50 protein-coding genes and 2 pseudogenes (2 of these 52 running past the window's edge) are annotated in these 57,671 nt (G+C 59.4%); 49 read left to right on the forward strand and 3 right to left on the reverse strand.

Translation table 11 applies throughout. The annotated features are described in order from the left end of the window. The 48 genes and pseudogenes from flgK to AB4N44_RS25345 all read left to right on the forward strand — a co-directional run. Positions 1 to 1,763 carry the 3' portion of a flagellar hook-associated protein FlgK gene (flgK, locus tag AB4N44_RS25110; protein WP_460111561.1) on the forward strand. It extends 283 nt beyond the left edge of the window, so only the last 1,763 of its 2,046 coding nucleotides appear in the window; the start codon falls outside the window, past its left edge; the stop codon is at positions 1,761 to 1,763. Positions 1,764 to 1,776: 13 nt separating this feature from the next. Next, positions 1,777 to 3,342, forward strand: a pseudogene (locus tag AB4N44_RS25115) (flagellar hook-associated protein 3); the annotation flags it as partial. Between the two features lie 112 nt (positions 3,343 to 3,454). After that, positions 3,455 to 7,048: a glycosyltransferase gene (locus AB4N44_RS25120; protein ID WP_127926296.1), complete on the forward strand. Its 3,594-nt coding sequence runs from the start codon at positions 3,455 to 3,457 to the stop codon at positions 7,046 to 7,048. Positions 7,049 to 7,281: 233 nt separating this feature from the next. Beyond that, entirely contained in the window at positions 7,282 to 9,270 is a 1,989-nt protein-coding gene (locus AB4N44_RS25125) for a calcium-binding protein (protein ID WP_460111559.1), read from the forward strand. 813 nt (positions 9,271 to 10,083) lie between these two features. Then, positions 10,084 to 10,857, forward strand: coding sequence for a glucose-1-phosphate cytidylyltransferase (gene rfbF, locus AB4N44_RS25130; RefSeq protein ID WP_108226864.1), 774 nt, complete (start codon positions 10,084 to 10,086; stop codon positions 10,855 to 10,857). Further along, complete coding sequence (gene rfbG, locus AB4N44_RS25135) at positions 10,839 to 11,921, forward strand: CDP-glucose 4,6-dehydratase (protein ID WP_127926298.1); 1,083 nt, start codon at positions 10,839 to 10,841, stop codon at positions 11,919 to 11,921. The genes rfbF and rfbG overlap by 19 nt, the downstream gene beginning before the upstream one ends. After that, positions 11,918 to 12,478: a dTDP-4-dehydrorhamnose 3,5-epimerase family protein gene (locus tag AB4N44_RS25140; RefSeq protein ID WP_093439614.1), complete on the forward strand. Its 561-nt coding sequence runs from the start codon at positions 11,918 to 11,920 to the stop codon at positions 12,476 to 12,478. The genes rfbG and AB4N44_RS25140 overlap by 4 nt, the downstream gene beginning before the upstream one ends. Next, positions 12,475 to 13,701, forward strand: a complete 1,227-nt coding sequence (locus tag AB4N44_RS25145) for a methyltransferase domain-containing protein (RefSeq protein ID WP_460111558.1) — start codon at positions 12,475 to 12,477, stop codon at positions 13,699 to 13,701. Before AB4N44_RS25140 ends, AB4N44_RS25145 begins: the two co-directional genes overlap by 4 nt. Beyond that, on the forward strand, positions 13,698 to 14,549 hold the full coding sequence (locus AB4N44_RS25150) for an NAD-dependent epimerase/dehydratase family protein (RefSeq protein ID WP_460111557.1): 852 nt from the start codon (positions 13,698 to 13,700) through the stop codon (positions 14,547 to 14,549). The genes AB4N44_RS25145 and AB4N44_RS25150 overlap by 4 nt, the downstream gene beginning before the upstream one ends. After that, the gene (locus AB4N44_RS25155; protein WP_150773763.1) at positions 14,546 to 15,616 is read left to right on the forward strand and encodes a class I SAM-dependent methyltransferase; all 1,071 of its coding nucleotides are present in this window, start codon (positions 14,546 to 14,548) and stop codon (positions 15,614 to 15,616) included. Before AB4N44_RS25150 ends, AB4N44_RS25155 begins: the two co-directional genes overlap by 4 nt. Before the next feature lie 17 nt (positions 15,617 to 15,633). Continuing rightward, the gene (locus AB4N44_RS25160; protein ID WP_093439633.1) at positions 15,634 to 16,371 is read left to right on the forward strand and encodes a cephalosporin hydroxylase family protein; all 738 of its coding nucleotides are present in this window, start codon (positions 15,634 to 15,636) and stop codon (positions 16,369 to 16,371) included. 55 nt (positions 16,372 to 16,426) lie between these two features. Next, positions 16,427 to 19,342 carry a TIGR00180 family glycosyltransferase gene (locus tag AB4N44_RS25165; RefSeq protein ID WP_127926302.1) on the forward strand — a complete coding sequence of 972 codons (2,916 nt, stop codon included), beginning with the start codon at positions 16,427 to 16,429 and terminating at the stop codon, positions 19,340 to 19,342. Between the two features lie 30 nt (positions 19,343 to 19,372). After that, positions 19,373 to 20,374 (forward strand): UDP-N-acetylglucosamine 4,6-dehydratase (inverting), encoded by a 1,002-nt coding sequence (gene pseB, locus AB4N44_RS25170; RefSeq protein WP_160038779.1) that lies wholly within the window; start codon positions 19,373 to 19,375, stop codon positions 20,372 to 20,374. Beyond that, positions 20,371 to 21,528 (forward strand): UDP-4-amino-4,6-dideoxy-N-acetyl-beta-L-altrosamine transaminase, encoded by a 1,158-nt coding sequence (pseC, locus tag AB4N44_RS25175; RefSeq protein ID WP_460111556.1) that lies wholly within the window; start codon positions 20,371 to 20,373, stop codon positions 21,526 to 21,528. The genes pseB and pseC overlap by 4 nt, the downstream gene beginning before the upstream one ends. A 31-nt stretch (positions 21,529 to 21,559) precedes the next feature. Beyond that, positions 21,560 to 22,180: a pseudaminic acid biosynthesis-associated methylase gene (locus AB4N44_RS25180; RefSeq protein WP_460111555.1), complete on the forward strand. Its 621-nt coding sequence runs from the start codon at positions 21,560 to 21,562 to the stop codon at positions 22,178 to 22,180. Continuing rightward, complete coding sequence (pseF, locus tag AB4N44_RS25185) at positions 22,177 to 22,872, forward strand: pseudaminic acid cytidylyltransferase (protein WP_460111554.1); 696 nt, start codon at positions 22,177 to 22,179, stop codon at positions 22,870 to 22,872. The genes AB4N44_RS25180 and pseF overlap by 4 nt, the downstream gene beginning before the upstream one ends. Next, positions 22,869 to 24,374 carry a UDP-2,4-diacetamido-2,4,6-trideoxy-beta-L-altropyranose hydrolase gene (gene pseG, locus AB4N44_RS25190; RefSeq protein WP_460111553.1) on the forward strand — a complete coding sequence of 502 codons (1,506 nt, stop codon included), beginning with the start codon at positions 22,869 to 22,871 and terminating at the stop codon, positions 24,372 to 24,374. The genes pseF and pseG overlap by 4 nt, the downstream gene beginning before the upstream one ends. Further along, positions 24,367 to 25,419 carry a pseudaminic acid synthase gene (pseI, locus tag AB4N44_RS25195; protein WP_127926307.1) on the forward strand — a complete coding sequence of 351 codons (1,053 nt, stop codon included), beginning with the start codon at positions 24,367 to 24,369 and terminating at the stop codon, positions 25,417 to 25,419. Before pseG ends, pseI begins: the two co-directional genes overlap by 8 nt. A gap of 226 nt (positions 25,420 to 25,645) precedes the next feature. Then, entirely contained in the window at positions 25,646 to 26,572 is a 927-nt protein-coding gene (locus AB4N44_RS25200) for a ketoacyl-ACP synthase III (RefSeq protein ID WP_016984292.1), read from the forward strand. A gap of 87 nt (positions 26,573 to 26,659) precedes the next feature. After that, positions 26,660 to 27,949: a motility associated factor glycosyltransferase family protein gene (locus AB4N44_RS25205; protein WP_460111552.1), complete on the forward strand. Its 1,290-nt coding sequence runs from the start codon at positions 26,660 to 26,662 to the stop codon at positions 27,947 to 27,949. Then, positions 27,946 to 28,212 (forward strand): hypothetical protein, encoded by a 267-nt coding sequence (locus tag AB4N44_RS25210; protein WP_127926309.1) that lies wholly within the window; start codon positions 27,946 to 27,948, stop codon positions 28,210 to 28,212. The genes AB4N44_RS25205 and AB4N44_RS25210 overlap by 4 nt, the downstream gene beginning before the upstream one ends. Positions 28,213 to 28,454: 242 nt before the next feature. Beyond that, positions 28,455 to 29,315 carry a flagellin domain-containing protein gene (locus AB4N44_RS25215; RefSeq protein ID WP_016771090.1) on the forward strand — a complete coding sequence of 287 codons (861 nt, stop codon included), beginning with the start codon at positions 28,455 to 28,457 and terminating at the stop codon, positions 29,313 to 29,315. 73 nt (positions 29,316 to 29,388) lie between these two features. Then, positions 29,389 to 29,745, forward strand: a complete 357-nt coding sequence (locus tag AB4N44_RS25220; protein ID WP_108226850.1) for a flagellar protein FlaG — start codon at positions 29,389 to 29,391, stop codon at positions 29,743 to 29,745. Positions 29,746 to 29,827: 82 nt separating this feature from the next. After that, positions 29,828 to 31,270: a flagellar filament capping protein FliD gene (gene fliD, locus AB4N44_RS25225; RefSeq protein WP_127926310.1), complete on the forward strand. Its 1,443-nt coding sequence runs from the start codon at positions 29,828 to 29,830 to the stop codon at positions 31,268 to 31,270. A gap of 129 nt (positions 31,271 to 31,399) precedes the next feature. Next, positions 31,400 to 31,798 (forward strand): flagellar export chaperone FliS, encoded by a 399-nt coding sequence (gene fliS, locus AB4N44_RS25230; protein ID WP_095122701.1) that lies wholly within the window; start codon positions 31,400 to 31,402, stop codon positions 31,796 to 31,798. Between the two features lie 11 nt (positions 31,799 to 31,809). Next, on the forward strand, positions 31,810 to 32,106 hold the full coding sequence (locus tag AB4N44_RS25235) for a flagellar protein FliT (RefSeq protein ID WP_095122700.1): 297 nt from the start codon (positions 31,810 to 31,812) through the stop codon (positions 32,104 to 32,106). A 172-nt stretch (positions 32,107 to 32,278) separates the two neighbouring features. After that, positions 32,279 to 33,754, forward strand: a complete 1,476-nt coding sequence (locus tag AB4N44_RS25240; protein WP_007920053.1) for a sigma-54 dependent transcriptional regulator — start codon at positions 32,279 to 32,281, stop codon at positions 33,752 to 33,754. 109 nt (positions 33,755 to 33,863) lie between these two features. Further along, positions 33,864 to 35,075 (forward strand): sensor histidine kinase, encoded by a 1,212-nt coding sequence (locus AB4N44_RS25245; protein WP_127926311.1) that lies wholly within the window; start codon positions 33,864 to 33,866, stop codon positions 35,073 to 35,075. Between the two features lie 5 nt (positions 35,076 to 35,080). Next, complete coding sequence (locus tag AB4N44_RS25250; protein WP_150773856.1) at positions 35,081 to 36,472, forward strand: sigma-54-dependent transcriptional regulator; 1,392 nt, start codon at positions 35,081 to 35,083, stop codon at positions 36,470 to 36,472. A gap of 128 nt (positions 36,473 to 36,600) precedes the next feature. Further along, on the forward strand, positions 36,601 to 36,930 hold the full coding sequence (gene fliE / locus AB4N44_RS25255) for a flagellar hook-basal body complex protein FliE (protein WP_123452716.1): 330 nt from the start codon (positions 36,601 to 36,603) through the stop codon (positions 36,928 to 36,930). Between the two features lie 15 nt (positions 36,931 to 36,945). Next, a complete protein-coding gene (fliF, locus tag AB4N44_RS25260; protein WP_150749250.1) occupies positions 36,946 to 38,733 on the forward strand; it encodes a flagellar basal-body MS-ring/collar protein FliF in 1,788 nt (595 codons plus the stop codon). Then, positions 38,726 to 39,745 (forward strand): flagellar motor switch protein FliG, encoded by a 1,020-nt coding sequence (gene fliG, locus AB4N44_RS25265; protein WP_007920042.1) that lies wholly within the window; start codon positions 38,726 to 38,728, stop codon positions 39,743 to 39,745. The genes fliF and fliG overlap by 8 nt, the downstream gene beginning before the upstream one ends. 4 nt (positions 39,746 to 39,749) lie before the next feature. After that, positions 39,750 to 40,556: a flagellar assembly protein FliH gene (gene fliH / locus AB4N44_RS25270; protein WP_460111548.1), complete on the forward strand. Its 807-nt coding sequence runs from the start codon at positions 39,750 to 39,752 to the stop codon at positions 40,554 to 40,556. Beyond that, positions 40,546 to 41,904: a flagellar protein export ATPase FliI gene (gene fliI, locus AB4N44_RS25275; protein WP_064119534.1), complete on the forward strand. Its 1,359-nt coding sequence runs from the start codon at positions 40,546 to 40,548 to the stop codon at positions 41,902 to 41,904. The genes fliH and fliI overlap by 11 nt, the downstream gene beginning before the upstream one ends. Positions 41,905 to 41,910: 6 nt before the next feature. Beyond that, the gene (gene fliJ / locus AB4N44_RS25280; protein WP_127926314.1) at positions 41,911 to 42,363 is read left to right on the forward strand and encodes a flagellar export protein FliJ; all 453 of its coding nucleotides are present in this window, start codon (positions 41,911 to 41,913) and stop codon (positions 42,361 to 42,363) included. 190 nt (positions 42,364 to 42,553) lie between these two features. Next, positions 42,554 to 42,859, forward strand: coding sequence for an STAS domain-containing protein (locus AB4N44_RS25285; protein WP_316917851.1), 306 nt, complete (start codon positions 42,554 to 42,556; stop codon positions 42,857 to 42,859). A 5-nt stretch (positions 42,860 to 42,864) separates the two neighbouring features. Next, a complete protein-coding gene (locus AB4N44_RS25290; protein WP_150749248.1) occupies positions 42,865 to 44,568 on the forward strand; it encodes an ATP-binding SpoIIE family protein phosphatase in 1,704 nt (567 codons plus the stop codon). Positions 44,569 to 44,599: 31 nt separating this feature from the next. After that, on the forward strand, positions 44,600 to 44,947 hold the full coding sequence (locus AB4N44_RS25295) for an Hpt domain-containing protein (protein ID WP_127926317.1): 348 nt from the start codon (positions 44,600 to 44,602) through the stop codon (positions 44,945 to 44,947). Positions 44,948 to 45,051: 104 nt separating this feature from the next. Then, the gene (locus AB4N44_RS25300) at positions 45,052 to 46,413 is read left to right on the forward strand and encodes a flagellar hook-length control protein FliK (RefSeq protein WP_460111544.1); all 1,362 of its coding nucleotides are present in this window, start codon (positions 45,052 to 45,054) and stop codon (positions 46,411 to 46,413) included. Between the two features lie 329 nt (positions 46,414 to 46,742). Further along, positions 46,743 to 47,246, forward strand: a complete 504-nt coding sequence (fliL, locus tag AB4N44_RS25305; protein ID WP_007920033.1) for a flagellar basal body-associated protein FliL — start codon at positions 46,743 to 46,745, stop codon at positions 47,244 to 47,246. 9 nt (positions 47,247 to 47,255) lie between these two features. After that, positions 47,256 to 48,224: a flagellar motor switch protein FliM gene (gene fliM, locus AB4N44_RS25310; RefSeq protein WP_007920032.1), complete on the forward strand. Its 969-nt coding sequence runs from the start codon at positions 47,256 to 47,258 to the stop codon at positions 48,222 to 48,224. Between the two features lie 56 nt (positions 48,225 to 48,280). Continuing rightward, positions 48,281 to 48,730, forward strand: a complete 450-nt coding sequence (gene fliN, locus AB4N44_RS25315; RefSeq protein ID WP_095122682.1) for a flagellar motor switch protein FliN — start codon at positions 48,281 to 48,283, stop codon at positions 48,728 to 48,730. Beyond that, complete coding sequence (fliO, locus tag AB4N44_RS25320) at positions 48,731 to 49,183, forward strand: flagellar biosynthetic protein FliO (RefSeq protein ID WP_127926319.1); 453 nt, start codon at positions 48,731 to 48,733, stop codon at positions 49,181 to 49,183. It begins immediately after the preceding gene. Beyond that, positions 49,183 to 49,941: a flagellar type III secretion system pore protein FliP gene (fliP, locus tag AB4N44_RS25325; protein ID WP_150649707.1), complete on the forward strand. Its 759-nt coding sequence runs from the start codon at positions 49,183 to 49,185 to the stop codon at positions 49,939 to 49,941. The genes fliO and fliP overlap by 1 nt, the downstream gene beginning before the upstream one ends. After that, complete coding sequence (gene fliQ, locus AB4N44_RS25330) at positions 49,938 to 50,207, forward strand: flagellar biosynthesis protein FliQ (protein WP_038363854.1); 270 nt, start codon at positions 49,938 to 49,940, stop codon at positions 50,205 to 50,207. Before fliP ends, fliQ begins: the two co-directional genes overlap by 4 nt. A gap of 3 nt (positions 50,208 to 50,210) precedes the next feature. Beyond that, complete coding sequence (gene fliR / locus AB4N44_RS25335) at positions 50,211 to 50,996, forward strand: flagellar biosynthetic protein FliR (protein WP_127926320.1); 786 nt, start codon at positions 50,211 to 50,213, stop codon at positions 50,994 to 50,996. A gap of 3 nt (positions 50,997 to 50,999) precedes the next feature. Then, complete coding sequence (gene flhB / locus AB4N44_RS25340; protein ID WP_127926321.1) at positions 51,000 to 52,139, forward strand: flagellar biosynthesis protein FlhB; 1,140 nt, start codon at positions 51,000 to 51,002, stop codon at positions 52,137 to 52,139. Between the two features lie 140 nt (positions 52,140 to 52,279). Then, on the forward strand, positions 52,280 to 52,516 hold the full coding sequence (locus AB4N44_RS25345; RefSeq protein ID WP_460111542.1) for a hypothetical protein: 237 nt from the start codon (positions 52,280 to 52,282) through the stop codon (positions 52,514 to 52,516). Between the two features lie 167 nt (positions 52,517 to 52,683). Here AB4N44_RS25345 and AB4N44_RS25350 read toward each other — a convergent pair. Further along, a pseudogene (locus tag AB4N44_RS25350) lies at positions 52,684 to 52,915 on the reverse strand (DUF6124 family protein); the annotation flags it as partial. Positions 52,916 to 53,156: 241 nt separating this feature from the next. Between AB4N44_RS25350 and AB4N44_RS25355 the strand changes: the two are divergent. Then, the gene (locus AB4N44_RS25355; RefSeq protein ID WP_460111540.1) at positions 53,157 to 53,831 is read left to right on the forward strand and encodes a hypothetical protein; all 675 of its coding nucleotides are present in this window, start codon (positions 53,157 to 53,159) and stop codon (positions 53,829 to 53,831) included. 188 nt (positions 53,832 to 54,019) lie between these two features. Here the strand turns inward: AB4N44_RS25355 and AB4N44_RS25360 are convergent, their stop codons facing one another. Next, positions 54,020 to 54,379, reverse strand: a complete 360-nt coding sequence (locus AB4N44_RS25360; protein WP_102900463.1) for a DUF6124 family protein — start codon at positions 54,377 to 54,379, stop codon at positions 54,020 to 54,022. A 684-nt stretch (positions 54,380 to 55,063) separates the two neighbouring features. Next, positions 55,064 to 57,671: the 3' portion of a hypothetical protein gene (locus AB4N44_RS25365; protein WP_460158135.1), read on the reverse strand. Its footprint extends 1,304 nt past the window's final position; the window shows 2,608 of its 3,912 coding nt (coding positions 1,305–3,912); its start codon lies beyond the right edge, outside the window — the gene reads right to left on this strand; its stop codon occupies positions 55,064 to 55,066.

Below are 57,671 nucleotides of genomic sequence, written 5' to 3' on the forward strand. Positions count from 1 at the left end.
ACTCGATGCTCTCAGACACCAACACCGGCCTGACCGGCGTGCTGCAGAAATTCTTCACCACGATGCAGGGCGTTTCGACCTCGGCGACCGATGACACTTCCCGTCAATCGGTGCTGACCGGCGCACAGGCGCTGACCAGTCGCTTCAACACCATCGCCAAGCAGCTCAACGACCAGAACACCACCATCAACGGCAGCCTTGGCGACATGGCAGCTCAGGTGAACAAGCTGGCCACCTCGATCGCCAACCTGAACCAGAAGATTGGCGAGATCTCCACCAGCGGTGGTGCGCCGAACGATCTGCTCGACAGCCGTAACGAAGCCGTACGTCAGTTGTCCGAGTTGACCGGCGCGCAGGTCGTCGAGCGTGGTACCAGTTTTGACGTGTATATCGGCAGCGGCCAGCCGCTGGTCATCGGTAACACCACCAACACGCTGAGCACCGTGCCGCTCAAGGATGATCCATCGCGCATGGGCATCCAGATGGATCGCGGTTCGAGCACCATCGACATCACCTCGGCGATGAGCGGTGGCGAAATCGGTGGCCTGCTGACCTATCGCAAAGAAGTCCTCGATCCATCGCTCAATGAGCTGGGCCGCGTAGCGCTGGTGATCGCTGATCAGGTCAACAGCCAGCAAGCCCAGGGCATCGACAAGAACGGTGACTTCGGCGCGGCGATTTTCAACAACATCAACAGTGCCGCGCTGGTCAGTTCGCGCAGCATCGCGCAGTCGGGCAACAGCACCGGTTCGGGTAACCTCGATGTCACCATCAAGGACACCGGCAAGCTGACCACCAGCGATTATCAAGTGACGTTCACCAGCGCCACTGACTACACCGTCAAGCGCTCCGACGGCACCGACCTGGGTGCCTTCAGCACCACGACCAATCCGCCACCAGTGATCGACGGTTTCACCCTCGCTCTCAAGGGTGGTGCGTTGAGCGCCGGTGACAGCTTCAAAATCACCCCGACCCGCAATGCGGCCGCGAGCATCCAGACGGTGCTCACCGATCCGAAGAAAATCGCCGCGGCCGGTCCGTTGACCGGTGTGGCCAGCGCCAACGGTCTGGGCACTTTCACCCAGCCGACGCTCTCCAGCAAGATCGATATCTACAACCCGACTGCCCAGGCTGACATGCAGGCGGCGCTGAAGAACTCGACGCCGGTCAAACTAGTGTTCGGTGCGGTTACCGGGGGCAGCCAGTCCTACACTTTTGTGGATGCCAAGGGCGGCCTCATCAGCAGCGGCACTATCGTTCCCGGTCAATCGAACACGCTGGAACTTAAGGTCGGTATCGTCGATGCCAGCGGCAACCCGGTGCTGGACACCAGCGTTACGCCGAACGTGCAGAAAACCTTCTCCGTACAGACCACCGTTGGCGGCACGCCAAAGTCGGGCGAAACCTTCACCATGAACCTGACCGGTGCGGCGTCTTCGGACAACCGCAACGCGCAATCGCTGGTGGCCCTGCAAACCAAGCAGACCATCGACACCGGTTCGGCCAGCAAGGGCATCAGCCTGACTGACGGCTACAACAAGCTGGTGACCAACGTCGGCACCAAGACCGCTCAAGGCAAGTCCGACAGCGCCGCCACCACGGCGATTCTGGATAACGCCAAAGGCGCCCGCGATTCGCTGTCCGGGGTCAACCTGGATGAAGAAACCGGCAACCTGGTCAAATATCAGCAGTACTACACAGCGTCTTCGCAGATCATCAAAGCTGCGCAGGAAACTTTCGCCACGCTGATCAACAGCCTTTAAGGAGTCGTAATTCATGCGCATTTCCACCGCCCAGTATTACGGCACGCAAGCGTCGGACTATCAGCGTAACTTCAACAAGGCTGTTGCCAGCGCCAGCGAGGCGAGCAGCCTGCAGCGCATTACCAATGCGTCCGATGATCCGATCGGTGCCGGGCGTTTGCTGCAATTGGGTCAGCAGGCGGCGATGCTGGATCAGTACAAGACCAACGTTGATACCACCAAAAGTGCGTTGACCGTGCAGGAGTCCACGCTGGATTCCATCACTACCGCATTGGCGCGCGCCAAGGAACTTGCCCTGGCGGCCAACAACGGTACGGCCACCGACAAGGACCGCCAGGCTTACGCATCGGAGCTGGGCCAGATCCAGCAACAAGTGCTGGGCCTGATGAACTCCAAGGATGCCGGCGGCAATTACCTGTTCTCCGGTTCGAAAACCGATACCGCACCGTACTCGCAGAATGCCGACGGCACCTACACCTACAACGGTGACCAGACCACGATCAATCTGGGCATCGGCGACGGTATGACGGTTGGCACCAACACCACCGGTTGGGCCGCTTTCCAGCAGACCATCAATACCGCGCGCACCAACGTCACCATGACGGCGCCGGCCGTGGACGATGGCCGCGTTGTGCTGTCCAACGGTACGGTCGGCACTGCCGCCACCTATGATTCCAAATTCACTGCCGGCCAGCCTTACACCGTCAGCTTCCTCAGCAGCACCCAGTTGAAAATCACTGATGCCCTGGGCAATGACGTGACCGCTGAAGCGAGCCAGAACGGTCTGGTCAGCAACAGCAGCGGCGCCAACCAGACGGTGAGCTTCCGTGGCGTCGACATGAAGTTGAATATCAACTTGAAGACCGGCGACACCAACCCGGACGCGGTGATTGCCGGCCACAGCTTCCAGTTGTCGACCGCGCCGGACTCGTTCACCACGACGCGCAGCCCGGGCAACCCGTCGACCGCGGTGATCACTGGCTCCAGCATTACCGACCAGGCGGCCTACACCGCGGCATTCCCGCAGGGCGGCGCCGTCCTCAAGTTCACCAGCGCCACCGCCTTCGATCTGTACGCAGCGCCGGTCACTGCCGACAGCAAACCCGTGTCCTCAGGCACTATCGTGGGTAACAACGCTACCGCGGCGGGCGTCACGTTCGCACTGGGCGCTGCCCCGGCTGCCGGTGATCAGTTTTCGATCCAGCCGAACGACCACCAGACCCAGAACGTGCTCGACACCCTGGGCCAGATGATCACGGCGTTGAACACTCCGATCGATGGTGATCCGGTGGCCAAGCAGAAATTCCAGGGCGCGATGGAGGCGGGTATCGGCAACATCGATGCGGCCAGCAATCAAATCGGCAGCGCAGTCACCGAGATCGGTGCCCGTGGTCAGGCTCTGGATATGCAAGCCATCACCAATGACAGCCTGAGCACCGCGAACACCACCACCCAAGGTTCGATCCGTGATTCGGATCCGGCCGAAGTGATGACTCGTCTGACCCTGCAGCAAACCATGTTGCAAGCCTCGCAACTGGCGTTCAGCAAGATCAGCCAGTTGGGTCTGTTCAACAAGATCTCGACCGTCAGCGGGCGTGTAAGCGCCCGTTTGGCCTGCCCCTCAGTTATGTTTTTTAGCGGTTTCAAGGGCTCGCTTTTCCGAGCGGGCTCGTACCGCCTGTGAGCCCGCCGTGAATTCACTTCCTCTTGTCAGCCTCGTCATTCCCGCCTTCAATCCGCGCTTCTTCGAGCGGGCATTGAACAGTGCTGTCAGCCAGACCTACGCGCACCTTGAAATCATTGTCTGTGACGACAGTCGTGGCCACGAGATCGAAGGGATTGTTATTGCCGTGGCCGAGCAGTCCGGCGTCGCCGTGCGTTATGTGCGCAATCCGCGCACCCTGGGCATGGTCGGCAACCTGAAGGCGTGCCTGGATCAGGCGCAGGGCGAACTCATCAAGTTCCTGTGTGACGACGACCACCTTTATGCGGCCTGCATCGAACAGCAGGCGCACGAGATGTTGCGCGAAGAAGTCAGCCTGGTGCTGGCCCAGCGACTGTTCTGGGATGCCAACGACATCATCCTGCCGGCGCGCCTGGAAAACACCTCGTTGTCGCCCCACAGCGGTCTGTTCAAGGGGGACGACCTGCTGGGCATTTTTGAAAAATTCCCGGTCAATGTGCTGGGCGGTTTCACCAACGCTTTGTTTCGACGTGCGGATCTCGTCGAGCTGTTGCCGGCTCTGACTCAGGATGGGCACTGTTTTGTCGCGACCCTGGATTTCGCCCTGTACGTCTGTCTGATGCGGCGCGGCAATCTGGCGGTATCCAACAATGTGCTCAGTGCCGAGCGGCTCTACCCGGAGCGTCTGAGCGCACAGCAACCAATGAAAGATGCGGTTGAGGTCGAGCGCGAGTGGATTCTGCAAATGCTCAAGGCTCGCAGTGGTGAGTCCGCGCCGGCGCCGGGCTGGGTGCGCTATATCCCGCTGACCAAGGCTGACGAGTCGCCGCGAGTCTGGGAGGAGCTGCCGCTCAGCCGTACGCTCGGCACCAAGCAGAGTCGCCAGGAGTGGTGTGTCGGTATCGATAGCTGGAGCTTCGCCGAACTCTATGCACACTGGCTGCAATGCCGCAGTCTCAGCGAGGGGCAACGCAAGTTGCTGCCAGAAACCCTGGCCGCCTGGCCGCAGCAGCCGCGAATCGTGCCGATCATCATTGATGCCCAAGGCAGTCGCGATGGCGTTGAACGCACGCTGCAAGCGCTCGCAGCCCAGGACTATCCGCCGGAGCTGATTCTGCTGTTGTCTGCGGACTGTACCGAGGCGACGCTGGACGGGCGGGTGTTCCGCATGCCGTTGCAGGATGACGGGTTGGCACAGATCAACACTCTGTTACCGCAACTCGAAGGTGCCGACTGGTTCTACCTGTTGCAGGCCGGTGATCGTCTGGTGGTGCCGGCCTTGCTGGTCATGGCTGATCGAATAGCGCATTCGCCCTCGCTGAGTTGCGTGTACAGCGATGAAGGCAGCCTGCGCGATGGCGAATCGGCAGAGCCCGCCTTCAAACCGGATTTCAACCTCGACCTCATGCGCAGTTATCCATACGTCGGGCGTGCCTTGGCGTTCAAGCGCGAACGCTTCCTGGTGCTCGGTGGATTCGACGCGACGTTCGCCGAACTGGCGCCCCATGACATGCTGTGGCGTATGGTCGAAAGCGACGGTACACAGGTGATCGGGCATGTCGCCGAAGTCTTGCTCGAGTCGCCATTCGATCTGTCCGGGTGGCTGGCCGAACCAGCGGTGATCGAACAAAACCCACGGGTGATTGAAGCACACCTGCAACGTCTGGGGATTGCCCACGAAATACGCCGTGGCAGTTGCGAATTGCTCAATCGTATCGACTACCAGCATGGCCGGCGTCCGCGGGTGTCGATCATCATCGTAACTCGCGATCAGACGGCTGCCTTGCAGCGCTGTGTCGAGACCGTGCTGGAGAAAACCGCTTACTCCGAATACGAGCTGTTGCTGGTCGACAACGGCAGTGAAAGCGCCGAGGCGCTGGCATGGCTGGATGGTATGGCGCAGTTGGGCGGTGAGCGGATTCGCGTTCTGAGTTACCCGCAGCATGACAACATGGCGGCCCTGCATAACTTTGCCGTGACACAGGCCCGTGGCGAGTATGTGCTGTTGCTCAATACCTTCGCGGTGATCACCCACACCGACTGGCTGGACGAGCTGCTCAATCAAGCGCAGCGCCCGGAAGTCGGCGTGGTCGGCGCCAAGTTGTTCAACCCGGATGGTTACGTGTTGCACGCCGGCATGATTCTCGGCCTGCAAGGGGCGGTCGGGTTGCCGTTTTATGGGCAGTCGCTGCAGTCCGACGGCTACATGTTCCGGTTGCAGGCTGCCCAAGACCTGAGTGCCGTCGGCGGTGATTGCGTGATGGTACGCAAGGCTGTTTTCGAGTCTGTCGCAGGGCTCGACGAGCAGGATTTGAAACAGGCGCTGAATGTCGTCGACCTGTGCTTGCGCATCGGTCAGGAAGGTTATCTGGTGGTGTGGACGCCCTATGCCTTGCTGGCTCAGGGCGCGCGGCCAACCGTCGGGGCGACCGCCGAAGAAGGCCAGCAGCACATGCACGAGCAGGAGACCTTCTACAAACGCTGGTTGCCGCGCATTGCCCGTGATCCGGCGTTCAACGTCAACTTGTCATTGCAGGGTATCGGTGCAACGAGCTTCAGTCTGGAGCCGGGCCTGCGCACCGGTTGGACGGCGTTTTCCCGCCCGCAACTGCCCAACGTACTCGCGGTGCCAATCAACGCTTCTGCGATTGGCCACTACCGCATGAGTCAGCCGCTGATCGAGCTGGAAGCGGCCAACCGCGCCGAAGGGTGTATTCGTTACGGCTTGCCGTCGCTCATTGAAATCGAGCGTCAGTCGCCGGACGTCATCGTCTTGCAAGGGCGCTACTCGCAAGGTGCCATCGATGAAATTCCACCGCTGAAGAAGTTCTGCCATGCCCGGCGAATATTCGAGCTGGATGACTATGTGATCGATGTTCCGCATCGTAATGCCCATATCCGCAACATGCCCAACAAGCACGAGATGGAGCGCATGGTGCGCCAGGCGATCGGTTTGTGCGATCGCGTGGTGGTGTCGACCCAGCCACTGGCCAATGCGCTGTCGGATATGCACCACGACATACGCGTCGTGCCCAACATGCTTGCCCAGAACCTCTGGACCGGCCTGCGCAGCCTGCGTCGTACTTCGAAAAAACCGCGTGTCGGTTGGGGCGGCGGTACCAGTCACCACGGCGACCTGGCAGTGATTGCCGATGTCGTGCGTGAGCTGGCCAATGAAGTCGACTGGGTGTTTTTCGGCATGTGTCCGGATGATCTGCGGCCGTACATGCACGAATTTCACGGGGTGATTGCGCTGGACGTCTATCCGGCGAAACTGGCCAGCCTCAACCTTGACCTGGCGCTGGCACCGCTGGAGTTCCACATCTTCAACGACTGCAAGAGCAATCTGCGCTTGCTGGAGTACGGCGCCTGCGGTTACCCGGTGATTTGCACCGACACCGAAGCCTATCAAGGCTACCTGCCGTGTACGCGGGTCAAGACCAACAGCACGGATGAGTGGCTGCAAGCGATCCGCATGCACCTGGCTGACCCGGACGCCAGCTATCGCATGGGCGATGATTTGCGCGAAGTGGTGATGCGCGATTACGTGTTGCGCGGTGACAACTTGCGTTACTGGGAGAATGGCTGGCTCGCCGATTGACCGAGCCACGCATGATCTACGGAAAAACAGGCGACCTGGCAATCGCCTGTTTTTTTTTGCTCTGAAAACCTTACTAGCATCCTTCTCGATACATTTTTGTACCGAGGCTCAAGCTTCGCCTGCTGGTAGTCGATACCTTTTTATTCGTTCATCCATCAGGCAGGGATTGCACGCTTGAACGGTCTCTCTCTGCCGACAGAACCGCTTTCAACAACAACGCAAGGAAGACGCAAATGTCAGTAGTGAATGGAACGAGTGAAGCGGATGTCCTCTTGGGCACCGACGATAATGACGAACTCTATGGACTGGAGTCGGATGATGTACTGATCGGCAGTGCAGGTTCTGATGTGCTGGATGGCGGAGAAGGGTTCGACACGGCGACCTATTACGCGATGTCGTCGGGTGTCAGTGTCGAGTTCGGCAAAGATGCCACGACTGTCGCAGGGGCTGAAGGCAAGGTCGACACCCTCATCGGTGTCGAGAAAGTCTTCGGTACGTTCCACAACGATACGTTTACCAGTTCGGTCGGCGGTGTGACGTTCGAGGGTAGCGTCGGGGATGATCTGTACATCGTCGACAGTGAGGGTGTGACAATTGTCGAGGAAGACAACGGGGGTTTTGACGAACTGCGCACCAGCCTCAACACCTTCAAGATGGACCCGTTCATTGAAAAGCTGACCTTCACCGGCACCGGCGATTTCAAGGCTTACGGCAATGCCAGTGACAACGAAATCATTGGCGGTGCCGGTAACGACTGGCTGTGGGGCGGGGATGGTGCCGATCACTTCGTTGGTGGTGATGGCTACGATACGGTCAGCTACAGCGACAGCCTTGAGGGCGTGAGAGTCGAAGACTTTGCCAACTTTGACGGGCTGACCATTGCCTACGGTGACACCTTCACCGGCATTGAAGCGTTGCAGGGTTCGGGCTTCGATGATGTGATTTATCGTCACAAAGACTTTATGAGCATCGATGGTAGTGACGGCCATGACACCGTGAGTTATCGCTACGCTTTCGATCCGGTCAATGTTTTGATCGGCGGCGGTGTCAATGCGGCGGGCGACACACTGATGAATGTGGAAGAGGTTATTGGTTCCACCGATGCCGACCACTTCACCGTGAACACCAGTGGTGTGGTCGTCGCTGGCGGTGGCGGTGACGATGTCTACACGATCAACAGCGCCGGCGTGACCATCGAGGAAATCGAAGGCTACATGGGCGGTACCGATCACGTGTTCACCAGCCTGTCCGAGTTGAGACTGAGTGCGTTCGTTGAAAACCTGACCTATACCGGCAGCGCTGACTTCGTTGGCTACGGCAATGACGAGAACAACACCATCGTCGCCGGCGCCGGCAATGATGTGCTGTTGGGCGGTGCGGGTGCCGATAACTTTGAGGGTGGCGCTGGTATCGACATCGTCAGCTATGACGACAGTAGCGAAGGCTTGAGCGCTTCGCTGAAATGGGGCGTGCAGAGTGGTATTGCGTTCCACGATGTTTACATCGATATCGAAGGCTTGCGTGGTAGCCAGTTCAATGACGTTCTTGAGGGCGACTGGGGCGATAACATTCTTGAAGGCGGCGCGGGCGACGACCAGATTCAGGGTGGCGATGGCAACGATCACCTCTATGGTGGCCTGGCCTCCGGTCTCGATGTCGCCGGTCAGTCCGACAGCCTGTCGGGTGGCGCCGGTGATGACGTTATCGTTGGTGCGGTCAATGATCTGTTCACCTGGGCCAGTGGTGACGATGGCAATGACAGCATCACGCTGGGGCGAGGGTTTGCTTTCGGCGGCGAGGGTAATGACGTGCTCACCGGCACTGGCAGCGACTACATGCTGCAGGGCGATGGGGGGAATGATGTGTTGATTCTTAACCTTGCCGGTCAGTCGAATTCCGGAGGCAGTGCGTATGGCGGTCAGGGCGATGACACCTACGTGGTCAACACCACCGGGCTGGTGACGATTCAGGATGAGGGCTGGGATCTGAACGACACCCTGATCCTCAACACGATCGCCAATGCCAGCCAGTTGAACGTCACCCGCATCGGTGATGACGCTTATCTGCACAGTGCCAATGACGGCAGCACTGGTGTGCCGGACAACGGCGTGAAACTGGCGGGCTGGTACGCCGGGTTCAACAACATCGAGCACCTTCAGACTGCCGATGGTCAGGTTTTTGAGGTGCCGGTTAGTGGTGATGGGTTTGCCATGTTTGGGTAGTCGTTTGCATTGTTGATCTGGCTTGTGGAACGGGATGAATCTTTGGGTTCATCCCTTTTTTTGTCTGGGGCTTGGCGGCCTTTGGGCTGACCATGCTCTTGGGGGTTTGGGGGTGTATCCGTTGCTGTGGGTGTTGCTGATCAGGGTTCCGCCCTTACGGCGGGTCACTTTTTCCAGACGCCGAAAAAGTAACCAAAAAGGCTTGCTCCTGCGTGCGGCCCGCTCGCTGGGGCTCGGGGTTCCTTCGCTCCGGGATCAATCCGGGCGCAGCGCCTACGGTTTGCTTCGCTGCACCTCCTCTCGCTGTGTTTGGCTGCGCCAAACGGTCGCTGCGCTCCCACGCCCGGATCAATCCCTCCACTCAGCCTTCCGACGTCGCCCGTGGGTCAAGATCAAGAGCAGGCGAGCTGACACTCGGCCTATTGAGTGGTGAAGAGCGTGGGTGTACGGCTTTTGATTTGCGTTGTTGCTGCCCCTCACCCCAGCCCTCTCCCGAGGGAGAGGGAGAGGGAGAGGGAGAGGGAGAGGGAGAGGGAGCCGATTTTTGGGCTTTTCAACGCTTGAGTTCGACTCGGTATCGCACGTCGGCGTACTTCTCCCGAACTCTTCGGTCAGTCCCCTCTCCCTTTGGGAGAGGGTTAGGGTGAGGGGCTTGTGGAGCTGGCGCGTTTCCTGCAAGTCCCCTGTAAATCGCCATAAAACGAGCGCTCGCGGTCACTCCAGCGGCGCACGGATCGGCAAAAGGTTTAGCCAGAAGGCCCGCAAAGCTCAAGAAAGCGGCGCGCAGCCCGGTGAAGAACAAGAGGGGAGACGATGAAGGCAGTTATTTTGGCGGGTGGCCTCGGCACGCGCATCAGTGAAGAGTCGCACCTCAAGCCCAAGCCGATGATCGAGATCGGCGGCAAGCCAATTCTCTGGCACATCATGAAGCAGTATTCCGCCCACGGGATTCATGACTTCGTGATCTGCCTCGGCTACAAGGGCTATGCGATCAAGGACTTCTTCGCCAACTACTTCCTGCACACCTCCGACGTCACCTTCAACATGCGCGAGAACCGCATGGATGTGCACCAGAATTACAGCGAGCCGTGGAGCGTCACGCTCATCGACACCGGTGAGGAAACCATGACCGGTGGCCGGCTGCTGCGGGCCGGCCGTTATCTGAAAGATGAAGAGGCGTTCTGCTTCACCTACGGCGATGGCGTTTCCGACATCAACATCGCTCAGCTTGTGGATTACCACAAAGCCCACGGTCGTCTGGCGACCGTCACCGCTGTGCAACCGCCGGGTCGTTACGGCGCGCTTGAGCGTCAAGGCGATCAAGTGCTGGGCTTTACCGAAAAACCTCGCGGTGACGGTGGCTGGATCAACGGTGGCTTCTTCGTGCTCTCGCCAAAAGTGCTGCCGTACATCGCCGATGACGCTACCACTTGGGAAGCCGAGCCGCTGGCGCGTCTGGCGGCCGACGAACAGTTGAAAGCCTTTGAGCACGAAGGCTTCTGGCACCCGATGGACACCTTGCGCGACAAGAACCATCTCGAAGCCCTGTGGCAGAGCGGGGAGGCCCCATGGAAGCAATGGGCCTGAGTGCGGATTTCTGGCGCGGCAAACGCGTTCTCGTCACCGGACATACCGGTTTCAAAGGCAGTTGGCTGACCCTGTGGCTGCAAAGCCTCGGCGCGCAAGTCAGCGGCTTTTCCCTTGAGCCGTCGACCGAGCCGAGCCTGTTCGAGCTGGCGCGGGTGCACGAAGGCATCAACGATCAGCGCGGTGATTTGCGTGATCTGGGCGCCTTGCTGGAAATCATCGCCGAAACCGAGCCGGAGATCGTGCTGCACCTGGCCGCTCAGCCGCTGGTGCGCGAAGGCTATCGCGATCCGCTCGGCACTTACTCCAGCAACGTCATGGGCACGCTGAACCTGCTCGAAGCGATTCGTCAGGTCGGTTGCGTGCGCGCCTGTGTGCTGGTGACCACCGACAAGGTCTACGCCAACAAGGAATGGCTCTGGCCGTACCGCGAAGACGAAGCCCTCGGTGGCCACGATCCTTACAGCAGCAGCAAGGCCTGCTGTGAACTGCTCGCGCAATCCTATGCCGCGTCGTTCTTCCCGGCCGACAAGTACGCTGAACACGGTCTGGCCCTGGCCACTGCGCGTGCCGGTAACGTCCTCGGCGGCGGTGATTTTGCCCCTGAGCGACTGATTCCCGACGTGCTCAAAGCCTGGACCGCCGACGAACCGGTGACCCTGCGCTATCCGCAAGCCGTACGTCCGTGGCAGCACGCGCTGGAGCCGTTGGCCGGTTACCTGCAACTGGCCGCCGGCCTCTACGAACAAGGGCCGGAATATGCCGGGGCGTGGAACTTCGGCCCGGGCGAAGCGGACATGTGCAGCGTTGGCGAAGTCGTCGAATTGCTCGCCAGCCGCTGGCCGCAGGCGCGCGGTCTGCGCATCGAAAAAAGCGAACTGCACGAGGCCGGCCTGCTGCGTCTGGACAGCAGCCGCGCCCGCCAGGTACTCGGCTGGCAGCCGCGCTGGACCTTGCAGCAGTGCCTGACCCAGACCCTCGACTGGCACCTGGCCTGGCAGAACGGCGATGACATGCGCAGCGTCACCCTCGGCCAATTGAACCTGTATCGAGGCGCGCTGTGAGTGAGTTTTCTCTGAAAGCGTTGCCGCTGGCCGGATTGTTCAGCGTCCAGCACAAACGTTTCGAAGATCAGCGCGGGCACTTCGCACGGCTGTTTTGCGAAGGCAGCCTGAGTGCGTTCGGCAGTGAATTCCATATCCGTCAGATCAACCATTCCTGCACCCGCGAGAAGGGCAGTGTGCGCGGTCTGCATTATCAGAACGCCAACGCGCCGGAAGCCAAACTGATCACCTGCCTTCGCGGTGAAGTGTGGGACGTGGCGGTGGACCTGCGTCCGGATTCCGAAACGTTTCTGCACTGGCACGCCGAGCATCTGAAGGCCGGTGATGGCCGCAGCTTGTTAATCCCGGCTGGCTTCGCCCACGGTTTCCAGACCCTGACTGAAGACGCCGAATTGCTCTATCTGCACAGCGCCGATTACGCGCCGGAGCACGAGGGCGGTCTGTCGGTGAACGACCCACGGCTGGCGATTGCCTGGCCGTTGCCTGTCAATAATTTGTCAGCGCGTGATTCCAGCCATCCCGCGCTCGATCAACACTTTGCTGGAGTGCGTCTATGAACTGCCGTGGGTGCGCCGCACCGCTGAGCCTGCCGCTGATCGACCTCGGCACCTCGCCGCCGTCCAATGCCTACGTGCATGCCGATCGCCTGGAGCAGGCCGAGCAATGGGTGCCGTTGAAGGTCGCCGTGTGCCAGCAATGCTGGCTGGTACAGACCGAGGATTACACCAGCGCCGATAGCCTGTTCGACGCCGAGTACGCCTACTTCAGTTCGTTCTCCAGCACCTGGCTGGCCCATGCCGAGCGTTATGTCGCCGAGATGGTCGAGCGCTTCGGCCTGAGCGCTGACAGCCGCGTGGTGGAAATCGCCGCCAACGACGGTTACTTGCTGCAGTACGTGGCCGGTCGCGGCATTCCGTGCCTGGGCGTTGAGCCGACGCGCAGCACCGCACAAGCGGCGCGGGAAAAAGGCCTGGAAATCCGCGAACTGTTCTTCGGTCGCGACACTGCTGCGCAATTGAAAAGCGACGGCTGGGGCGCCGATCTGATGGCGGCCAACAACGTGCTCGCGCATGTGCCGGACATCAATGATTTCCTCGGTGGTTTCGCGACGTTGCTCAAGCCAACCGGCGTGGCCACCTTCGAATTCCCGCAACTGCTGACACTGATGGCTGGCGCGCAGTTCGACACGCTCTATCACGAGCACTATTCCTATCTGTCGCTGACCGCCGTGCAGGCCCTGTGCGAGCGCAATGGTCTGGAAGTGTTCGACGTCAGCCAACTGGCCACCCACGGCGGTTCGCTGCGCGTGTTCGTGCAGCGCAAGGACGGCCAGCGCCGAGCGGTTCAACCTGCGGTGCAACAACAGTTGCAAGCCGAACTGGATGCCGGGGTGAAAACCGCTGAGTACTACGCCACCCTCGCGCCTGCCGCTGAACGCATCAAGCATGAACTGTTGCGTTTCCTGTTGCAGGCCAAGGCTGACGGTAAACGTGTGGTCGGTTATGGCGCGGCGGCCAAAGGCAACACCTTGCTCAATTACGCCGGGGTCAAACCGGACCTGCTGGCCTGGGTCGCCGATGCCAATCCGCACAAGCAGGGCAAGTTCCTGCCGGGTAGCCGCATTCCGATTGTGGCGCCGGCGCAGATTGATCTCGAAAGACCGGATTACGTGCTGGTGCTGCCGTGGAACCTGCTGCACGAAGTCAGCCAGCAACTGGCGCAAGTGCGTCAGTGGGACGGCCGCTTCGTGATCGCCGTGCCTGAGTTGAAAGTGCTGTGAAGGTTCTGGTCACTGGCGCCACAGGGTTTGTCGGTCGGCATCTGGTCGCAGCATTGCTTGCACGCGGCTGCGATGTTCGCGCCGCGGCGCGTAATGCGGAAACCGCGCAAGGCATGCCGTGGATCAACGACGTCGAGTTCATCGCCGCGGATATTCACGCCGCCGATCTCGATATCCACGCGTTGACCGATGGCATCGACGCGCTGGCGCATCTGGCCTGGCCGGGCTTGCCGAACTACCGGGCGCTGTTCCATTTCGAACACAACCTGATGGCCGATTACCGCTTTATCAAAAGCGCGGTCGAGGCGGGCGTGCAGCAGGTGCTGGTCACCGGCACCTGTTTCGAATACGGCCTGCAAAGCGGCCCACTCAGTGAAAACACCGAGCCGAAGCCGAGCAATCCTTACGGTCTGGCCAAGCACACGCTGCACCTGTTTTTGCAAAATCTGCAGCAGGAGCATCCGTTTACTTTGCAGTGGACGCGCTTGTTCTATCTGCATGGCGAAGGGCAAAACCCCAACAGTCTGTTGGCCGCACTGGACCGGGCGATCGATGCCGGTGAAGCGTCGTTCAACATGTCCGCCGGTGAGCAGTTGCGCGATTTTCTGCCGATTGAACGCGCTGCCGGTTACCTCGCCGCGATCCTGCAAAAAACCGACTTCAACGGCGTGATCAATTGCGCCAGCGGCCAACCGGTGTCCGTGCGTGCGTTGGTCGAACAACGCCTGCGCGAACGCGACGTGTCGCTGCATCTGAACCTCGGCCACTACCCATACCCAACCCACGAACCGCTGGCGTTCTGGGCGGTGAGCGAGCGTTTGCAACAGTTACTGGGAGAGCCGCAATGAAGCACGAGTTGTATCGGGTCACCGACCTGCCGGTGCTGCAGAACCGCACCTTTGCCGATGCCGCATCGGCACAGGCCTCGGCCAGTGCCGACATGCTGTTGGTGCAGGACGAGCGCAGCGGTTTGATCTACAACGCCGCGTTCGACGCCGACAAGCTCAGCTACGACGCCGATTACCAGAACGAGCAGGCGCATTCCGGCCAGTTCCAGAAGCATTTGAGTGACGTCGAAGGCATCATCGCCAAGCACTTCAAGGGTCAGGAACTGATCGAAGTCGGCTGCGGCAAGGGCTACTTTCTTGAGTTGCTCAAGGGCCTCGGTTATGCGATCACCGGCATCGATCCGGCTTACGAAGGCGAAAACGCCGACGTGATCAAGGCGCCGTTCACCCGTGGTCTCGGGCTCGCCGCAGACGCCATCGTGCTGCGCCATGTGCTGGAACATATTCAGGATCCGGTGAGCTTCCTCGCCGAAATCGCCAATGCCAATCAGGGCGGGCAGATCTACATCGAAGTGCCGTGCTTCGACTGGATTCTCGAGCACAAAGCCTGGTTCGACCTGTTCTACGAACACGTCAATTATTTCCGCCTCGATGACCTGCGGCGGATGTTCGGCACGGTGCACGAAGCCGGGCACCTGTTCGGTGGCCAATATCTGTACATCGTCGCTGACCTTGCGACGTTGCGCCTGACCCCGGAACAACCGGTGCCGCGCCTGACGCTGCCTGACGGTTTCACCGCCAGCCTCGATCGCGCCGTGCAGATCATTCAGTCCGCCCCCGAGCAGGGGTCCGCGATCTGGGGCGCCTCGTCCAAAGGCGTGATCTATTCGCTGTTCCTGCAACGCGCAGGTGTCGCAGTGGATCGCGTGGTGGATATCAACCCGGCCAAGCAGGGGCGTTATCTGCCGCTGAGCGGTGCCCGCGTTTCTTCACCGCAAGAGGCGATGGACGCGTTACCCGAAGGCGCCAACCTGTTTGTGATGAATTCCAATTACCTCGAAGAGATCAAGCGGATGACCGGTGGACGCTACGTCTATCACGCCGTCGACAGCGCTTCGTTTCAGTGACCCTTGAGATTATTAAAATGACCGACAACAGCATCAACCAAGCCTTCGAAGCCGAGTGCCGGGAACAGATTGCCCAGCAGGGTGACGACCAGAAACTCACCGGTCTGGCCCGCGATTTCTTCAATGAATCGGCCAAGCACAAATACAGCTACCACTTCTCGTGGATGGGCCGTCCGATCATCCAGTTGCCACAAGACATGATGGCCATGCAAGAGATCATCTGGCAGGTCAAACCGGATCTGGTCATCGAGTGCGGCATCGCCCACGGCGGTTCGATCATCTACTACGCCTCTTTGCTGGAACTGCAAGGCCACGGCGAAGTGCTGGGCATCGACCTCGACATTCGCCCGCACAACCGCGAGGCGATCGAAAGCCACCCGATGGCCAAGCGCATCAAGATGATCGAAGGTTCGAGCATCGACGCCGGCATTGCCGCCCAGGTGCAGGCTGCGGCCAAAGGCAAGAAAGTCATTCTGGTGCTCGACTCCAACCACACCCACGATCACGTCCTCGAAGAGCTGCGTCTGTACGCTCCACTGGTGTCGGTCGACAGCTACTGCGTGGTCATGGACACCGTGGTTGAAGACATGCCGGCCGATTTCTTCCCGGATCGTCCATGGGGCCCGGGCGACAACCCGAAAACCGCTGTGTGGAAATACCTGGAAGAGAATCAGGATTTCGAGATCGACCAGCAGTTGCAGAACAAGCTGCTGATCACCGTGGCGCCGGACGGCTATCTGCGTCGCGTCCGTTAATTCGCAACATCCCCAAAGCGTTATCTCGGCGAGTCGCCGGTTGTGGAGAGAAGTTATGCAAGGCAAGTACAGTTCTGAACTGACGCTACCGCTCAACGATCTGTTGACGGTGGTGCTGATTACTCACAATCGGCCGGCGTTTCTGCGCCGGGCGGTGAAGTATTACAGCAGCTTGCCCTGCAAAGTCATGGTGCTGGACTCCACATCGGAACGTCCCGAAGGCGATTTTTCCAGCGTCGATTATCACCATGTGCCGCAATTCGCTTATTGGGGCATGCAGGCCAAACTGGCCTATGGTGTGGAGCAACTGACCACGCCGTACATGGTGCTGGCGGCCGATGACGATTTCATCCTGCACGATTCGCTGGCCGAGTCCGTGGGTTTCCTGCACGCCAATCCGGATTACGGCATGTGTCACGGCTATTGCCTGATGTACCTGGCGTTGGCCGGTGGCGTCAGCTACTACCGTCGCGACAAGAAGGTCCAGGAAGACTACTGTGCCGACAAGGCTCAGGATCGGGTCGTCGATTACATGAGCCAGTACATTCCGCCGTTTTATGCGGTAACCCGTACTGATCTGATGAAGAGCTGGCATTCGGCGTTGCCGCCGGGCACCAATTTCCAGTGGCAGGAAATCGGTCACGTGTATTACCTGTTGGCCAGTGCCAAGGCGCGAATTCTGCCGATACCGTATGTGGTGCGTGAGATCAACTATGGTGCCTCCGAACACAGTACAGAGGTGTATCACTCGCTGACCTACGTCGACGCCAAATCCGTGGCCGAGCGTGAAGCGTTTGCAGAGTTCCTCGCCGCGTTGCCGACCGAAATCAAGGGTCTTGATACCGAGCAGGGCAAGGCGTTCGCCCTGCAAAGTTTCGAAGCGATGGTTGACAGCCTGCAATCGGGTCGGGCGCTGACGGCGGAACTGATCATCCAGTCCACCTGGAATCAGGAACTCAAGTATCCGGATCGCCGGTTCGGGCCGTTGCAGTACGTCGAAATGCCGTTCTACAACGAGGCGTTCTTCGACCGCTTGGCGCAGTTCGAATTCATGCTGCACGCCATGCCGGCGGGGCGTATTCAACTGGAAGGACTTGAGGGTATCTGGACCCGTCAGGCGCATTTGCTTCAGACGCGCAACAATGACACACCGGAAAGCGTGCTTGATCGTTTGTGGCAGGCCCATGACCTGAATGCGTTCAATCGCACGGTGGTCAAACGTCTCGCCGCTCAACTGGCGTCGATGGGCGAAGCTCAAGAAGCGCAAGACATGCAGGCATGGATCGAGCGTCTCGAAGCGTTGACCGTTGAAGATCATCATGCGGTCATGGACAAGATGCAGTCCGGTCGCTTGCTCAAGTGGCTGGCTGCGCGCCAGCCCGGCGGGCAGCAGGTCGAGGCGATCAGCCAACATCTGGCGCAGAATGGCGGTGGCCCGCAGTTCGGCATTTTCCTGCTGGATCTGGACGACGATATCGACAAGCTCCAGGTCTCTCTCGACAGTTTGCTGGAAGGGCAGTGCAAGGCCTTCCGGATTGTCGTGTTCACCACCGGCGAAGCGCCGGCCGCCACCACCGCGCAGAACACCTTGCACTTTGTTCGGGTGACACCGGGCAATCTGGTCGACAAGCTCAATCAGAGTGCGCGTCAGTCGCCGTGCGACTGGCTGCTGTTGGCTGAGGCCGGCGATGAGTTCACCGCCAGCGGCCTGTTGCGCGCCAGTCTGGAGCTGATGAACGCCGGCGATTGCCGTGCGGTGTCCACAGACGAAATCCAGCGCCAGGAAAACGGAGCACTGCTGGACGTGTTCCGTCCGGGCTTCAATCTTGACTTGTTGCTCAGCCTGCCATCCTTGATGGCGCGGCACTGGCTGGTGCGCCGCGATGCGCTGGTGGAGGTCGGCGGCTACCGCGCCGATTTCAACAAGGCGCTGGAACTCGATGTGCTGTTGCGCCTCATTGAAGAGCATGGTCTCAACAGCCTGGCTCACCTCGATGAGCCGTTGCTGATTACCGAGGCGCCGAAGCTGGTCGAGAACCCTGACGAGCGTCTCGCGCTGCTGCGTCATTTGGGTAATCGCGGCTACAAAGCCAAGGTCACTTCGGCGGTACCGGGGGTTTATCAGATCGACTACCACCACAGTGAACGCCCGCTGGTGTCGATCATTATTCCGGCGGGTGATGATCTGGCCGTGCTGCAACGCTGCGTCGAAGGTGTGCTGCTGCGCACCCGTTATCACCAATATGAAGTGCTGATCGCCGCCACGGCGGATCAGGTGGCTGAGGTCAATGACTGGCTTGGCACTTATCAGCATTCGAAAGTCCAGGTGCTGCGTACCGATCGGGCATTGAGCGAAACGGCCTTGTACAACGCGGCCAGCCGCCAGGTGCGGGGCGAGTATCTGGTGTTGTTGGCCGCCGATGCCGAAGTGGTCAATCCGAACTGGCTCGATTCTCTGCTCAATCATGCCCTGCGCCCGGAAGTCGGGGTGGTCGGCCCGAAACTGATCGACCGTGATCGCAAGATCAGCCAGGCCGGTCTGATCCTGGGCATGAACGGTGGTGTCGGTTCGGCCTTCGTCGGCGAAAAACACGATGCCGACGGTTATCTGCATCGCCTGGCGGTAGAACAGAATTATTCGGCGGTATCGAGCGTCTGCCTGATGGTGCGCAAAGATCTGTTCGACGCACTGGGCGGTCTCGACGACAGCACCTTCAACGACGGCTTCAGCGACGTCGATCTGTGCCTGAGCGCGGCTCAGGCCGGTTATCTGACAGTCTGGACGCCAGCGGTGCAGGTCATCCATCAGGGCGCGTTGCCGCAGGCACCGAAAGCGCTCGCGGCCCTGAAGGAAAAATGGGCAGCCGCTTTCGCCCAGGATCAGGCCTACAACGCCAACCTGAGTCTGGACGGCAAAGGTTTCGCGCTCAATGCCAGCGCTGCGCTGGACTGGCCACAGTTGCTTGCTTAAGCCTGCCGGACAGGGAAGAGGAATCAGTACATGTTCAACGGTAAATCAATCTTCATCTCCGGCGGCACCGGTTCGTTCGGGCGCAAATTCATCGCCCGACTGCTCGAGCAATACCAGCCCAAGCGCGTGGTGGTGTTCTCCCGTGACGAGCTGAAGCAGTATGAAATGCAGCAGACGTTCAACGCGCCGTGCATGCGTTACTTCATTGGTGATGTGCGTGACGCCGATCGTCTGCGCCAGGCCATGCGCGGCATCGACTACGTGGTGCATGCCGCAGCGTTGAAGCAAGTGCCGGCGGCGGAATACAACCCGACCGAATGCATCCGCACCAACGTCAACGGCGCGGAGAACATCATCGCCGCCGCCATCGATAACGGCGTGAAAAAAGTTGTCGCGCTGTCCACCGACAAGGCGGCCAGCCCGATCAATCTGTACGGCGCGACCAAGTTGCTTTCGGACAAATTGTTTGTCGCCGCCAACAATATTGCCGGCGAGCAGGAAACCCGTTTTGCTGTGGTGCGCTACGGCAACGTGGCCGGCTCGCGTGGCTCGGTGGTGCCGTTCTTCAGCCAGCTGATCGCCGACGGTGCTCAGGAGTTGCCGATCACCGACGAGCGCATGACGCGGTTCTGGATCACCCTCGACCACGGCGTGCAATTTGTCCTCGACAGCTTTGCGCGCATGCACGGCGGCGAAGTGTTCGTGCCGAAGATCCCGTCGATCCGCATCGTCGATCTGGCGCGCGGCATGGCCGAACATCTGCCGCACAAGAACGTCGGCATTCGACCCGGTGAAAAGCTCCATGAGTTGATGGTGCCGCTGGACGATGCGCGGATGACCCTTGAGTTCGAAGATCACTACACCATCCAGCCGTCGATTCGCTTTACCAGTGTCGATGTCGATTTCGCCGTCGACAGACTCGGTGAGCAGGGGCGTGTCGTCAGCGAAGATTTCGAGTATCGCTCCGACACCAACCCGCATTTTCTCTCGGTCGGCCAGATCGCCGATCTGCACGCGAAGCTCTCGGTATGATTCCCTACGGTCGGCAAAGCCTCGATCAGGCAGACATCGATGCCGTCGTCGAAGTGCTGCAGTCGGACTGGCTGACCCAAGGGCCGAGCATCGAGCGTTTCGAGCAGGCAATGGCCGAACGTTGCGAGGCAGACTTCGCCGTTGCGGTGTGCAACGCCACGGCGGCGCTGCACATTGCCTGTCTGGCCGCAGGCTTGGGGCCGGGTGATCGTTTGTGGACGACGCCCAATACCTTTCTTGCCTCGGCCAACTGTGGACGTTATTGCGGGGCCGAAGTTGATTTCGTCGACATCGATCCGCTGACCTGGAACCTTGATGCCTTCGCCCTCGACGCGAAACTCGATCAGGCCGAGCAGGAGGGCACTTTGCCCAAGGTGCTGGTGGCGGTGGCGTTCTCCGGGCAGAGCTGCGACATGCGCAAGATTGCCGAACTGGCCGAGCGCTACAACTTCACCGTGATCGAAGATGCGTCTCACGCGGTCGGTGCGTGCTATGCCGGACGCCCGGTCGGTTGCGGCGAATTTGCGGCGATGACTGTATTCAGTTTTCACCCGGTAAAAATCATCACCAGCGCCGAGGGTGGCATGGTGTTGACCAGCCGCCCGCAACTGGCCGAGCGCCTGCAACGTTTACGCAGCCACGGCATGACCCGTGATCTGCAGCAAATGACCGAGGCCAGTCATGGCCCGTGGTACTACCAACAGATCGAGCTGGGCTTCAATTACCGGATCACCGATCTGCAAGCCGCGCTGGGCTTGTCGCAACTGGGCAAACTGGACGAATTCATCGCCCGGCGCCGCGAACTGGCCGCGCGTTATGATCGCCTGCTGACGTATTTGCCGGTGACGTTGCCCAGTCTCCAGCCGGAGGCGGATTCGGCTTGGCATCTGTATGTCATTCGCTTGCAGACGGATCGCATCAGCCGCAGCCACCGTCAGGTGTTTGAAGGCTTGCGTGCTGCCGGTGTTGGCGTGAATCTGCATTACATTCCCGTGCACTTGCAGCCGTACTATCGCGACCTGGGTTTCGCCGAGGGCGATTTCCCCGAAGCCGAGCGTTATTACGCCGAGGCGATCAGCCTGCCGCTGTTTCCGCTGTTGAGCGATGAACAACAGGATTACGTGGTCGAGCAATTGCGTCGGCTGACCGAATAATTGCCGCTGAGGCAAAGGATGAGTATCTGCAATGCGTCATTTGAGTGAGCAGGAAAAGTTCTGGCAGGGCGACTTCGGTAACCAGTACGTCGAGCGCAATGTCGGCCAACCGCTGGTGGCGACGAATCTGGCGTTGTTTGCCAAAGCCCTGAGCCGTGCCGCAGGCATCGAGAGCCTGGTCGAACTGGGCACTAACGCCGGCAACAATTTGCAGGCGTTGCATCAACTGCTGCCCCGTTGCGAGCTGTTCGGCGTCGAGATCAATGACAGCGCCTGTGCTCAGGCACGGGCGTTGGACATCGCACAGATCTGGCATGGCTCGCTGTTCGATTTCCCGCGCGAGCGCCGCTACGACCTGACCCTGAGTAAAGGCGTGCTGATTCACTTGGCCCCGGAGCTGTTGCCGAGCGCTTATGCGCAGTTGTACGAGCTGAGCCAGCGCTACATCCTGATCGCCGAGTATTACAATCCGGCACCGGTGGAAGTGTCCTATCGTGGCAACAGCGGCAAGCTGTTCAAGCGCGATTTTGCCGGGGAGATGCTTGATCGCTATGCCGATCTGCACCTGCTCGATTACGGTTTTGCCTATCACCGCGATCCGCAATTCCCGGCGGACGACATCACTTGGTTCCTGTTGGAAAAACGTCCTTGAGCAACGTTGCAATCATCCCGGCCCGTGGCGGCAGCAAACGCATCCCGCGCAAGAATCTCTTGCCATTCGATGGCGTGCCGATGATTGTCCGATCGATCCGCACTGCGCTGGAATCGGGCTTGTTCGATCAGGTCGTGGTCAGCACCGACGATGCCGAAATTGCCGAAGTGGCGCGAGCCCATGGCGCGCAGTTGCCTTTTTTGCGCCCGGCAGACCTCGCCGATGACTTCACCGGCACGGCGGCAGTGATCGTGCATGCCTTGCAGCAGTTGCCGGCGTTCGATTACGCCTGTTGCGTGTATGCCACGGCGCCGCTGTTGCAGGCACGCTATCTGCGCCAGGGCATCGAGTTGCTGGAGCAGCACATGGACAAGTCTTTCGCGTTCTCCGTGTGCAGTTTCGGTTTTCCGGTGCAGCGTGCGCTGACGCTGGACGGGCAGGGTGCGTTGAGCGCTTTGTACCCGGAATTTCGCAATACACGTTCGCAGGATTTGCCCGAAGCATTTCAGGACGCCGGTCAGTTTTACTGGGGGCGCAGTGAGGCGTGGTTGCGCGGCGAGGTGCTCTATTCGCCAGCCAGCCTGCCGGTGATTCTGCCCCGGCATCTGGTGCAGGACATCGACACCCTTGAAGACTGGAAGCGCGCCGAATACCTATACGCCGCGCTCAAGGCGGGTGGAGAGTTGCAATGAGAGTACTGATTCGTGCCGACGCCTCGCCAACCATCGGCAGCGGCCACATTGCCCGCTGCCTGACGCTGGCGCGAGTGTTGCGCGGGCAGGGCAGCCATGTCGCGTTTGCCTGTCGAAAATTGCCGGGACATCGGCTCGATATGCTCAGCGCCGAAGGGTTCGAGACATTTGCGTTGCCGGATCTCTATTGTGATGAAGACCCACAGCAAGCCATCGAATCCATGCTGCCGTGGCAGGCCGACATCGACGCGCTGGATCTGTTGTTGGCCGGCCATGCCGGGTTCGACTGGATCATCGTCGATCATTACGGCCTCGATCATCACTGGCAAACCGCCGCCCGGCGCTGGGCGCAGCGCATAGCGGCAGTCGACGATCTGGCTACCCGGCGCTACAGCGCGGATCTTTTGCTCAATCAGAATCTGTCCGGTCTGCATGAAAATTATCAGCCGCTGTTACCCGACGGCTGTCGCACCTTGCTTGGCCCGCGCTATGCCATGTTGCGCGAAGAGTTCTGTTGCCCGGCCATCGAAATCAAACCCAGGGCTCGCCGCGTGCTGGTGAATTTCGGCGGCTTCGATGCGGCCATGCAGACTCATCACGCAATGCTCGCCCTGGCCGAATACAGTGATCTGCAAGTGGACTTTGTCGCCGGTGCCGACAATCCGGCGTGGACGCCGATGCAGGCCTTGGCCGAGACGCGGCCGAACTGGCGCCTGCACAGCTTCGTCAGCGATTTCCATCAGCGCATGACTGAAGCGGATCTGTTTATCGGCGCTGGGGGCGGCACCAGTTGGGAGCGGGCGGCGATGGGGTTGCCGACGATCTGTATCGCCGTGTCGAACAACCAGCAGAGCAACGGCGAAGTCATGGCCGCGGCGGGCGCGCATGTGTTCATGGGCGCTCGTGAGCAGGTCAGTGTCGAGCAGTTGCGCGACGCCATCGGCTTTGTCACCGGCAATCATTATTTGCGCCAAAGCCTGGCCGAGCGCTCGCGACAACTGGTCGACGGGCGTGGTGCCGAGCGTGTCGCGGTGGCACTGGCCGGTGCGGTGCTGAAGGTGCGTGCGGCGACTCTGGATGATGCGCAGTTGCTGTTCGATGGGCGTAATGCCGAAACGGTACGGCGCTGGTCGCTGGACAGCGGCGTGATCGACTGGCCGCAGCACCTGAACTGGCTGACGGCGAGTTTGCACAACCCACAGCGTCTGCTGTTGATCGCCGAGGCGGATGACGGCGCGGTCGGCGTTGTGCGGTATGACCTGCGCGGGTTTGAAGCCGAAGTCTCGATTTACCTGCTCGAACGGCGGATGGGTCTGGGGTGGGGCAGGGCGCTATTGGCCCGTGGTGAGGCATTTGTTGCCGCGCACTGGCCGCAACTGAAGGTCATCACCGCTCGGGTGTTGCCGGACAATCGTCCCTCGTTGAATGTGTTTCGTGACGCCGGGTTCACTCAGAGTGCTTGTGCGTTCACCCGTGTTTTGAAGGATTCCCCGCATGACTAGTTTCAAGATCGGCAACCGCTTGATCGGTGCCGAGGCGCCACCCTTCATCATCGCCGAGATGAGCGGCAACCATAACCAGTCACTGGACGTCGCCCTGCAAATTGTCGAGGCAGCGGCCAAGGCGGGGGCGCATGCGCTGAAGCTGCAAACCTACACCGCCGAAACCATGACGCTGGATTTGTCTGAGGGCGAATTCTTCATCAAGGATCCGGGCAGTCTGTGGGCGGGTACTTCGCTCTACGATTTGTATGAAAAAGCCCATACACCGTGGGAATGGCATGCACCGATTTTTGCTCGTGCCAAGGAACTGGGGATGCTCGCGTTCTCGACACCGTTCGATGACAGCGCCGTGGAATTTCTCGAAAGCCTCGATGTTCCGGCCTACAAGATCGCCAGTTTCGAAAACACCGATTTGCCGTTGATCCGTCGTGTGGCCGCCACCGGCAAGCCGCTGATCATTTCCACCGGCATGGCCAGTATCGCTGAACTGGATGAGGCCGTTCGCGCCGCGCGCGAGGCCGGTTGCAAAGATCTGGTGTTGCTCAAATGCACCAGCACTTACCCGGCAACGCCGCTCAACAGCAACGTGCGCACGATTCCCCATCTGCGTGAGTTGTTCGGTTGCGAAGTGGGGCTGTCCGATCACTCGATGGGCGTTGGCGTGTCGGTGGCGGCGGTGGCGCTTGGCGCGACGGTGGTGGAAAAGCACTTCACCCTCGACCGTTCAGCGGGTGGCGTCGATGCCAGTTTCTCGCTGGAGCCGGCAGAAATGGCCAGTCTGGTGGTGGAAACCGAGCGCGCCTGGCAGGCCATGGGGCAGGTGCATTACGGCGTCACAGAGGCTGAACGCAAGTCGCTGGTGTATCGCCGCTCGCTGTATGTCACGGCTGACATGGCCGCCGGTGACACCTTTACCGGGGACAATCTGCGCGCCATTCGCCCGGGTCTCGGTCTGCCGCCCAAGCACACCGACGCCGTCCTCGGCCGCCGCGCCCGCGCGCCGATCAAGCGCGGCACGCCGCTGGACTGGTCGTTGGTCGAATAACCCGATCTGCACCGATTCGGCAAAATAGCGTGACCTGCGAGTCATAACGCGCATCTTCACTGTATTGTATTGATCGGGGAGATGGCGCCTGGCTCGTTTTCGATTCCAGTGATAGCCCTTTGCGCTCCCCGTGGCTGCCCGTTGTGGCGGCCGTTTTCTATTTGTCGGCGCCCCTCGAAATCCTTGCGAGCGGTGGTCTTGGGCTGTTTTTTATTGGGAAGCCGTAATGATTGGCATAAAAAGCATTGCGAGCTACGTTCCTGTAGCCGGCGTGGACAATTACGCACAAGGTGCAAAATTCGAGAAGGATGAAGAATTCATCCTTGGCAAGATCGGTTCGGCGTTTCTGCCACGCAAAGACGCTGAACAGGAAACCTCCGATCTGTGCGTGGAAGCGGCCAATGCGCTGTTTGCCAGCAACCCTGAACTGAAGCGTGAGTCGATCGACGCCTTGATCGTCGTCACCCAGAACGGTGACGAAGAAGGCCTGCCACACACCGCCGCCATCGTGCAGGACAAACTCGGTCTGCCGACCAACGTTGCGGCGTTCGATATTTCCCTGGGCTGCTCCGGTTACGTCTACGGCATCTACGCGATCAAGGGCTTCATGGAAGCCGCTGGCCTGAAGAATGGTCTGCTGATCACCGCTGACCCGTATTCGAAAATCGTCGACCCGGAAGACCGCAACACCACCATGCTGTTCGGCGATGCCGCGACGGCTACGTGGATGGGCGAAGAGCCGACCTGGGCGCTGGGCAAAGCCAAGTTCGGTACTGACGGCTCCGGTGCGCCGCATTTGAAAGTGACCGATGGCGTGTTCTTCATGAACGGTCGTCAGGTGTTCAACTTTGCCTTGCTGAAAGTCCCGGCACACTTGCACGAATTGCTGGATGACTCTGGTCTGAAGGCGGATGACATCGATGCCTTCTGCATTCACCAGGGCAGTGCGGCAATTGTCGATGCGGTGGCGCGACGTTTCGAAGGCGAGCCGGAAAAATTCATCAAAGACATGGTTGAGACCGGTAACACCGTGTCGTCGAGCATTCCGTTGCTGCTGGAAAAACACGTCATCGATTCCGACTGGCAGCGTATTGCCTTGAGCGGTTTTGGCGTCGGTCTGTCGTGGGGCTCGGCGATCATCTATCGTCCTTGAGTCTGATCAAAAACGGCGGATACAAAAATAGCGTTCAAGGTTAACCTTGAACGCTATTTTTTTGCCTGTAAGGGAGCGCGAGGCGCCATGAGCGAGTTTTTTCAAGCCAATGCCGAGGTGTTGCAACGGCGCTGGCCGGCGCTGTTCGAGCGACTGATGGCGGAAGACCGTGCGGCAGTCCAGGCCGAACTGGTGCAGGGGTTGGGTTCGACGCTCAGCGTCAATGGTGTTCAGCTCACCAGCCGCCATGACCGCATCCATGAAGCCCGGATTCAGGCGGCAAGCCTGGCGGACAAGCCGCAATTGCATGTCTACGGTACCGGCCTCGGCGATTTGCCCTGCGTGCTACTGGAGCGCGAAGGGCTTGAGCGTCTGTACGTGCACATCCTCAATGGCGCATTGTTCGCGCTGGTGGTGCAACTGCTCGATCAGCGCCATTGGCTGGAAGATCCGCGCGTCGAGTTGTTTTACGCCGGCGACCATCCAGACTTTTTTACGCCGTTTTTTGCCCTGCCTGCCGAGATGCTGCTGGCCGACGATTTCAACGCGAAAGTGCGTGATCGCTTGGTCAGCGAAGTGCACCTGAGCTTCAACAATCGGGATTTCGATCCGCAGTCACCGCAGATTCAACAGCGTTTGCAGGAATGCCTGCCGGTGCTGCTCGCCGATGCGGATGTGGCGCAGTTGTTCGGCACCTGTGCCGGCCGGGAAGTCTATGTGATCGCCACCGGGCCGACGCTGGAGCAGCATTACCAGCGTCTGGCGGCAATCCGTCAACGCGCCGAACGCCCGTTGTTCATCTGTGTCGACACTGCGTATCGACCGCTGCGCGAACACGGGATTGTGCCTGACCTGGTGGTGAGCATTGATCAGCGCATCAGCTTTCGCCATCTGCCGTTCGAGGAGTCCGACGGCATCCCGCTGGTGTATCTGCCGATGAGCGATCCGTCGGTGTTGAAGGCGTGGAAGGGCAAGCGTTACGGTGGTTATTCCGCGAGTCCGATCTACGCGAATCTGCGTGAGCAACACCCGCGAGCGCAGTTGCACGTGGGCGGCAGTGTGATTCACCCGGCGGTGGATCTGGCGGTAAAGATGGGTGCCACCGGCATCACGCTGTTTGGTGCTGACTTCGCCTTCCCGATGAACAAGACCCATGCAGGCTGGAACGACGGCGATCTGGGGCCACCGGTGAATCAGGCGCGGCATTGGGTGCGCGATGGCCATGGTCAGCGGGTGACCACACAGCTCAACTTTCGCGGTTATTTGTGTGTGCTGGAGCGCTATATCGCTGCACATCCACAGGTCGAATTTCTCAACAGCAGCCGCTCCGGGGCGCTGATCGCCGGAACCGGCTTCAACCCGGAGTTTGTGCGATGAGTACGCTGAGCCTCTGTAAGGATGAATGTCGCCAGTGTGCGGGTTTGTTTCGCCTCGGGCGCGATGTCGAAGCGGCGCTGACGATGGTCGATGTGTTTGAAAAGGCCCAGCAATGTTTAGCGTCTGCCCCGGCAGAGGTTCAGCAGGAGTGGGCGCAGCTGTTAATGCAAATGCTCGAATGCCAGGAGCGCCAGGACTGGTTGGGGCTGGCTGACTCTATGGAGTACGAGCTGGTGGATTTGCTGGGAAGTGTTCGGGCCTGAACACGCCGACAGCACTGGCCCGCAGGTTTGCGCGGCAGTCGGTTTTATGACGTCATTTTTTCGCGGCGGATGGGCTGCTAAGTCTTTGTTTTCTCGGGGGTGGCAGGGTGATGGCAAATTTTTTTCAAAAAGCCCTCAAGCAACCTGCAAACCCGACGATAACTATTACGAAGGTTCTCTAGGCCATACCCGGCGGTTGCCAGGGCCGGAAGCCGCAGTACCCAACCAACGAGGAATTCGTCATGGCTTTAACAGTAAACACCAACACCACGTCGTTGAACGTTCAGAAAAACCTGAACCGCGCTTCCGACGCTCTGTCGACTTCGATGCAGCGCCTGTCTTCCGGCCTGAAAATCAACAGCGCTAAAGACGACGCCGCTGGCCTGCAGATCTCGAACCGTATGTCCTCGCAGATCCGTGGTAACACCCAAGCCATCCAGAACGCCAACGACGGTATCTCCGTTGCCCAGACCGCTGAAGGCGCTCTGCAAGCTTCGACCGACATCCTGCAGCGTATGCGTGAACTGGCTGTTAAAGCACGTAACGGCACCAACGGCACTGCTGACCAGACCGCAACCAACGCTGAATTCGCTCAGATGTCTGACGAAATCACCCGTATCTCGGCTGCTACCAACCTGAACGGCAAAAACCTGCTGGACGGTTCGGCTGGTACTGTGACTCTGCAAGTTGGCGCAAACACCGGTTCGGCTAACCACATCGACCTGGTACTGAGCTCCAAGTTCGACGCCGTCAGCCTGTCGGTTGGTAGCGGTACTGTAGTTCTGACCGGTACTTCGGGTACTGGTGCTGGTTCTGCTTCGCAGAACATCGACAACGCGATCACCGCAATCGACGCCGCTATCGCTGCTATCGGTGCAACCCGTGCCAGCCTGGGTGCTTCGCAAAACCGTCTGACCAGCACCATCTCCAACCTGCAGAACATCACCGAAAACACCACTGCTGCACAAGGTCGCGTACAAGATACCGACTTCGCCGCAGAGACTGCTAACCTGACCAAGCAGCAAACCCTGCAACAGGCTTCGACCTCTGTTCTGGCTCAAGCCAACCAACTGCCTTCCGCTGTACTGAAGCTGCTTCAGTAATTTCGGATCGAGTTTGGGCGGGGGAGTGCGCTGGTCGCGCTCTCTCGCCTTTTTACGTTAAGAGGTGATGGGCATGGACATGAGCGTAAAGCTTAACGTGTCTTATCCGGCTCCCAAGCCAGTGCCACCGGTTGCTGACAAATCGTCAGAGATGCCTAAAGTTGCCAAGACTGAAGCGCCGGTCGCTGCCAAGAGTCAGGAAACGGACGACGCCAAGTTGAAACTGGCGGTGCAGGAGATCGAAAAGTTTGTACAGTCGATCAAGCGCAATCTGGAGTTTTCGATCGACGAACACTCCGGGAAGGTCATCGTCAAGGTGATCGCAAGCGAGACGGGTGAGGTCGTACGACAGATTCCCTCCGCAGAAGCCCTCAAGCTGGCAGACAGCCTCGCCAATGCGAGTCACGTGTTGTTCGACGCCAAAGTCTGATAGCTGGCATGAATAGTGTTTGTCCGTTCTCAGGGCGCGTGTAACGGTCAAAAGAATGGCAACAATCTGAAGGGAGATGCACATGGCAAGTCCAATTCTACCGGGTTCCGGACTGGGTTCCGGCCTGGACATCGGCGCGATCGTCACCGCGCTGGTAAACGCCGACAAGTCTGCCAAACAGACGCAGATCGATACCGCAACTAAAACCAACACCCTGAAGATTTCCGGTGTCGGTACGCTGAAAAGCGCGTTGGCGGCCTATCAGAAGGCAATGACCGATCTGAGCAGCAAGACCAACCCTGCGTTTGCCGGTTACACGGCGACCTCGGCTACCCCGGCAACGCTGACCGCTACTTCCGATAACACGGCTGTTTCGGGCACATACAGTGTCGTGGTGAATAACCTGGCCACCGGCTCGAAAGTAGCCAGTGCATCCTTTGCCGGCGGCGCGGCCAGTGCCATTCCGAGTGGTACCCTGAAAATCAGTCAGAATGGCACTGATTACAATGTCGATATTCCGGCCAATGCCACCTTGCAGACCACCCGTGACGCCATCAACAAGGCGCAGGGTATCAACGGCATTTCCGCCAACATCGTGACCGACAGCTCGGGCGCTTCGCGTCTGGTGATCAGTTCGAACAAGACGGGCGCCGGCTCCGACCTGACGGTCAGTGGCATTGCCGGTCTGGAAATCGATGGCACCAAGGTCATGTCTGCCACCCCGACCGCCGGTGATTCAGGGTCTGTGGGCGACATTGCCAAGGATGCGAAGCTGACCATCGATGGTCTTACCGTGACCAGCAAAAGCAACACGGTGAGCGGCGCCATCAGTGGCTTGACCATGAACCTGGTAGAAGCCAGCCCTACGGCGGTGAAGGTCTCAGTCGATACCAACACCAAGGGCTTGCAGGCTTCTGTTCAGCAATTCGTCGACGCCTTCAACACGCTCAAGACCACCATCGATAGCCTGTCCAAGGCAACGCCAGACGAAGATGGCAAGTTGACGGTGCAGGCCGCGTTTACCGGTGACTCTCTGCCGCGTACGTTGATTGCAGACATTCGTGCTCAGTTGACCACTTCGTCGCCAGGCGAGCTGGGTGTGCTGTCGCAGATCGGTGTCATGACTGATCGCGACACCGGTAAGCTGACGCTGGACGCTACTGCCTTCAACAAGGCTATGTCTCAGCCAGGCATGACGGGTCAGGTTCAGCAGTTGTTCACCGGCACCGACGACAAGAACGGTCTGCTGGCGCGTATGACCAAGGCGGTCGATCCGTACCTCAAAGCTTCTGCTGATGGTAAAACCACCAGCGGTCTGCTTGATCAACGTATGACCATTCTGAACAACAACACCCGCAGCCTCACGTCGCAGCAATTGGCGCTGGACCTGCGTGTGGCCAACCTGACCAAGACGTTGACTGCCAAGTACAACGCCATGGACTTGCTGGTAGGGCAGATGAAGGCTACGGCGAGCAACATCACGTCGTTCTTCAGCTCGCTGAACGCGCAGCAATCCGCGAAGTAACAGGCAGGAACGACAAAAACCCGGCTACGCTTTATCGGCGTGTGCCGGGTTTTTGTCTTCTGCTCTAAAGTTTTGTGATTCGTTGGCGATACACTGGTTATACGAGTCATTGTGGCAATGAGGTAGAACATGAATCCGATGTTAGCCCTTCGGCAGTATCAGAAAGTCGGCGCACACGCTCAGACATCCGAAGCGAGCCCGCACCGTCTGGTGCAAATGTTGATGGAAGGTGGACTGGCCCGTATCGCTCAGGCCAAAGGCGCCATCGAGCGCAAGGACATTCCAGGCAAATGCACTTCGATCAGCAAGGCGATCGGCATTGTCAGTGGTCTGCGCGAAGGCCTCGACCTTGAAAACAGCGCAGACACCCTGGCTGATCTGGACGGGCTGTACATCTACATGATGAAGCGCCTCGCCGAGGCGAACATCAGCAGTGATCTGCGCATTCTCGACGAGGTTGCAGGCTTGCTGAGTACGGTAAAAGAAGGCTGGGATGCGATCGCGCCTACGCCAGCTCCGCAGTTCTGAAGGAGATCGTCATGAGTCTTGTATTGCAGCGAATCGCCGATACCCGTGAAGCGTTGGTCACAGCATTGGCCGAGCGTAATTGGGAAGCCATTGGCGAGCTGGATCTGGCTTGCCGTTCCTGCATGGAAGACGTCATGGCTGAGGCTTCGCTGGACGAAGTCGCGTTGCGCGACAATCTTGAAGAGTTGCTCCATGTCTACAAGGAGCTTCTTGAGGTGGCCATGGGTGAGCGGCAAGCGATTGCCAACGAGATGTCGCAGATCACCCAAGCGCAGAACGCGGCAAAGGTTTACCATCTGTTTGGTTAATTAACCCCCAGTTAATCCAGACATGTGCGCCATAAATTTGACTGTGCACGGTTTTTTGACTTAACTAGTGGCTGTTTTCAGATTTCAGGCGTCTACAGGCACATGGTGTCCTGCAAGCGTCTCGCTTGCCCCATTTTTCGGGCATTGAGTTGACTAGGGAAGTTGCTATTGCATGTGGCGTGAAACCAAAATTCTGCTGATCGATGACGATAGCGTCCGCCGCCGCGACCTGGCGGTGATTCTAAATTTTCTCGGCGAAGAAAATTTACCCTGCGGCAGCCATGACTGGCAGCAGGCAGTCGGCTCTTTGTCGTCTAGTCGTGAGGTCATTTGCGTACTGATCGGGACCGTTAATGCTCCTGGCGCGCTTTTGGGCTTGTTAAAGACACTCTCAACCTGGGATGAGTTCCTTCCGGTTTTGTTGATGGGCGATAATTCTTCCGTTGACTTGCCTGAAGACCAGCGTCGCCGAGTGCTTTCGACCCTCGAAATGCCGCCCAGCTACAGCAAATTGCTCGACTCCCTGCACCGTGCCCAGGTCTATCGCGAGATGTATGACCAGGCCCGCGAGCGCGGTCGTCATCGCGAACCCAATCTGTTCCGCAGCCTCGTTGGCACCAGCCGTGCGATTCAGCACGTGCGCCAAATGATGCAGCAGGTCGCCGACACCGACGCCAGTGTGCTGATCCTCGGCGAGTCCGGCACCGGCAAGGAAGTGGTTGCGCGTAACCTGCATTACCATTCTAAGCGTCGCGATGCGCCATTCGTTCCGGTCAACTGCGGGGCGATCCCGGCAGAGCTGCTCGAAAGCGAATTGTTCGGTCACGAGAAGGGCGCCTTCACCGGTGCGATCACCAGTCGTGCCGGCCGCTTCGAACTGGCCAACGGCGGTACGCTGTTCCTCGACGAAATCGGCGACATGCCGCTGCCGATGCAGGTCAAACTGCTGCGCGTGCTGCAGGAGCGCACCTTCGAGCGCGTGGGCAGCAACAAGACCCAAAGCGTCGATGTGCGCATCATTGCCGCAACGCACAAGAATCTCGAAAGCATGATCGAGATCGGCACCTTCCGCGAAGACCTCTACTATCGCCTGAACGTGTTCCCGATCGAGATGGCGCCGCTGCGTGAGCGCGTCGAAGATATTCCGTTGCTGATGAATGAACTGATCTCGCGCATGGAGCACGAGAAGCGTGGTTCGATCCGCTTCAACTCGGCGGCGATCATGTCCCTGTGCCGTCATGGCTGGCCGGGCAACGTCCGCGAGCTGGCCAACCTGGTCGAGCGCATGGCGATCATGCACCCGTACGGGGTGATCGGCGTGGTCGAGTTGCCGAAGAAATTCCGCTACGTCGATGACGAAGACGAGCAAATGGTCGACAGCCTGCGCAGTGATCTCGAAGAGCGCGTGGCGATCAATGGCCATACGCCGGACTTCACCGCCAACGCCATGCTGCCGCCGGAAGGCCTGGACCTGAAAGACTACCTCGGTGGTCTGGAGCAGGGCCTGATCCAGCAGGCGCTGGACGATGCCAATGGCATTGTGGCGCGTGCCGCTGAACGTCTGCGTATCCGTCGTACCACGCTGGTCGAGAAGATGCGCAAGTACGGCATGAGCCGGCGCGATGGAGATGAACAGGCGGAGGATTGACGCCTGTTTTTCAACTGCTTCATTTATAAGCAGTTTTTTTTAGGCACGGGTATTGCTACAGCCCTCGCAACGTTCCGTTTAACTGACGGTCAGCCAAGCGAGAAGCACAATGCCCCAAGCCGCCCAGATGTCTTCTGCCTCCAGTCCCGAGGGGCAACCGTCCTCCGTAGAACAGGCAAGCCGACAGGGTCTTGAGCAGGCCTTCGAGCTGTTCAGCCAGATGTCCAGCCAACTGACAGACTCCTACAGCATGCTTGAGGCGCGGGTGACCGAGCTCAAGGGAGAGCTGGCGGTAGTCAGCGCCCAGCGCATGCAGGAGCTGGCCGAAAAAGAGCGCTTGGCTAATCGTCTGCAAAACCTTCTTGATCTGTTGCCCGGTGGTGTCATCGTCATTGACGGTCACGGCATGGTGCACGAGGCCAACCCGGCTGCCATCGAGTTGCTCGGGCTGCCGCTTGAAGGCGAATTGTGGCGCCACGTCATTGCCCGCTGTTTTGCCCCGCGTGAAGACGACGGTCATGAAATATCTCTGAAAAATGGTCGACGCCTGTCGATTGCCACCCGCTCGCTGGACGCCGAGCCGGGTCAGTTGGTGCTGCTCAACGACCTGACAGAAACCCGTCATCTGCAAGATCAACTGGCGCGCCACGAGCGTTTGTCTTCGCTGGGGCGCATGGTCGCCTCGCTGGCGCATCAGATCCGCACGCCATTGTCGGCTGCCTTGCTCTACGCCAGTCATTTGACTGAGCAGGAGTTGCCGGTCGCCACCCAGCAGCGTTTCGCCGGGCGCCTGAAAGAGCGTCTGCATGAGCTGGAGCATCAGGTGCGCGACATGTTGGTGTTCGCTCGCGGTGAATTGCCGTTGACCGACCGCCTCACACCCAACGCTTTGATGCAGGCCCTGCAAGCTGCGGCGCTGACCCATGTGCAGGATCTGCCCATCCGCTGGCAGTGCGACAGTCATGTCGGCGAGCTGTTGTGCAATCGCGACACGCTGGTCGGGGCACTGTTGAATTTGATTGAAAACGCGATTCAGGCCAGTGCCGGCGACGTTCGCCTGAAAGTGCATTGCTACACCCGCGACAACAGCCTGCGCCTGTGCATCAGCGACAGTGGCAGCGGCATCGAACCGGCTGTTCTGGCGCGGCTCGGCGAACCGTTTTTTACCACCAAAGTCACCGGTACTGGCCTCGGCCTGACCGTGGTCAAAGCGGTAGCGCGTGCACATCAGGGAGAATTGCTGCTGCGTTCGCGAGTCGGGCGTGGCACGTGCGCGCAGGTCATCCTGCCGCTGTTTTCCGCAGTACAGGGAGCTGAGTGAACGTCATGGGCATCAAGGTTTTACTGGTCGAGGATGACCGCTCGTTGCGTGAAGCACTGGCTGATACGTTGCTGCTGGCCGGGCACGATTATCAGGCGGTCGGATGCGCTGAAGACGCGTTGACGGCGGTCACGCGCGAAGCGTTCAGTCTGGTGGTCAGTGACGTCAACATGCCAGGCATGGATGGTCATCAATTGCTCGCGCTGTTGCGTGCTCGCCAGCCACAATTGCCGGTGTTGCTGATGACCGCTCATGGCGCCGTCGAGCGCGCGGTCGATGCGATGCGCCAAGGCGCGGCGGATTATCTGGTCAAACCGTTCGAACCCAAGGCTTTGCTGGACCTGGTGGCGCGGCATGCACTGGGCACTATTGGCGCGAGCGAAAGCGAAGGCCCTATTGCCGTCGAACCGGCCAGTGCGCAACTTCTCGAATTGGCCGCACGAGTGGCGCGCAGCGATTCTACCGTGTTGATTTCCGGCGAGTCCGGTACTGGCAAAGAAGTGCTGGCGCGCTACATTCACCAGCAATCCCATCGTGCCAGCCAGCCGTTCATTGCGATCAACTGCGCGGCGATCCCGGACAACATGCTCGAGGCGACGCTGTTCGGTCACGAGAAGGGTTCGTTCACCGGTGCCATCGCGGCGCAGGCCGGCAAGTTCGAACAGGCCGACGGCGGCACGCTGCTGCTCGACGAAATCTCGGAAATGCCCCTTGGCCTGCAAGCCAAACTGCTGCGCGTGTTGCAGGAGCGCGAGGTCGAGCGCGTCGGTGCGCGTAAACCGATTGCTCTGGATATACGCGTGGTCGCCACCACCAACCGCGATCTGGCCGGCGAAGTGGCGGCGGGGCGGTTCCGTGAAGATCTTTTTTACCGTCTGTCGGTTTTTCCTCTCGCTTGGCGTCCACTTCGCGAGCGCACTGCCGATATCTTGCCGCTGGCCGAAAGGTTGCTGGCCAAACACGTCAATAAAATGAAGCACGCCACAGCGAAACTCTCGCCTGAGGCGCAAGCGTGTCTGACGGCTTATCCGTGGCCGGGCAATGTGCGTGAGCTGGATAACGCCATTCAGCGTGCGCTGATCCTGCAGCAGGGTGGTTTGATTCAGCCGCAGGATTTCTGCCTGGCCGGTCCCGTGACGTACACCGCGATGCCCGTCAGCGCGCCGGTTTCTGCTGTGATTCGCGAAGTGGAAATCGAAGCGGATTCTGCCGGTGCACTGGGCGATGACCTGCGCCGCCGGGAGTTTCAGATGATTATCGACACCCTGCGCGCCGAGCGTGGACGACGCAAGGAAGCCGCAGAAAAGCTCGGTATCAGCCCGCGCACCCTGCGCTACAAACTGGCGCAAATGCGCGATGCCGGGATGGACGTCGAAGGTTATCTGTTCGCCACCTGAGACGTGCCGCAAAAAATTGAAAATGCTTTTCTGAAAGGGGTGTCCATGAGCTGGCACCCTTGTTGCTAATACCTGTGTACCCGCCGAGTGAGTGTCAAAAAATTGCGGGCCGCCCAAGAGAGTAGACCATGAGCCAAGGTATTGAATTTAATCGGTTGATGACAGACATGAAGGCCATGAAGCTGGATGCCATGTCTGCGCCGAAATCGACGACCGCTGTCCCTGAACTGGCGGGCAGCAGCTTTTCCGACATGCTCGGTCAGGCGATCAACAAGGTCAGCGATACCCAGCAGGCGTCGACTCAGTTGGCCAACGCATTTGAAGTGGGCAAGAGCGGCGTCGATCTGACGGACGTGATGATCGCTTCGCAAAAAGCCAGCGTGTCGTTCCAGGCTCTGACCCAGGTGCGCAACAAACTGGTTCAGGCTTATCAAGACATCATGCAGATGCCGGTTTAAGGACGAGATTGAGTCATGGCAGAAGCAGTCGCCGATAACGTTCCGGCCAAGGCCACCCCGATAGACGGCAAACCGCCGCTGTTCGGCCTGTCCTTCCTGGAAAACCTCTCCGAGATGACCATGCTGCGTCAGGTGGGCCTGTTGGTCGGCCTGGCTGCGAGCGTGGCGATTGGCTTTGCCGTGGTGCTGTGGTCGCAGCAACCGGATTACCGCCCGTTGTACGGCAGCCTTGCCGGCATGGACGCCAAGCAGGTCATGGAAACCCTGGCCGCCGCCGACATTCCTTACAACGTCGAACCGAATTCCGGCGCCTTGCTGGTCAAGGCCGACGACCTGTCCCGTGCGCGGATGAAACTCGCTGCTGCTGGTGTCACTCCCAGCGACGGCAACATCGGTTTCGAAATCCTCGACAAGGAACAAGGTCTGGGCACCAGCCAGTTCATGGAAGCGACGCGTTATCGCCGCGGCCTCGAAGGTGAACTGGCGCGGACCATTTCCAGCCTGAACAACGTCAAGGGTGCCCGCGTGCACCTGGCGATTCCGAAGAGTTCGGTGTTCGTGCGTGATGAGCGCAAGCCAAGCGCTTCGGTCCTGGTCGAGTTGTATTCCGGTCGTTCGCTGGAGCCGGGTCAGGTGATTGCGATCATCAACCTGGTGGCGACTTCCGTTCCCGAGCTGAGCAAATCGCAGATCACCGTCGTCGATCAGAAGGGCAACCTGCTCTCCGATCAGGCGGAAAACTCCGAAATGACCATGGCCGGCAAGCAGTTCGACTACAGCCGTCGCATGGAAAGCATGCTCACCCAGCGCGTGCACAACATTCTGCAACCGGTATTGGGCAACGATCGCTACAAGGCTGAAGTCTCGGCCGATATCGATTTCAATGCCGTCGAATCCACAGCCGAGCAGTTCAACCCGGATCAACCGGCGTTGCGCAGCGAGCAGTCGGTCAACGAACAACGTACCGCCAGCAATGGCCCGCAAGGTGTGCCGGGTGCCCTGAGCAACCAGCCGCCGTCGCCAGCCTCGGCACCGCAAACCACCGGTGGCGCCGCCGCGCCGGCCGCGATGGTGCAGCCAGGTCAGCCATTGGTCGATGCCAATGGTCAGCAGATCATGGATCCGGCCACCGGCCAGCCGATGCTCGCGCCGTACCCGGCGGACAAGCGTCAGCAATCGACCAAGAACTTCGAACTCGACCGTTCCATCAGCCACACCAAACAGCAGCAGGGTCGCCTGAATCGACTGTCGGTGTCGGTGGTGGTCGACGATCAGGTCAAGGTCAACGCGGCCAACGGCGAAACCACCCGTGCGCCGTGGAGCGCCGACGAATTGGCGCGCTTCACCCGTCTGGTTCAGGACGCCGTCGGTTTCGACGCCAGCCGTGGCGACAGCGTCAGCGTGATCAACATGCCGTTCTCCGCCGAGCGCGGCGAAGTGATTGCCGATATTCCGTTCTACTCCCAGCCATGGTTCTGGGACATCGTCAAACAAGTGCTGGGTGTGTTGTTCATTCTGGTGCTGGTGTTTGGTGTGCTGCGTCCGGTGCTCAACAACATCACCGGCGGCGGCAAAGGCAAGGAGCTGGCCGGTCTTGGCAGCGACGTGGAACTCGGCGGGATGGGCGGCCTGGACGGCGAACTTTCCAACGACCGCGTGAGCCTCGGTGGTCCGCAGAGCATTCTGTTGCCGAGCCCAAGTGAGGGTTATGACGCGCAACTGAATGCAATCAAGAGTCTGGTGGCCGAGGATCCGGGTCGCGTGGCTCAGGTCGTGAAAGAGTGGATTAACGCAGATGAGTGATAACCGAGCCGCAACAGTCAAACTGAACAAGGTCGACAAAGCCGCGATTCTGCTGCTGTCCCTGGGTTCGACCGATGCCGCGCAAGTGCTGCGCCACATGGGCCCGAAAGAGGTTCAGCGCGTCGGCGTGGCCATGGCGCAGATGGGCAACGTCCATCGCGAGCAGGTCGAGCAGGTCATGAGCGAGTTCGTCGACATCGTCGGCGACCAGACCAGCCTCGGCGTCGGTTCCGACGACTACGTGCGCAAAATGCTCACCCAAGCCCTGGGTGAAGACAAGGCCAACGGCCTGATCGACCGCATCCTGCTCGGTGGCAACACCAGCGGCCTCGACAGCCTGAAATGGATGGAGCCGCGCGCCGTTGCCGACGTGATCCGTTACGAACACCCGCAGATCCAGGCGATCGTGGTCGCGTACCTCGACCCGGATCAGGCCGGTGAAGTGCTCGGCAACTTCGACCACAAGGTGCGTCTGGACATCATTCTGCGCGTGTCGTCGTTGAACACCGTGCAGCCAGCAGCACTGAAAGAGCTCAACCAGATTCTCGAGAAGCAGTTCTCCGGCAACTCGAATGCCTCGCGCACCACCCTGGGTGGCATCAAGCGTGCGGCGGACATCATGAACTTCCTCGACAGCTCGATCGAAGGCCAGCTCATGGACTCGATCCGCGAAGTCGACGAAGACCTGTCCGGTCAGATCGAAGACCTCATGTTCGTGTTCAACAACCTTGCCGATGTCGACGACCGTGGCATCCAGGCGTTGCTGCGCGAAGTGTCTTCCGACGTGCTGGTGCTGGCCCTCAAGGGTTCGGACGAAGGCGTCAAAGAGAAGATCTTCAAGAACATGTCCAAACGTGCTGCCGAACTGTTGCGTGACGACCTCGAGGCCAAAGGCCCGGTGCGCGTCAGCGACGTCGAAACCGCGCAGAAAGAAATCCTCACCATTGCCCGTCGTATGGCCGAAGCCGGCGAAATCGTACTCGGTGGCAAAGGTGGCGAGGAAATGATCTAAGCCCATGGACAAGCACGACGACGATGTGACGGATCTGATCCGTGCCCGCGATGTCCGTGGTTTCGAATCCTGGGCCATGCCCAGCTTCGACCCGCCGAAACCGGAACCCGAGCCCGAGCCGGAGCCCGAACCGCCGGAAATGGAAGAAGTGCCGCTGGAAGAAGTCCAGCCACTGACCCTGGAAGAACTCGAAAGCATCCGTCAGGAGGCTTACAACGAAGGCTTCGGCATCGGCGAAAAGGAAGGTTTTCACAGCGCCACGCTCAAGGTCCGTCAGGAAGCTGAAGTGGCGCTGGCGGCAAAACTTGCCAGCCTTGAGCAGTTGATGGCGAACCTGTTCGAACCCATCGCTGAGCAAGACACGCAGATCGAAAAATCGTTGGTCGACCTCGTGCAACACATCACCAAACAGGTGATCAAGCGCGAACTGGCCATCGATTCCAGCCAGATCGAACACGTCATGCGCGATGCGCTCAAGCTGTTGCCGCTGGGCGTCGACAACGTGCGTCTGTACGTCAATCCGCAGGACTTCGAGCAAGCCAAGGCTCTGCGCGAGCGCCATGAGGAAACCTGGCGCATCGTCGAAGACGAATCGCTGTTGCCGGGCGGCTGCCGGGTTGAAACCGAGCACAGCCGCATCGATGCCAGCATCGAAACCCGCGTTGGTCAGGTCATGGACAAGCTGTTCGATCAGTTGCACGAACAGGCTTTGCACCCGGCTGAAGCGGATCTGAGCCTGGACATTGCAGAAGACGTAAAACCGGCGTCCTTGCCTGAAGAGCCGCTCGCGGACGAACCCGATGCGCCTTGAACGCACCAGTTTCGCCAAGCGCCTGAGCACTTACGCTGAGGCCACCGAGATTGCCGGCGCGCCGATTCTTGAAGGTCGCCTGCTGCGCATGGTCGGCCTCACCCTCGAAGCCGAAGGCTTGCGCGCGGCCATGGGCACACGTTGCCTGGTGATCAATGACGACAGCTATCACCCGTCCCAGGTGGAAGCGGAAGTCATGGGGTTTTCCGGCAGCAAAGTCTTTCTGATGCCGGTCGGCAGCGTCGCCGGCATCGCCCCGGGTGCCCGTGTGGTGCCACTGGCTGATACCGGGCGTTTGCCGATGGGCATGAGCATGCTCGGTCGTGTGCTTGACGGCGCCGGCCGTGCGCTGGATGGCAAGGGTGGCATGAAAGCCGAAGACTGGGTGCCGATGGACGGCCCGACGATCAACCCGCTGAACCGTGACCCGATCAGCGTGCCGCTCGACGTCGGTATCCGTTGCATCAACGGTTTGCTGACGGTCGGGCGTGGCCAGCGTCTGGGTCTGTTTGCCGGTACCGGTGTCGGTAAATCGGTATTGCTGGGCATGATGACGCGCTTCACCGAGGCCGACATTATCGTCGTTGGTCTGATCGGTGAGCGGGGTCGAGAAGTTAAGGAATTCATCGAGCACAGCCTCGGTGAAGAAGGCCTCAAACGCTCCGTCGTGGTTGCCTCGCCAGCGGACGATGCGCCGCTGATGCGTCTGCGCGCAGCGATGTACTGCACGCGCATCGCCGAATATTTCCGCGACAAGGGCAAGAACGTCCTGTTGCTGATGGATTCGCTGACCCGTTTCGCTCAGGCGCAGCGGGAAATCGCCCTGGCAATCGGCGAGCCGCCGGCGACCAAGGGTTATCCGCCGTCGGTGTTCGCCAAGTTGCCGAAACTCGTCGAGCGTGCCGGTAATGCGGAGAAGGGCGGTGGTTCGATTACCGCGTTCTACACCGTGTTGTCCGAAGGCGATGACCAGCAGGATCCGATTGCCGACTCGGCGCGAGGCGTGCTCGACGGCCACATCGTGCTGTCCCGGCGTCTGGCGGAGGAAGGACACTATCCGGCCATCGACATCGAAGCGTCGATCAGCCGGGTGATGCCGGCGGTGGTCTCGCCGGAACACATGCAGCGCGCGCAATACTTCAAGCAGTTGTGGTCGCGCTATCAGCAGAGCCGCGATCTGATCAGCGTCGGTGCCTACGTTGCCGGTGGCGACCGCGAGACCGATCTGGCGATCTCCCTGCAACCGCAGTTGGTCCGGTATCAGCGTCAGGGCCTCAACGACAAAATCAACATGGGCGAAAGCCAGGCTTACCTCGAAACCCTGTTTGCCCCGGCGGCGGGCGGCTAACCGGTCATGGCCACTGTCAGTCGAGCCGCGCGTCTGGCGCCGGTGGTGGACATGGCCGAGCAGGCCGAGAAAACCGCCGTGCAACGCCTGGGCTATTTTCAGGGGCAGGTGAAGGTCGCCGAAAGCAAACTGGCCGACCTCAATGCCTTCCGTCTGGACTACTCCGAGCAATGGATCGTACGCGGCGCCACAGGCGTGACCGGCCAATGGCTGCTGGGTTTTCAGGGCTTTCTGGCGCAACTCGACACGGCGGTTGATCAGCAGCGCCAGAGCCTGGTCTGGCACCAGAACAAACTCGAAAAGGCCCGTGAGGAATGGCAACAGGCGTTCGCCAAGGTCGAAGGGCTGCGCAAACTGGTACAGCGTTATCGCGAAGAGGCGCAGCGCCTTGAAGACAAGCGCGAGCAGAAGTTGCTTGATGAACTGTCCCAGCGGTTACCGCGGCAGAATCCGTTCTAAAACGCACCGCCAGACCCTGTGGGAGCGAGCCTGCTCGCGAATGCATTCGGTCAGTTGACTCAATTGTTGACTGGCACGACGCCTTCGCGAGCAGGCTCGCTCCCACATTTGTTCCTGCGTTGCGCCTTGCTGCAACCCTGTCCAAGTGCTAAACCTTGTACAGGTTCGTCAATGACAAGGAAGCCAGTCAATGTCAGTCGTTACAGAAGTCTCTCCAGATGGTCAAAAACTGACGATTTTGGTCAAGGGTCGTTTTGATTTTGGTCGCCATCAGGAGTTTCGCGAGTCCTATGAGCGACTTCCCAAGAAGCCTGACTCCATCGTGGTCGATCTGAAAGAAGCCACCTACCTCGACAGCTCGGCACTGGGCATGCTGCTTCTGCTGCGGGATCACGCCGGCGGCGATCACTCGGACGTGCGAGTAGTCAACAGCAGCTCCGACGTGCGCAAGATCCTCGCCATCTCCAATTTCGACAAACTCTTCGACATCACTTGACGGCCATGCAGGTGCAAGAGCCGCTGACGATCCTGATCGCCGAAGACAGCGCCGCCGATCGCTTATTGCTGTCGACCATCGTCCGCCGCCAGGGTCACGAAGTCCTGACGGCGGCCAATGGTGCCGAGGCGGTCGATCTGTTTCGTCGGCAACAACCCGATCTGGTCTTGATGGACGCGATGATGCCGGTCATGGACGGCTTTGAGGCCGCAAGGCAGATCAAGGCGTTGGCCGGTGAAACTCTTGTGCCGATCATCTTCCTGACGTCGCTGACCGAAAGCGAAGCGCTGGCCCGTTGTCTTGAAGCCGGTGGTGACGACTTTCTGGCGAAGCCTTACAACCAGGTGATCCTTGCCGCCAAAATCAAGGCGATGGATCGCTTGCGCCGTTTGCAGGCAACGGTTCTGCAACAGCGCGACCTGATCGCTAAACATCATGATTATCTGCTCAACGAACAGCGCGTGGCCAAAGCGGTGTTCGACAAGGTTGCGCACTCCGGCTGCCTGAGCGCGGCGAATATCCGTTATCTGCAATCACCGTATGCCTTGTTCAACGGTGATCTGCTACTGGCGGCCTACACGCCGGCGGGCGACATGCATGTGCTGTTGGGCGATTTCACCGGTCATGGCCTGCCAGCAGCGGTCGGGGCGATGCCCTTGGCCGAAGTGTTTTATGGCATGACCGCCAAGGGTTACGGCCTGGCGGAAACCCTGCGCGAAATGAACGCCAAGCTCAAACGCATCCTGCCGGTGGACATGTTCTGCTGCGCCACGTTGCTGTGCCTGAGTTTTCAGCGACGTTCAGTCGAAGTGTGGAACGGCGGCATGCCTGACGGTTATCTGCATCGGATCGCCAGCGGTGAGCGTGTACCGCTGGCAGCGCGGCACTTGCCACTGGGTGTGCTGAGTGCGCAGGCGTTCGACGACCGTACGGAAGTGCATCCGATGGCCGCTGGTGATCGGGTGTTCCTGTTGTCCGACGGCGTCATCGACACCAGTGATGCCAGTGATCAACTGTTCGGCGTCGAGCGCTTGCAGCAGGTGTTCGCCGCCAACCGCGAGCCGGATCGCTTGTTCGAGGACATCGAGCAGGCGCTGCGGGATTTTCGCGGCGAGGCGCGCGACGATATCAGCATGGTTGAGGTCAGCCTGCTGGAACCGGCGCAGGTCAAGCCGTCGGCACCGGTGTACTCCGACAGCGGCCAGTCTTGTCCGCTGGACTGGTCGGTGAGCTTCGAATTCCGTGGCGCGACGCTAAAACGTTTCAATCCGTTGCCGTACCTGTTGCAGTTGCTGCTTGAGGTGCATGGGCTGCGGGCGCAGAGTGGTGCTTTGTACAGTGTGCTGGCCGAGTTGTATTCCAATGCGCTGGAGCATGGCGTGCTCGGTCTGGATTCCAGTCTCAAGCGCGATGCGGCGGGGTTCGCTCGCTACTACCAGCAGCGCAACGATCGGCTGGAGGCGCTGCAGGACGGTTTCGTGCGCGTGCATTTGCAGGTGCAGCCACAAGGCGAGGGCGGTTGTCTGGTGATTCGGGTTGAAGACAGCGGCAAGGGTTTTGATGTAGCGCGAGTCATGGAGCGACCGCTGGACGGAGTCCGTTTGTCGGGACGTGGCGTCAGTCTGGTCCGGCAATTGGGGCGCAACGCCAGTTGGTCGGACGAAGGTCGTAGTGCTCGCGTGGAGTTTTCCTGGGAGGTTGAGGCATAATCCGCGCAATTCTTGATCAAGGAGTGAGCAAGTGGCTGACACACATATTGATCGCGAGGCGCTGAGCGTACTGCGCGAAGTCATGGAGGAGGGTTATCCGGAGCTTCTGGATACCTTTCTGACGGATTCCGAAAGTCGCTTGGTTGTGCTGCAAAAAACAGCGGATGCCAAGGTGTTGTCGGAAGTGGCCCATAGCTTCAAGGGCAGCGCCAGCAATATGGGAGCTGTCCGCTTGGCGGCGCTCTGCCAGGAGCTGGAATCGGAAGCCAAAGATAAAAGCCCCTCGGAAATCGCCAGGCTGGTGGCTGACATCAGTGGCGAGTTCGCAGATGTCCGCCCGGTTTACGAAGACGAGCGACAGCACGCGTTGACTCACTGATCCCGCCGTCCGGCGCTTTTCTCAAGCGCCGGACAAAACTGGCCCGGCACTTGCAGCTATCTCCGCAACTGTACCTACGATCCCAGTGCAGCGGAGACCGTTTCATGCCTGCGACCCCCAACATCCTTCTTCAGAACGCCGCTCAGGCCAAGGCGCAAGCCGCCTCTGCGAAAACGTCGGCCATGGCCGTAGATACCGGGGATAAGGCCTCAAGCTTCGCAAAAGTGTTCGCCGATCAGGGACCGAGCAAGCCAGTCGCAAGCACCGATAATTCGCCCAAGGCGTCGCGCGACAAAGTCGCTGACAGCAGTGGCAAAAAGGATGTCGGCAAGGATCCGTCTGCCGCTGCGCAACCGGCGGTTGCCGATAGCGGCAACGACTTGCCTGCCGATAAAACCGCAGCTAGCGATGACACATCCGCCAGCAGCGACGACAGTACCAATACTGCCCAGACGCCAGTGGTTGATGCGGCACCGGTTGACCCGACACTTGATCCGGCATTGGCCGTCGCTGTGCAGCCGGTTGTCACCACGCCAGTGGTGCAAGCCCCGGCCGCCGTCCAGCCTGAAGCTGAAAACCCCGCGCTCGCCGTGTTGCCGGGAGTGGTCAAAGATCCGGCACCGACCACCGACAGCGATTTCGACCCTTCGGCCGATCCGCTCGACTCGATGCCGGCCGTGCGTATGGCGATGGAGCAGGGCGGGCACATTTCCGCTGCCAGCCAGGCGCAACCGAAGGCTTCGCCGGCTCAGGCTCAGGCTGACGGCGAATTGACTGCGGCGCAGAACTTCGCCGCCGGCATGGCCAGCATGCTTGACGTGCAAGCCGACAAGGACAGCACCAGCCAGGGCGGCGAAAAAGCCTTCAGTGGTTTGATCGACGATGGCCTCAAAGATCTCAAGACGGCGACCAGCGATACCCGCGTGGATGACTTCGCCAACCGTCTGGCGGCATTGACTCAAGCCGCCACGCCGAAGACCGCGAACGCGGTGCCGGTAAATCAGCCGATCGCCATGCATCAGAGCGGCTGGACTGAAGAAGTGGTCAACCGCGTCATGTATCTGTCGAGCGCCAACCTCAAGGCGGCGGATATTCAGTTGCAACCGGCCGAACTGGGGCGCCTGGATATCCGCGTGAACATGGTCCCGGATCAGCAGACGCAAGTGACGTTCATGAGTGCGCACCCGAGCGTGCGTGAAGCGCTGGATGGTCAGATGCATCGCCTGCGCGACATGTTCAACCAGCAGGGCATGGGCCAGGTCGACGTCAATGTCTCCGACCAGAACCGTGGCTGGCAGGGGCAGCAAGGCCAGGAGCAGGCACAGCAGGGCCAGAGTGGTCGCACCAGCGCTGCCGGCGGTCGCCTCGACTCGGCGGATGAGGAGTTGGCGCCTGCCGCCATTGCTGAAGCCGCTGCTCAAACCACCAGCGTGATTGGCACCAGCGCCGTCGACTATTACGCCTGATCAAATCAAGAGCCCCTCACCCTAGCCCTCTCCCAGAGGGAGAGGGGACTGATCGGGGGATATTGGAGATTTACACCGACTTGAAAATAGCGTCTGTGAATCCATGATCGCCAAGACTTGATGGATGACTCCCTAATCGACTCGGTCTTTCAGGTCGACGTATCACGACAAAGCAACTCGGTCGGCTCCCTCTCCCTCGGGGAGAGGGCTGGGGTGAGGGTGGCTATTGACTTTCTCGTTGTCTGAGCTGCAACCGACACTTCTGGCATAACACTTGCTCTTGCCTTGCCGTGCGACTGTGAAAACCCGAATAGTGACGGATTATTGGCATGGCGAAGAGCGAAACAGCAGCAGTGAAAGACCCCGCAACCAAAGGCAAACTCAAGCTGATCATTGTGATCGTGCTGGCGTTGCTATTGGCCATTGGCGCATCCGTGGGGGCGACCTGGTTCTTCATGCACAGTGCCCAGAGCAAGCCTGCCGAGGCCGCCGATGCAGCGCCCGTCGGCAAGCAGCCAGCGATTTTCGAGCCGATGGCGCCAGCCTTCGTTGCCAACTACAACCAGAACGGCCGTCAGCGCTACATGCAGGTGAGCATCACCATGCTGGCGCGTAATCAGGCCGATCTGGAAGCGCTCAAAGTGCACATGCCGGTGATCCGCAACAACCTGGTGATGCTCTTCTCCGGTCAGGATTTCGCCACCTTGGCGACCCCGGTCGGCCAGGAGATGTTGCGCCAGAAGGCCACAGCCAGCGTCCAGGAAGTGGCGCAGAAAGAGCTGGGCAAAGTGGTGATCGAACAGTTGCTTTTCACTAATTTCGTACTGCAGTAGGAACACGACATGGCCGTGCAGGATCTGCTGTCCCAGGATGAAATCGATGCGCTGTTGCATGGCGTCGACGATGGTCTGGTACAGACCGATAACGCTGCCGAACCCGGCAGTGTCAAAAGCTACGACCTGACCAGCCAGGATCGCATCGTCCGTGGACGCATGCCGACTCTGGAAATGATCAACGAGCGTTTTGCCCGTTACACCCGCATCAGCATGTTCAACATGCTGCGCCGCTCGGCGGACGTTGCCGTCGGTGGCGTACAGGTGATGAAGTTCGGCGAATACGTGCACTCGCTGTACGTACCGACCAGCCTCAACCTGGTCAAGATCAAACCGTTGCGCGGCACCGCGCTGTTCATCCTTGACGCCAAACTGGTGTTCAAACTGGTGGACAACTTCTTCGGCGGCGACGGTCGTCACGCCAAGATCGAGGGGCGTGAATTCACCCCGACCGAACTGCGCGTGGTGCGCATGGTGCTGGAGCAGGCCTTCGTCGATTTGAAGGAAGCCTGGCAGGCGATCATGGAAGTCAATTTCGAGTACATCAACTCGGAAGTGAACCCGGCCATGGCCAACATCGTCGGCCCGAGCGAAGCGATCGTGGTCTCCACGTTCCATATCGAACTCGACGGCGGTGGCGGCGATCTGCACGTGACCATGCCGTACTCGATGATCGAGCCGGTGCGCGAAATGCTCGACGCCGGTTTCCAGTCGGACCTCGACGATCAGGACGAGCGCTGGGTCAACGCGCTGCGTCAGGACGTGCTCGATGTCGATGTGCCGATCGGTGCCACCGTGGCGCGCCGCCAGCTGAAGCTGCGCGACATCCTGCACATGCAGCCGGGCGATGTGATCCCGGTCGAGATGCCGGACGAAATGATCATGCGCGCCAACGGCGTGCCGGCCTTCAAGGTCAAGATGGGCTCGCACAAAGGCAACCTCGCGTTGCAGGTGATCGAGCCGATCGAGCGTCGCTGAAGCAGCGCTCAAATCCCCAAGCCTTTAACTGAATTTTTGCCCGCCGAGGACAAATGATGAACGACGATATGAACGCCCAGGACGACCAGGCACTGGCCGATGAATGGGCTGCGGCTCTGGAAGAAACCGGTGATGGTCAAGCTGACATCGACGCCCTGCTGGCCGCCGACGCAGCTGGCGGCTCGCGTCTGCCGATGGAAGAGTTCGGCAGCGTGCCGAAGAACAACGATCCGGTGACCCTCGACGGCCCGAACCTGGACGTGATCCTCGACATCCCGGTATCGATCTCGATGGAAGTGGGCAGCACCGACATCAACATCCGTAACCTGCTGCAACTGAACCAGGGTTCGGTGATCGAACTCGATCGTCTGGCCGGCGAGCCGCTGGACGTGCTGGTCAACGGCACGCTGATCGCGCATGGCGAAGTGGTGGTGGTCAACGAGAAGTTCGGCATCCGCCTGACTGACGTGATCAGCCCAAGCGAACGCATCAAGAAGCTGCGCTGAGTGAAACGGTTTCTCTGGGCTCTGCTGGCATTGCCATTGAGCGTGCTGGCTGCCGAGCCGTCGACAGCCACGACAGTGCCTGCCGCCACCGCGCCGATGGTCACCAGCGGCGTGGCCGGGCAACTGACGCAACTGGTGTTTGGCCTGTTGCTGGTGCTAGGCGTGATCTTCTTCCTCGCCTGGCTGTTGCGCCGGGTGCAGCAGGCCGGGCCGGCAGGCAAGGGGCAAGTGATCGAGCTGATCGGCTCACGCGCACTGAGTCCGCGTGACCGCTTGCTGCTGGTGCAGGTCGGCAACGAGCAGATCCTGCTCGGTCTGAGCCCCGGCACCATCACCGCGCTGCACGTGCTCAAGGAACCGGTCGACGTGCCGGCGACCAGTGAAAAAGCGACCCCGGAATTTGCCCAGCATCTGCTGAAGATTCTCGGCAAGGATCAGAAGGATACGAAGTAATGGGTGCGCTACGCATCGTCTTGACGCTGGCCCTGTTGCTGGCCGCGCCACTGGCGTTCGCCGCCGATCCGTTGTCGATCCCGGCGATCACGCTGGGCACCAACGCCGACGGCGCGCAGGAGTATTCGGTCAGTCTGCAGATCCTGCTGATCATGACCGCGCTGAGCTTCATCCCGGCGGCCGTGATTCTGATGACCAGCTTCACCCGGATCATCATCGTCTTCTCGATCCTGCGTCAGGCACTCGGCCTGCAACAGACGCCGTCGAACCAGATCCTCACCGGCATGGCGCTGTTCCTGACCCTGTTCATCATGGCCCCGGTGTTCGACCGGGTGAACAAGGACGCGCTGCAACCGTATCTGGCGGAAACCCTTACCGCCCAGCAAGCGGTGGAGAAGGCCCAGGTGCCAATCAAGGACTTCATGCTCGCGCAGACCCGCACCAGCGATCTCGAACTGTTCATGCGTTTGTCCAAGCGCACCGACATCGCCACCCCGGATCAGGCGCCGCTGACCATTCTGGTGCCGGCGTTCGTCACTTCCGAGCTTAAAACCGCGTTCCAGATCGGCTTCATGATCTTCATTCCGTTCCTGATCATCGACCTCGTCGTGGCCAGTGTGCTGATGGCGATGGGTATGATGATGCTCTCGCCGCTGATCATCTCGCTGCCGTTCAAGATCATGCTGTTCGTGCTGGTGGATGGCTGGGCGCTGATCATCGGCACCCTGGCCAGCAGTTTTGGAGGTGTCTCGCCATGACGCCGGAAGTTGCGGTCGATATCTTTCGTGAAGCCCTTTGGCTGACCACATTGATGGTCGCGATTCTGGTGGTACCGAGCCTGTTGGTCGGCTTGTTGGTGGCGATGTTTCAGGCCGCGACCCAGATCAACGAACAGACCCTGAGCTTCCTGCCGCGTCTGCTGGTGATGCTGGTGACGTTGATCATCGGTGGTCCGTGGATCGTGCAGACGTTCATGGAATACATCATCCAGTTGTACAAAAACATCCCGATGGTCATCGGCTAAGCCATGCAATCGCTGCTTCAGCTGACCGACACCCAGATCAGTACCTGGGTGGCCTCGTTCATGTTGCCGCTGTTTCGCGTGGCATCGATGCTGATGGTCATGCCGGTGTTCGGCACCACCCTGGTGTCGCGGCGGGTGCGCCTGTATTTCGCCGTGGCCATTACCGTGGCGATCGTGCCGAGCCTGCCGCCGATGCCGCCGGTCAGCCCGCTCGACCTGAGTGGCTTGATGCTGATTGCCGAGCAGATCCTGGTCGGTGCCGTGCTCGGGTTTTCCCTGCAGCTGTTTTTCCAGGCGTTTGCCGTGGCGGGGCAGATTGTCGCGATCCAGATGGGTATGGGCTTCGCCTCGATGGTCGACCCGGCCAACGGCGTTTCGGTGGCGGTGATCGGGCAGTTCTTCACTATGCTCGTCACGTTGCTGTTCCTGTCGATGAACGGCCATCTGGTGGTCTTCGAGGTGCTCACCGAGAGCTTCACCACGCTACCGGTCGGCAGCGGTCTGATGACTGCGCATTACTGGGAGCTGGCCGGCAAACTCGGCTGGGTCCTCGGTGCAGCGCTGTTGCTGGTATTGCCGGCAGTTACGGCGCTGCTGGTGGTCAACATCGCGTTTGGCGTGATGACCCGCGCCGCGCCGCAACTGAACATTTTTTCCATCGGTTTTCCGCTGACCTTGGTCCTCGGCCTGTTTATCGTCTGGGTTGGTCTGGCGGACATTCTCAATCAGTATCAGCCGCTGGCCACTGAAGCCTTGCAGCTGCTACGCGAACTGGCACGGGCGCGCTGAGTCATGGCAGAGAGCGAAAGCGGTCAGGACAAAACAGAAGACCCCACGGACAAACGCAAAAAAGATTCCCGTGAGAAGGGTGAGATTGCCCGTTCCAAAGAGCTCAACACCCTCGCCGTGATGATGGCCGGCGCCGGCGCGCTGCTGGTGTTCGGCGGCATGCTGGCCGAAGACCTGATGGAGCTGATGCGCCTGAACTTCACGCTCTCGCGCGAGGTGATCATGGATCAGGGCGCCATGGGCGCGTTTCTGTTGCAGTCCGGCCAGATGGCGCTGGTGGCGATCCAGCCGATCATGATCACCCTTTTGCTGGCCGCGCTGATCGGGCCGATATCTCTCGGTGGCTGGCTGTTTGCGGCGGGTTCCTTGGCCCCCAAGTTCAGCCGGATGAACCCGGCGGCAGGCCTCAAACGGATGTTTTCGTTCAAGGCTGTGGTCGAGCTGCTCAAGGCGCTGGCCAAGTTTCTGATTACCTTGGGTGTGGCGTTGGTGGTGTTGTCGGCGGACGTCGATGACTTGTTGCGTATCGCCCACGAGCCGCTGGAAATGGCGATCATTCACAGCGTCACGCTGGTGGGCTGGAGTACCTTGTGGCTGGCCTGCGGCCTGATCATCATTGCCGCCGTCGACGTGCCGGTGCAGCTCTGGGAAGCGCACAAGAAACTGCTGATGACCAAGCAGGAAGTGCGCGACGAGCACAAGGACCAGGAAGGTCGCCCGGAAGTCAAACAGCGCATCCGCCAGACCCAGCGCGAAATGTCCCAGCGCCGCATGATGGCAGCGATTCCCGACGCCGACGTGGTCATCACCAACCCGACCCACTACGCCGTCGCGCTCAAGTACGACTCGGAGAAGGGCGGCGCGCCGATATTACTGGCCAAGGGCAGCGACTTCCTCGCGTTGAAAATCCGCGAAATCGCCGTCGCCAACAACGTCATGCTCCTCGAATCGCCGGGGCTGGCGCGTTCGATCTATTACTCCACCGAACTCGAGCAGGAAATCCCCGGCGGGCTGTATCTGGCGGTGGCTCAGGTACTGGCTTACGTCTACCAGATCCGCCAGTACCGCGCTGGCAAGGGCAAACGGCCGGATCCGCTTAAGGATGATTTGCCGATTCCGCCGGATCTGCGTCGCGATTCCTGACGGTGCTTTGCAGCCATTGGTCTGAGATCTCCCTTCACTGTCAACTCTGACAGGTGTGCTTGCCGTGATTTTGCAGTTTGATGCAAGGTGGCGCCGCGAACCTGGTGCGGTCATGCGAGCGAGTGCAAGGGAGCACGACAATGAAAGGTATTTTCAGCAGTTATGATGAAAAAACCGGAAGCGGCACCATCACGCCGAAGCAATCGGGACGCTGTCTTTCGTTTGCCGAAGCCACGGTTTTTTTTCTGACCGCCAAAGAATACCGCTTCAGCATTCCATTGGCCGATGCCCGGCAGGCGAACGTCAAAGTGGGCGGCGAGGTCGAGTTCGAATTACCCAGGAACAAGAATGGAAAAGTGAAAATTCTTCGGTATTGAGTAATCGATCGCAAAGCCGCTGAAAACGGGCGGCGGTTTTTTATGATCGTTCCCACGCGCAGCAAAGGAATGCAGCCCGGGACGCTCCGCGTCCCTTCCAAAGCCGAACGCGGAGCGGCCGTTGAGGCATTCCCACGCAGGAGCGTGGGAACGATCATCGCGTGTCGCTACTGCGGCAACTCCAGATTATCCATCACCCGATTCACCGCCAGCTCCCCGAGCATGATCAATTGCGCAATCCCCAACAGCGTCCTGCGCTGCGACGCGGGGTATGAGGTGGGCGAAGTCATGGGCGATGGTTCTGGTTGAGGCGAGCGTTTCGCTGGCATCGGCCAGCAGTTCCTCGTTTTTGAAGTCGGCGGTAACGGCGTACATTCGGCGGGTTTTGCGTGGCGGTGGCGGCTGTACGCGGGTGAACAGTCGGACGACGGTCTGGGTGAAGAAGTGATCTGTCCCCGATAACCAATGCTTACCGTTTGTCTGAAAAGCATATGCACCTGTCAACTCTGACAGTAGACGGCCCCGCTTCAAAAGGTTGTCATCGCTTCGGGGATATTCATAAAAGATCCCGATAGCAGCGCTTCAGCCTTACGGACGTGAGTTCGCGGGAGGGGCGAATCATCAGTCAGAGGACGCGAGCATGGCAGATATACCGGGTAGAAAGCTGCAAGGCATGGAGGTCGAGTTCGTTTCAGGGGAAATGAAAGAGTGTCCTGATGATCGCTCGATCGGTTATACCGTGACGTTCAAACTGTTCCTTGATTTCACCCATTTCAAGCAAATGGCCCACCTCTACAGTGCAAACTTCTTTGACGTAACGACCAATGCAGTGCGGCCGCAAGTGAAGGGCCTGGCAGCTCACCTCCATTACGAGGTCATTGGGCCCGCTGCCGGGAAAATCGTGAATAACGCGACGTTTTTCGAACTCTTTACCGACCCGGCTAACTATCTGGATGGCTGGATCAACCATGATATGGAGTGGCGCTACGCCAAACCCGTGTTTGAGTCCAGAGTCGATCACTTGCTGATCACTGCGCAGCAATATTTTCGCTGGGAAGACCCGGGCCGCCAGATCAGGATTGAAGATCTTCCCATCATCCCGTTCGATTGGGCGATTACTCTGATAGAGCAGCGTTTCAGAGGATCCTGGTGGTGGCCGTGGCGCAGGACGCCTGTATCGATAGTGACCTTTATGTACACGCAGGAAGAGGTTGTCGAAATCGAAGGTACGTTATTGCTCAAGGGCGGACGCTACTTGAAAGGCAACACTCTCAGCTTCGGACCCATTGCGCCTGAGCAGGTATTAACGGCGTAGGTCTTTGTCCAGCGAAAAGCCCGCCGTCCCGGTTGATACGGGACGGCGGGCTTTTCTGTCTTGATCGTTCCCACGCGCAGCAAAGGAATGCAGCCCGGGACGCTCCGCGTCCCTTCAGAGCCGAACGCGGAGCGCCCGTTGAGGCATCCCCGCGCAGGAACGTGGGAACGATCTGATCGGGGGAGGCGCTACTGCGGCAACTCCAGATTATCCATCACCCGATTCACCGCCAACTCCCCCAGCATGATCAGTTGCGCAATCCCCAGCAGCGTCCTGCGCTGCGACGCGGGGATGAGATGAGCAAAGTCATGGGCGATGGTTCTGGCGGAGGCGAGTGTTTCGCTGGCATCGGCCAGCAGTTCCTCGTTTTTGAAGTCGGCGGTGACGGCGTACATCCGGCGGGTTTTACGCGGTGGTGGGGTGGAGCCAGGTGGGCAGAGGTAGTGATCGAGGGCGCGGTCGGCGGCTTCGTGGAGTTTTTTTGAATCGAGGGATTCGTAGGGGGAGGTGGGGTCGGTTTCGGGTGGGTTGGGTGTTGGTTTGATCATGGTGAGACTCCTTTGAAGTGGAGCCGCTACAACCTGTCGCTAAACAGGAGGGGTGGCGGCTGTACGCAGGTTAGCGAACCGGTCAAAGGCACCCGGCAGACCCGAAGGTCTCCCGCATACAGCCACCATGACGAAATCGCGAAAATACAGATCCGCAACGAAGCCTGGAACGCCGATGCACCTTTGACTTGAATTCGAGTCGCTAAACCCGATCGCTGATTCGTCAGCGACCGCACCACAATAGAACCCGACCCCAAGGCGCACAAGCCGGCGGATTCTGGCGTAGCTGTAGGCAAAGGCGCAAGAATTTGTAGCCTTGAAGGCGTGTCTGAAGGTGTCTTTTAAACACCTGAGTTAAAAAGCGATTTGCGCTGACTTCACTGGCCCCTTCGTGAGCAAGCTCACTCCCACATTTGGAATGAGTTTTCCTGTAGGAGTGAGCCTGCTCGCGAAGGGGCCATCCAGGTCAGCAAAAAAATCTCGGTCAAGCCCCGCTGTTTAAATCACTGGTTAAATAAATCCGTCCCCTTTGTGCTCAAGAATTTGTAGCCTCGAAGGCGTGTCTGGAGGTGTCTTTTAAACACTCCAGTTTAAAAGGCGAAAAGTCGGGCGAAGATCTGGGACGTAAATAAATGCGTCCCTTTTTCCCCTTTAAGGCCCTCCTATTAAGGGGAGTAAGTTGTTTTAATTTTTGAATGGCTCAATCCGGATATTGTCAAGCCAAATGGTGTCCCTGTATTTGGTAGGGCTTACGAACTGAGTAGATATAATAAAATAAGTAAACCATTGCTCTTCCGGTAGCTTGAAGTTCCCTAGTTGGGCGTAGAAAGTTTGTACTGTGCCTTTCTCATTGTAAAGGGTGATTTCGTTGTTCGGTGTTTGATTATCTATGAGTACGAAGTTGATGCTGTTTGCTCTATAATTTTTTAAATCTATTCTTGTTATGTCCGAAGTGACTAGGGCTTTGTTCTTATTTTGTAGGTCGTAAGCTACTCCGCAAGTTCTACCATTTGGGTATACGTTGTCACCCCTCATATTGATGATCATCATAGAACCTAAATCGTAGGATTCGCCTACTCGCAATTCTTTAGTCCCTATATTTGTAAAGTCTTCAAATATAGGGGCGATGGCCGCAGTCACGGTCAGCGACCTGACCGCCGACTCGGCACCTGTGCCATACAACGCCTTGGCCTTGAAGCTGTGTGCGGCCTCGCTCAGGCCTGTAACCGGAAGTTCCCATATGCCCGTTACGAGATCGGCAATCGATTTACCTTTCGAGGTTGTACCGTCGAATACTTCGATTTGCTGACCCTTGGCAGCGACCCCGGACAGCGTTACGGCGGTTTCTACCGTGGTGCCATTCTGCGGAATTTCATTGCCGCTGATTGTGCCTATAACAGAGTCAATGGTCGGGACAATATCTTCTGTCACCGTCAAATTACGCACATTCGAATACAACGGATTACTCGGATAACAGGCCTCGGCGTACAGCCGCCGCGCGCCGAGTGGCACGGTAATCGGAAGTTCCCAGATACCTGTCGTTCCGTTGGCGGTCGCGGTTCCCCTTGTGGCCGAGCCGGAACCGGTGCCGTCACGGATATTGATCTGCTGACCCAGGCTCGCGGTTCCTTTAAGTGTCAGCTCGGTACTGACCGTCGTTGTGCCTTCCAGCACTTCCACATTGCTGGCGTCCCATACATTGCTCAGCGTTGGCACAACTACGGCCGTGACGATCAACGTTCTGGCAGCCGAGGAGGCCCCCGAACCGTATAACGCCCTGGCGGTAAAACTGTGCGGCGCGACGCTCAGGCCGGTGACGGCCAATGTCCAGATCCCGGTTGCTGAATCGGCGGTCGGTTCACCTTTGGACGTTGTGCCGTCAAGCACGCTGACTTTCTGGCCTTTGGCGGCACTACCGGTCAAGGTCACGGCCGTTTCGACGATGATTGCGCCCTCGATAACTTCATCACCGCTGGGCGATCCAGTGACCAAAGTGATGCTCGGCGTCACATCTTCGATGGCCCTGATCGTATAAACCTTCACCGGCGCATCAATCGCCTCAGCCTCCTCACGACTCAACGTCAACGCCGCTTTGAAATGCAATTCCAGCCGACTGCCATCCGCCAGGTCCTTGATGGCGTTGTACGCCAGCGTATGTGTGTATTGACCGCTGTTGAACCAGTTTTGATTAACGTAGGAAGACGGCCACGGCCATACCACGTGATGGAAGGCATCGCCGTTATTCTTCGTACCTTTGAGGTTCAGTCCTACCCGATGATTGGCGGCTATAAACGCCCAGACGCCAGCGAGAATCGTTGCGCCCAACGTCACCTTCGTCAGATCCAGCACCGTGCCATCGGCTTGTTCAATGCTGATTTTGTCCAGCTCTGTCGCAGGCAGCGGCGTGACGCTGACGGTCAAAGGCAAAGATGGAGTTGTCTGGCCTGCCGTGACTTCGTAGCTGAGTGTGAAGGTTTTGGTTTCATTGCCGATGTTGGCTGCGATGGCTGTGGCGGGAATCAGGAACTCGACGCTGCCGCTGGCAACGCCTTGTTTGGCCGGGATGTCCGGTGAGCCGACGCCGGGCGTGCCCGCCATGGTCAGTTTGATATTGTGTTTTTCATTCATGCCGGTGTAGGCCACGACCACGCGGGCACCCGCTTGGGCGTCGAGTGGCGCCAGGGTCACGCTGGCACCATTGCCTGTGGCTTCCGGCATCTGTGGCAATGGCAAGGGGTTTTCCAGCGCCACCCCGACACTGAACTCCAACGGCTCGGCATAACTCGTCCGCCCATCCGCACGTTTGATCTCGTACCTGGCGATCACCGTCCCGCCTTCATTGCCTTTGATCACCTCGGCCGGGATGGTGAACGGTACTTGCTTACCTGCGGTGAATTCGTTCAGCTTGATCGAATCGGGGTATTCGTCGGTGATCGAGCCGATCCAGAACATGAAGACTTCATCGCCTTTGACCGTTTCGGTGTACGGCACGGTCAGGGTTGTGCCGGCGGTGTCGGCTGGCAGAACCCCGTCGACCACGCCAGCCACCACCGGTTCAGGCAGTTCCAGGCGCGGTTCGCCGACTTGCAGGATGTCGGTGTGGATCGACTCGCGAATGGCGCGGGTAGCCTCGAACGGGTTCAGTGTGGCGAGCACTGCGTCGGCGATCAGTTGCTGGTAGTAGAACTCCGCCGTGCCACCGTTGACCGGGGCCAGGTGTTTGCCGTCGATGCTGTACGCCAGCGGTGCCTCCGCGATGATGTCGTTGCGTGTGATGAGGCGCGCCGGCAGA

The organism is Pseudomonas sp. S3_C06 (genome assembly GCF_054667675.1).

Excerpts from the sequence above, each read along its gene's own strand:
- AB4N44_RS25210 (WP_127926309.1), top strand. The coding sequence starts at position 27,946 with ATGAGTACGCTGAGCCTCTGTAAGGATGAATGTCGCCAGTGTGCGGGT.
- fliS (WP_095122701.1), top strand. The coding sequence starts at position 31,400 with ATGAATCCGATGTTAGCCCTTCGGCAGTATCAGAAAGTCGGCGCACAC.
- pseI (WP_127926307.1), top strand. The coding sequence starts at position 24,367 with ATGACTAGTTTCAAGATCGGCAACCGCTTGATCGGTGCCGAGGCGCCA.
- AB4N44_RS25250 (WP_150773856.1), top strand. The coding sequence starts at position 35,081 with ATGGGCATCAAGGTTTTACTGGTCGAGGATGACCGCTCGTTGCGTGAA.
- AB4N44_RS25355 (WP_460111540.1), top strand. The coding sequence starts at position 53,157 with ATGGCAGATATACCGGGTAGAAAGCTGCAAGGCATGGAGGTCGAGTTC.
- AB4N44_RS25180 (WP_460111555.1), top strand. The coding sequence starts at position 21,560 with ATGCGTCATTTGAGTGAGCAGGAAAAGTTCTGGCAGGGCGACTTCGGT.
- fliM (WP_007920032.1), top strand. The coding sequence starts at position 47,256 with ATGGCCGTGCAGGATCTGCTGTCCCAGGATGAAATCGATGCGCTGTTG.
- AB4N44_RS25245 (WP_127926311.1), top strand. The coding sequence starts at position 33,864 with ATGCCCCAAGCCGCCCAGATGTCTTCTGCCTCCAGTCCCGAGGGGCAA.
- pseG (WP_460111553.1), top strand. The coding sequence starts at position 22,869 with ATGAGAGTACTGATTCGTGCCGACGCCTCGCCAACCATCGGCAGCGGC.
- AB4N44_RS25290 (WP_150749248.1), top strand. The coding sequence starts at position 42,865 with ATGCAGGTGCAAGAGCCGCTGACGATCCTGATCGCCGAAGACAGCGCC.
- flhB (WP_127926321.1), top strand. The coding sequence starts at position 51,000 with ATGGCAGAGAGCGAAAGCGGTCAGGACAAAACAGAAGACCCCACGGAC.
- AB4N44_RS25200 (WP_016984292.1), top strand. The coding sequence starts at position 25,646 with ATGATTGGCATAAAAAGCATTGCGAGCTACGTTCCTGTAGCCGGCGTG.
- fliG (WP_007920042.1), top strand. The coding sequence starts at position 38,726 with ATGAGTGATAACCGAGCCGCAACAGTCAAACTGAACAAGGTCGACAAA.
- fliF (WP_150749250.1), top strand. The coding sequence starts at position 36,946 with ATGGCAGAAGCAGTCGCCGATAACGTTCCGGCCAAGGCCACCCCGATA.
- fliE (WP_123452716.1), top strand. The coding sequence starts at position 36,601 with ATGAGCCAAGGTATTGAATTTAATCGGTTGATGACAGACATGAAGGCC.
- pseB (WP_160038779.1), top strand. The coding sequence starts at position 19,373 with ATGTTCAACGGTAAATCAATCTTCATCTCCGGCGGCACCGGTTCGTTC.
- AB4N44_RS25215 (WP_016771090.1), top strand. The coding sequence starts at position 28,455 with ATGGCTTTAACAGTAAACACCAACACCACGTCGTTGAACGTTCAGAAA.
- pseC (WP_460111556.1), top strand. The coding sequence starts at position 20,371 with ATGATTCCCTACGGTCGGCAAAGCCTCGATCAGGCAGACATCGATGCC.
- fliP (WP_150649707.1), top strand. The coding sequence starts at position 49,183 with ATGGGTGCGCTACGCATCGTCTTGACGCTGGCCCTGTTGCTGGCCGCG.
- fliL (WP_007920033.1), top strand. The coding sequence starts at position 46,743 with ATGGCGAAGAGCGAAACAGCAGCAGTGAAAGACCCCGCAACCAAAGGC.
- AB4N44_RS25160 (WP_093439633.1), top strand. The coding sequence starts at position 15,634 with ATGACCGACAACAGCATCAACCAAGCCTTCGAAGCCGAGTGCCGGGAA.
- rfbF (WP_108226864.1), top strand. The coding sequence starts at position 10,084 with ATGAAGGCAGTTATTTTGGCGGGTGGCCTCGGCACGCGCATCAGTGAA.
- fliN (WP_095122682.1), top strand. The coding sequence starts at position 48,281 with ATGAACGACGATATGAACGCCCAGGACGACCAGGCACTGGCCGATGAA.
- fliH (WP_460111548.1), top strand. The coding sequence starts at position 39,750 with ATGGACAAGCACGACGACGATGTGACGGATCTGATCCGTGCCCGCGAT.
- AB4N44_RS25360 (WP_102900463.1), bottom strand. The coding sequence starts at position 54,379 with ATGATCAAACCAACACCCAACCCACCCGAAACCGACCCCACCTCCCCC.
- AB4N44_RS25300 (WP_460111544.1), top strand. The coding sequence starts at position 45,052 with ATGCCTGCGACCCCCAACATCCTTCTTCAGAACGCCGCTCAGGCCAAG.
- AB4N44_RS25345 (WP_460111542.1), top strand. The coding sequence starts at position 52,280 with ATGAAAGGTATTTTCAGCAGTTATGATGAAAAAACCGGAAGCGGCACC.
- AB4N44_RS25235 (WP_095122700.1), top strand. The coding sequence starts at position 31,810 with ATGAGTCTTGTATTGCAGCGAATCGCCGATACCCGTGAAGCGTTGGTC.
- AB4N44_RS25285 (WP_316917851.1), top strand. The coding sequence starts at position 42,554 with ATGTCAGTCGTTACAGAAGTCTCTCCAGATGGTCAAAAACTGACGATT.
- fliQ (WP_038363854.1), top strand. The coding sequence starts at position 49,938 with ATGACGCCGGAAGTTGCGGTCGATATCTTTCGTGAAGCCCTTTGGCTG.
- rfbG (WP_127926298.1), top strand. The coding sequence starts at position 10,839 with ATGGAAGCAATGGGCCTGAGTGCGGATTTCTGGCGCGGCAAACGCGTT.
- fliD (WP_127926310.1), top strand. The coding sequence starts at position 29,828 with ATGGCAAGTCCAATTCTACCGGGTTCCGGACTGGGTTCCGGCCTGGAC.
- AB4N44_RS25240 (WP_007920053.1), top strand. The coding sequence starts at position 32,279 with ATGTGGCGTGAAACCAAAATTCTGCTGATCGATGACGATAGCGTCCGC.
- AB4N44_RS25165 (WP_127926302.1), top strand. The coding sequence starts at position 16,427 with ATGCAAGGCAAGTACAGTTCTGAACTGACGCTACCGCTCAACGATCTG.
- fliJ (WP_127926314.1), top strand. The coding sequence starts at position 41,911 with ATGGCCACTGTCAGTCGAGCCGCGCGTCTGGCGCCGGTGGTGGACATG.
- fliR (WP_127926320.1), top strand. The coding sequence starts at position 50,211 with ATGCAATCGCTGCTTCAGCTGACCGACACCCAGATCAGTACCTGGGTG.
- AB4N44_RS25205 (WP_460111552.1), top strand. The coding sequence starts at position 26,660 with ATGAGCGAGTTTTTTCAAGCCAATGCCGAGGTGTTGCAACGGCGCTGG.
- AB4N44_RS25145 (WP_460111558.1), top strand. The coding sequence starts at position 12,475 with ATGAACTGCCGTGGGTGCGCCGCACCGCTGAGCCTGCCGCTGATCGAC.
- AB4N44_RS25220 (WP_108226850.1), top strand. The coding sequence starts at position 29,389 with ATGGACATGAGCGTAAAGCTTAACGTGTCTTATCCGGCTCCCAAGCCA.
- AB4N44_RS25155 (WP_150773763.1), top strand. The coding sequence starts at position 14,546 with ATGAAGCACGAGTTGTATCGGGTCACCGACCTGCCGGTGCTGCAGAAC.
- fliI (WP_064119534.1), top strand. The coding sequence starts at position 40,546 with ATGCGCCTTGAACGCACCAGTTTCGCCAAGCGCCTGAGCACTTACGCT.
- AB4N44_RS25125 (WP_460111559.1), top strand. The coding sequence starts at position 7,282 with ATGTCAGTAGTGAATGGAACGAGTGAAGCGGATGTCCTCTTGGGCACC.